The sequence below is a fragment of the Dactylosporangium sp. CA-233914 genome, from assembly GCF_050942935.1.
GTDB lineage: Bacteria > Actinomycetota > Actinomycetes > Mycobacteriales > Micromonosporaceae > Dactylosporangium.
The window spans coordinates 1,770,445-1,828,115 of sequence record NZ_CP192030.1 but is presented as its reverse complement, the minus strand read 5'-3'; the positions used below and the strand labels follow the sequence as shown (position 1 = coordinate 1,828,115).

At 72.8% G+C, this 57,671-nt stretch carries 43 protein-coding genes and 1 pseudogene (2 of these 44 only partly in view); 13 read left to right on the top strand and 31 right to left on the bottom strand.

What is annotated here, in order from left to right:
* The 9 genes from ACQPY0_RS08340 to ACQPY0_RS08300 form a co-directional block, all read right to left on the bottom strand.
* Positions 1–35, bottom strand: the 5' portion of a protein-coding gene (locus ACQPY0_RS08340; RefSeq protein ID WP_432986577.1) for a methionine synthase. Its footprint begins 964 nt before the window's first position; 35 of the gene's 999 nt are visible here — the first part of the coding sequence; the start codon lies at positions 33–35; its stop codon lies beyond the left edge, outside the window.
* 13 nt (positions 36–48) lie between these two features.
* Positions 49–1,122: a tRNA 2-thiouridine(34) synthase MnmA gene (mnmA, locus tag ACQPY0_RS08335; RefSeq protein ID WP_432986575.1), complete on the bottom strand. Its 1,074-nt coding sequence runs from the start codon at positions 1,120–1,122 to the stop codon at positions 49–51.
* A 54-nt stretch (positions 1,123–1,176) separates the two neighbouring features.
* Positions 1,177–2,115 (bottom strand): chitosanase, encoded by a 939-nt coding sequence (locus ACQPY0_RS08330; RefSeq protein WP_432986573.1) that lies wholly within the window; start codon positions 2,113–2,115, stop codon positions 1,177–1,179.
* A complete protein-coding gene (locus tag ACQPY0_RS08325) occupies positions 2,116–4,590 on the bottom strand; it encodes a glycosyltransferase (RefSeq protein ID WP_432986571.1) in 2,475 nt (824 codons plus the stop codon). It abuts the gene before it with no gap.
* Positions 4,587–5,339: a hypothetical protein gene (locus tag ACQPY0_RS08320; protein WP_432986569.1), complete on the bottom strand. Its 753-nt coding sequence runs from the start codon at positions 5,337–5,339 to the stop codon at positions 4,587–4,589. Before ACQPY0_RS08320 ends, ACQPY0_RS08325 begins: the two co-directional genes overlap by 4 nt.
* Before the next feature lie 740 nt (positions 5,340–6,079).
* Positions 6,080–7,243, bottom strand: a complete 1,164-nt coding sequence (locus ACQPY0_RS08315) for a cysteine desulfurase family protein (RefSeq protein WP_432986567.1) — start codon at positions 7,241–7,243, stop codon at positions 6,080–6,082.
* Between the two features lie 421 nt (positions 7,244–7,664).
* Positions 7,665–8,621: an electron transfer flavoprotein subunit alpha/FixB family protein gene (locus ACQPY0_RS08310; protein WP_432986565.1), complete on the bottom strand. Its 957-nt coding sequence runs from the start codon at positions 8,619–8,621 to the stop codon at positions 7,665–7,667.
* Between the two features lie 15 nt (positions 8,622–8,636).
* Positions 8,637–9,416, bottom strand: a complete 780-nt coding sequence (locus tag ACQPY0_RS08305; RefSeq protein ID WP_432986563.1) for an electron transfer flavoprotein subunit beta/FixA family protein — start codon at positions 9,414–9,416, stop codon at positions 8,637–8,639.
* 376 nt (positions 9,417–9,792) lie between these two features.
* A complete protein-coding gene (locus tag ACQPY0_RS08300; RefSeq protein WP_432986561.1) occupies positions 9,793–12,345 on the bottom strand; it encodes an ABC transporter permease in 2,553 nt (850 codons plus the stop codon).
* Positions 12,346–12,384: 39 nt separating this feature from the next.
* Between ACQPY0_RS08300 and ACQPY0_RS08295 the strand changes: the two genes are divergently transcribed.
* From ACQPY0_RS08295 to ACQPY0_RS08285, 3 genes are all read left to right on the top strand, one after another.
* Complete coding sequence (locus tag ACQPY0_RS08295; RefSeq protein WP_432995075.1) at positions 12,385–12,750, top strand: YidH family protein; 366 nt, start codon at positions 12,385–12,387, stop codon at positions 12,748–12,750.
* A gap of 71 nt (positions 12,751–12,821) precedes the next feature.
* Entirely contained in the window at positions 12,822–13,046 is a 225-nt protein-coding gene (locus tag ACQPY0_RS08290; protein WP_432986559.1) for a hypothetical protein, read from the top strand.
* Positions 13,047–13,073: 27 nt separating this feature from the next.
* Positions 13,074–13,427, top strand: coding sequence for a PLD nuclease N-terminal domain-containing protein (locus ACQPY0_RS08285; RefSeq protein ID WP_432986557.1), 354 nt, complete (start codon positions 13,074–13,076; stop codon positions 13,425–13,427).
* 139 nt (positions 13,428–13,566) lie between these two features.
* Here the strand turns inward: ACQPY0_RS08285 and ACQPY0_RS08280 are convergent, their stop codons facing one another.
* On the bottom strand, positions 13,567–14,427 hold the full coding sequence (locus ACQPY0_RS08280) for a diacylglycerol/lipid kinase family protein (RefSeq protein ID WP_432986555.1): 861 nt from the start codon (positions 14,425–14,427) through the stop codon (positions 13,567–13,569).
* The gene (locus tag ACQPY0_RS08275) at positions 14,424–15,248 is read right to left on the bottom strand and encodes a DUF1206 domain-containing protein (RefSeq protein ID WP_432986553.1); all 825 of its coding nucleotides are present in this window, start codon (positions 15,246–15,248) and stop codon (positions 14,424–14,426) included. Before ACQPY0_RS08275 ends, ACQPY0_RS08280 begins: the two co-directional genes overlap by 4 nt.
* 37 nt (positions 15,249–15,285) lie before the next feature.
* Here ACQPY0_RS08275 and ACQPY0_RS08270 point away from each other — a divergent pair, with 37 nt between their 5' ends.
* Together ACQPY0_RS08270 and ACQPY0_RS08265 are read left to right on the top strand one after the other, a co-directional pair.
* The gene (locus tag ACQPY0_RS08270) at positions 15,286–15,507 is read left to right on the top strand and encodes a hypothetical protein (protein ID WP_432986551.1); all 222 of its coding nucleotides are present in this window, start codon (positions 15,286–15,288) and stop codon (positions 15,505–15,507) included.
* 687 nt (positions 15,508–16,194) lie between these two features.
* The gene (locus ACQPY0_RS08265; RefSeq protein WP_432986549.1) at positions 16,195–16,875 is read left to right on the top strand and encodes a phosphonatase-like hydrolase; all 681 of its coding nucleotides are present in this window, start codon (positions 16,195–16,197) and stop codon (positions 16,873–16,875) included.
* Between the two features lie 52 nt (positions 16,876–16,927).
* On the opposite strand, the gene ACQPY0_RS08260 is transcribed toward ACQPY0_RS08265, so the two are convergent.
* The 4 genes from ACQPY0_RS08260 to ACQPY0_RS08245 form a co-directional block, all read right to left on the bottom strand.
* Entirely contained in the window at positions 16,928–18,550 is a 1,623-nt protein-coding gene (locus tag ACQPY0_RS08260; protein WP_432986548.1) for an acetolactate synthase, read from the bottom strand.
* Between the two features lie 165 nt (positions 18,551–18,715).
* Complete coding sequence (locus ACQPY0_RS08255; protein WP_432986546.1) at positions 18,716–20,740, bottom strand: Hsp70 family protein; 2,025 nt, start codon at positions 20,738–20,740, stop codon at positions 18,716–18,718.
* A gap of 59 nt (positions 20,741–20,799) precedes the next feature.
* Positions 20,800–22,647 carry an Hsp70 family protein gene (locus tag ACQPY0_RS08250; RefSeq protein WP_432986544.1) on the bottom strand — a complete coding sequence of 616 codons (1,848 nt, stop codon included), beginning with the start codon at positions 22,645–22,647 and terminating at the stop codon, positions 20,800–20,802.
* A 10-nt stretch (positions 22,648–22,657) separates the two neighbouring features.
* A complete protein-coding gene (locus ACQPY0_RS08245; RefSeq protein WP_432986542.1) occupies positions 22,658–23,128 on the bottom strand; it encodes a DUF6232 family protein in 471 nt (156 codons plus the stop codon).
* Positions 23,129–23,191: 63 nt separating this feature from the next.
* Here ACQPY0_RS08245 and ACQPY0_RS08240 point away from each other — a divergent pair, with 63 nt between their 5' ends.
* Positions 23,192–23,965, top strand: coding sequence for an enoyl-CoA hydratase/isomerase family protein (locus tag ACQPY0_RS08240; protein ID WP_432986540.1), 774 nt, complete (start codon positions 23,192–23,194; stop codon positions 23,963–23,965).
* A 36-nt stretch (positions 23,966–24,001) separates the two neighbouring features.
* Here the strand turns inward: ACQPY0_RS08240 and ACQPY0_RS08235 are convergent, their stop codons facing one another.
* The gene (locus tag ACQPY0_RS08235; protein WP_432995073.1) at positions 24,002–24,808 is read right to left on the bottom strand and encodes an ABC transporter ATP-binding protein; all 807 of its coding nucleotides are present in this window, start codon (positions 24,806–24,808) and stop codon (positions 24,002–24,004) included.
* Between the two features lie 52 nt (positions 24,809–24,860).
* On the opposite strand from ACQPY0_RS08235, the gene ACQPY0_RS08230 reads away from it, so the two are divergent.
* Positions 24,861–25,832, top strand: a complete 972-nt coding sequence (locus tag ACQPY0_RS08230; RefSeq protein ID WP_432986538.1) for an ATP-binding cassette domain-containing protein — start codon at positions 24,861–24,863, stop codon at positions 25,830–25,832.
* The gene (locus ACQPY0_RS08225) at positions 25,829–26,818 is read left to right on the top strand and encodes an ABC transporter permease subunit (protein WP_432986536.1); all 990 of its coding nucleotides are present in this window, start codon (positions 25,829–25,831) and stop codon (positions 26,816–26,818) included. Before ACQPY0_RS08230 ends, ACQPY0_RS08225 begins: the two co-directional genes overlap by 4 nt.
* Before the next feature lie 78 nt (positions 26,819–26,896).
* Here the strand turns inward: ACQPY0_RS08225 and ACQPY0_RS08220 are convergent, their stop codons facing one another.
* Positions 26,897–28,072 carry an ROK family transcriptional regulator gene (locus ACQPY0_RS08220; RefSeq protein ID WP_432986534.1) on the bottom strand — a complete coding sequence of 392 codons (1,176 nt, stop codon included), beginning with the start codon at positions 28,070–28,072 and terminating at the stop codon, positions 26,897–26,899.
* Positions 28,073–28,275: 203 nt separating this feature from the next.
* On the opposite strand from ACQPY0_RS08220, the gene ACQPY0_RS08215 reads away from it, so the two are divergent.
* Positions 28,276–29,727, top strand: a complete 1,452-nt coding sequence (locus ACQPY0_RS08215) for a glycoside hydrolase family 3 N-terminal domain-containing protein (protein ID WP_432986532.1) — start codon at positions 28,276–28,278, stop codon at positions 29,725–29,727.
* Positions 29,728–29,963: 236 nt separating this feature from the next.
* On the opposite strand, the gene ACQPY0_RS08210 is transcribed toward ACQPY0_RS08215, so the two are convergent.
* Entirely contained in the window at positions 29,964–30,209 is a 246-nt protein-coding gene (locus ACQPY0_RS08210) for a hypothetical protein (RefSeq protein WP_432986530.1), read from the bottom strand.
* Between the two features lie 1,422 nt (positions 30,210–31,631).
* Entirely contained in the window at positions 31,632–36,515 is a 4,884-nt protein-coding gene (locus ACQPY0_RS08205) for an NAD-glutamate dehydrogenase (RefSeq protein ID WP_432986528.1), read from the bottom strand.
* Positions 36,516–36,709: 194 nt separating this feature from the next.
* Between ACQPY0_RS08205 and ACQPY0_RS08200 the strand changes: the two genes are divergently transcribed.
* The gene (locus ACQPY0_RS08200; RefSeq protein ID WP_432986526.1) at positions 36,710–38,599 is read left to right on the top strand and encodes a penicillin-binding transpeptidase domain-containing protein; all 1,890 of its coding nucleotides are present in this window, start codon (positions 36,710–36,712) and stop codon (positions 38,597–38,599) included.
* A 53-nt stretch (positions 38,600–38,652) separates the two neighbouring features.
* Here ACQPY0_RS08200 and ACQPY0_RS08195 read toward each other — a convergent pair whose 3' ends face one another.
* The 12 genes and pseudogenes from ACQPY0_RS08195 to ACQPY0_RS08140 form a co-directional block, all read right to left on the bottom strand.
* Positions 38,653–40,665, bottom strand: coding sequence for an arginase family protein (locus ACQPY0_RS08195; protein ID WP_432986525.1), 2,013 nt, complete (start codon positions 40,663–40,665; stop codon positions 38,653–38,655).
* Between the two features lie 11 nt (positions 40,666–40,676).
* Positions 40,677–41,579 carry a tetratricopeptide repeat protein gene (locus tag ACQPY0_RS08190; RefSeq protein ID WP_432986523.1) on the bottom strand — a complete coding sequence of 301 codons (903 nt, stop codon included), beginning with the start codon at positions 41,577–41,579 and terminating at the stop codon, positions 40,677–40,679.
* A gap of 22 nt (positions 41,580–41,601) precedes the next feature.
* Entirely contained in the window at positions 41,602–42,456 is an 855-nt protein-coding gene (locus ACQPY0_RS08185) for an ABC transporter ATP-binding protein (protein ID WP_432986522.1), read from the bottom strand.
* Between the two features lie 21 nt (positions 42,457–42,477).
* Positions 42,478–45,510: an ABC transporter permease gene (locus ACQPY0_RS08180; protein WP_432986520.1), complete on the bottom strand. Its 3,033-nt coding sequence runs from the start codon at positions 45,508–45,510 to the stop codon at positions 42,478–42,480.
* An 85-nt stretch (positions 45,511–45,595) separates the two neighbouring features.
* On the bottom strand, positions 45,596–48,571 hold the full coding sequence (locus ACQPY0_RS08175; RefSeq protein WP_432986518.1) for an FtsX-like permease family protein: 2,976 nt from the start codon (positions 48,569–48,571) through the stop codon (positions 45,596–45,598).
* Between the two features lie 114 nt (positions 48,572–48,685).
* A complete protein-coding gene (locus ACQPY0_RS08170) occupies positions 48,686–50,359 on the bottom strand; it encodes an acyl-CoA mutase large subunit family protein (protein WP_432986516.1) in 1,674 nt (557 codons plus the stop codon).
* 112 nt (positions 50,360–50,471) lie between these two features.
* A complete protein-coding gene (locus ACQPY0_RS08165) occupies positions 50,472–51,149 on the bottom strand; it encodes an Asp23/Gls24 family envelope stress response protein (RefSeq protein WP_432986514.1) in 678 nt (225 codons plus the stop codon).
* Between the two features lie 216 nt (positions 51,150–51,365).
* Entirely contained in the window at positions 51,366–52,019 is a 654-nt protein-coding gene (locus ACQPY0_RS08160; RefSeq protein ID WP_432995071.1) for an ATP-binding cassette domain-containing protein, read from the bottom strand.
* The gene (locus tag ACQPY0_RS08155) at positions 52,016–52,228 is read right to left on the bottom strand and encodes a hypothetical protein (RefSeq protein ID WP_432995938.1); all 213 of its coding nucleotides are present in this window, start codon (positions 52,226–52,228) and stop codon (positions 52,016–52,018) included. The genes ACQPY0_RS08160 and ACQPY0_RS08155 overlap by 4 nt, the downstream gene beginning before the upstream one ends.
* Positions 52,229–52,304: 76 nt before the next feature.
* Positions 52,305–52,469: pseudogene (locus ACQPY0_RS08150) on the bottom strand (ATP-binding cassette domain-containing protein); the annotation flags it as partial.
* Between the two features lie 131 nt (positions 52,470–52,600).
* On the bottom strand, positions 52,601–53,563 hold the full coding sequence (gene meaB / locus ACQPY0_RS08145; protein WP_432986512.1) for a methylmalonyl Co-A mutase-associated GTPase MeaB: 963 nt from the start codon (positions 53,561–53,563) through the stop codon (positions 52,601–52,603).
* The gene (locus tag ACQPY0_RS08140; protein ID WP_432986510.1) at positions 53,560–54,747 is read right to left on the bottom strand and encodes an acetyl-CoA C-acetyltransferase; all 1,188 of its coding nucleotides are present in this window, start codon (positions 54,745–54,747) and stop codon (positions 53,560–53,562) included. The genes meaB and ACQPY0_RS08140 overlap by 4 nt, the downstream gene beginning before the upstream one ends.
* A gap of 72 nt (positions 54,748–54,819) precedes the next feature.
* On the opposite strand from ACQPY0_RS08140, the gene mce reads away from it, so the two are divergent.
* From mce to ACQPY0_RS08125, 3 genes are all read left to right on the top strand, one after another.
* Positions 54,820–55,317: a methylmalonyl-CoA epimerase gene (gene mce / locus ACQPY0_RS08135; RefSeq protein WP_432986508.1), complete on the top strand. Its 498-nt coding sequence runs from the start codon at positions 54,820–54,822 to the stop codon at positions 55,315–55,317.
* Between the two features lie 95 nt (positions 55,318–55,412).
* Positions 55,413–56,762: a crotonyl-CoA carboxylase/reductase gene (gene ccrA, locus ACQPY0_RS08130; protein WP_432986506.1), complete on the top strand. Its 1,350-nt coding sequence runs from the start codon at positions 55,413–55,415 to the stop codon at positions 56,760–56,762.
* 156 nt (positions 56,763–56,918) lie between these two features.
* A protein-coding gene (locus ACQPY0_RS08125) for a cell division protein DivIVA (protein WP_432986504.1) crosses the window boundary here: on the top strand, positions 56,919–57,671 show its 5' portion. The gene runs 483 nt beyond the window's last position; only the first 753 of its 1,236 coding nucleotides appear in the window; the start codon lies at positions 56,919–56,921; the stop codon falls past the right edge of the window.

Genomic DNA, 57,671 nt, shown 5'->3' with positions numbered 1-57,671 from the left:
CCGATCGCCCCGTTCGGCGAGGGGAAGGAGGTCATGTCCGCTCCGTGGTCAGGAAGTCTGTGAGATGGTGGCCGAGCCGAGCACGATGTCCCCGTCCGGCGACGGTTCGTAGCACACGATCGCCTGCCCGGTCGCGATCCCGCGCGCCGCCCGGTCGAGCTCCGCGACGAGGCGCCCGTCCTCCAGGCGCACCGTGGCCGGCAGCGTCTCTCCGTGCGCGCGCATCTGCACCTGGCACTCGAGCGCCCCGTCGACGGGCACCGTCCACACCGGCCGCTCCCCCACGACGCGCGACACGTCCAGCGCGGACGCGGGCCCGACGGTCACGGTGTTGGTCACCGGCGTGATCGACAACACGTAGCGGGGGCTGCGATCGGGCGCGGACACGCGAAGGTCGAGCCCGCGCCGCTGCCCGACGGTGTACGCGTAGGCGCCCTCGTGCCGCCCGATGACGTCCCCGGTGGTCGCGTCCACGATGTCGCCCGGCGTGCGCCCGAGCCGGTCGGCGAGGAAACGCTTGGTGTCCCCGTCGGCGATGAAGCAGATGTCGTGGCTGTCGGGCTTGTCGGCCACCGCGAGCCCCCGGGCGGCCGCCTCCGCGCGCACCTCGGCCTTGGTGGAGTCCCCGAGCGGGAACATGGCCCGGTCCAGCTGCGCCCGGGTGAGCACCGCCAGCACATACGACTGGTCCTTGGCCGCATCCACGCTGCGGCGCAGCAGCCCGTCCGCGCCGAGCCGGGCGTGGTGCCCGGTCACGACGGCGTCGAACCCCAGCGCGACCGCGCGATCGAGCACCGCGGCGAACTTGATCTTCTCGTTGCACCGCAGGCACGGGTTCGGCGTGCGCCCGGCCGCGTATTCGGCCACGAAGTCGTCGACGACGTCCTCGTGGAACTGCTCGGCCATGTCCCAGACGTAGAACGGGATCCCGATCACGTCGGCGGCCCGCCGGGCGTCCCGGGAGTCCTCGAGCGTGCAGCACCCGCGCGCGCCGGTGCGATACGTCTGGGGGTTGCGCGCCAGCGCGAGGTGTACCCCGGTCACGTCATGCCCGGCCGCCGCCGCCCGGGCGGCCGCGACCGCCGAGTCGACCCCGCCGGACATCGCCGCAAGCACTCTCACGCTCCCCAGCCTACCGGCGCGCCCGCGCGCGTTTCTCCGGGAGGAAAGCCTGGGTCAAACGCCGATCTCGTACGAGTCGCCGTAGACGCGCCACCGCAGCGGCGGGTCCAGGTCGAAGTTGCGCGCCGCCAGGAACACCCGCTGGGCGTCCTGGACGCGGCTCTCGTCGTCGTGGGCCCGCTCGTCCTCCATGAGCGCCACGCGGGCGTCCAGGAAGGCGCCGAGGTACGCGGCCTCGTCGCCGCCACGGGCCGGTGGCGGTGCCGCCGCGGCGGCCGCGCGGCGCAGCTTCGCCAGGCCGTTCGCGCCGTGCATGACGATCGCGTCGTAGTAGACGAACTGCCCCAGGACGCGCAGGCCGTCCTGCTTGGCCTGGCTCAGCGCCGGGTTGAAGTACCGGCGGTCGCGCTCGGCGTCCTGGGCCGCGCGGAAGGCCGGGTCGGCCGCGGCGGCCTTCCAGTCGGCGGTGAAGTTCGGGTCCAGACCGGTGTGCGCGGCGCTGCCGTTGAGGCGCTTGAGCGCCGGCAGGTACGCGGCCAGCCGGTTGCCCGGCACCGCGGCCGTGTAGCGCTCGATGACGGCGCGCATGTCGCCGGTGCCGCTGCAGAACCCCACGATGCCGCCCGTGTACCCGCGCCCGTCGTGGATGTCCTCGATGTAGCCGTACTGCGCCGTCCAGTCCAGCGTCGAGTTCTCCGCGCTGGACACGAGCCGCATGGCGATGTCCTTCTTCTGCGGGTCGGACAGGTCGCCGCGGATCTTCTGGTTCGGGCCCACGCGCACGGAGCGCCGGCCGTCGGGGCTCGGCGGCGGGCCGGCGCTCGCGCCGTCCTTCCCGGGCGTGCTCCCGACCGCCGGCGAGGCGTGCGCCGCGGTCTGGCCGGCCCCGCCGTCCCCGGTCTCGGGCCCGCGCGCCGCGAGCGAGGCCAGGGCCAGCGAGGCCACCACGAAGGCCGCGACGGCGAGGCCGCGACGCGCGGAGATGCGGGCCACTCAGGACTCCTCTGCGTCGGCGCCGCGGGACTCGGCCGAACTGGAGCGCAGCAGCGTGGAATGCGGCACCGCGTACAACACGGCGGTGTGCTCGGAAACCCGATGCTCGGGCGCGGACGCGCCCGGCACCCGTGCGACCCCTCGCCCTGCTCGACCCGAACCCGCGGACGTGGAGGCGTCGTACGCGGACGCGTCGAGCCGATCGCCGCCGCGCCCGGGCGTCCGCGCGGGAACCCAGTCGACGTCCAGCGCAGCGGCGGGATCCCCAGCCGCGCCGCGCGCGGAGACACCGTCGCCGACCCGCGCGGACGCGGGCGGCGTCGCGGGCTGAGCCGGGATCGGGGCGTTCACGCCCGCCGACCCCGCCCGGTGCAGCTTGTGCCACCGCAGCCGCGCACCGGTCAGCGCCGTCCCCAGGGACTGGATCAGGACGATGTACATCACCTGGCGGTACACGAACTGCTGCAGCGGCAGCACCCACAGCGGCCGCAGGTTCTCCTTGTCCAGGCGGAACGCCACGATCGCGGTGAGCACCTGCATCGCGAACATGATCAGCCACGCGATCGTGGTCATCTTCCAGCTGGAGAAGAACAGGCCGTACACCAGCAGGATGTCGATCAGCGGGGCGATCAGCGGCAGGGCGATGCCGAAGAACGCGATGAAGGGCAGCCCGACGCGCCCGAAGCGGCCGGAGGGGCCACTGTCCAAGATGGACCGGCGGTGCTTCCACATCGCCTGCATCGTGCCGTAGCTCCAGCGGTACCGCTGCAGCCACAACTGCCGCAGGGTGCTCGGGGCCTCGGTCCACGCGCGGGCGCGCTCCTCGTAGATGACGCGCCAGCCCGTGCGGCACAGGGCCATCGTCGCGTCGGTGTCCTCGGCGAGCGTGTCGTGGCTGATACCGCCGATGTCGTGCAGGGCCTGGCGGCGAAACGCGCCGATGGCGCCCGGGATCGTGGGCATCACCCGCAGGATGTCGTACAGCCGGCGGTCGAGGTTGAAGCCGATGACGTACTCGATGTGCTGCCACCGCGCGACGATCGACTTTCGGTTGCCGACCTTCACGTTGCCCGCGACCGCGCCGACGGTGGGGTCGGCGAAGGGCTGAACCAGATGGCGTACCGAATCCGGCTCGAACACCGTGTCGCCGTCGACCATGACGATCAGGTCGTGCCGGGCCATCGCCACGCCGACGTTGAGCGCGTTCGCCTTGCCGCCGTTGGGGATGCGCACGACGCGGACGTTGGGCAGCTCCATCGCCTCGACGAGCGCGGCGGTGCCGTCGGTGGAGCCGTCGTCGACGACCACGACCTCGATGCCGCCGGGGTAGTCACCGCCCGCGAGGGAGCGCACCGCGGCCTCGATGCCCTCCTTCTCGTTGTACGCGGGCACGATGACCGACACCGGCTCCACGACCGGCGGGCCCCACTGCCACGTCTTCGCGCGACGTTTCCGGGCGTGTCGCCCGGCGAGGAGGAACAGCGCGAGGGTGCGCCCGATCGTCAGGATGCCAACGAGCAGGAACAGCACGCGGATCAGTTCCATGATCCAGTCGGCGACGGAGACGGCGGTCACGAGCGCGAGGGCGCGGCGCTTGTCGGCCTGGCTGGCGGGGGCCTCCACGGCGATGCTGTTGCCCGCGAGCGCCTTGGCCAGGCCCCGGGAGACGGTCGTGAAGGTGTACCCGCGCTGCTGCATCATCGGGATGAACTTGTCGAGGGCCTCGACGGTCTCCTTGCGGTCGCCGCCCGCGTCGTGCATGAGCACGATCGAGCCGTTGTCGCCCTCGGGCGTCGCGCCACGCACGATGGCGTCCACGCCCGGGCGGCTCCAGTCACGGCTGTCGGTGTCCGTCATGATCGACAGGTAGCCGAGACGGCCCGCCTCCTGGATCAGCGGCCAGTTCGCGTCGTCGATGGTGCCGGCGCTGGAGGAGTACGGCAGGCGCAGCAGGGCCGACTTCTGCCCGGTCGCCTTGATGACGGCGAGCTGCGTCTGGGAGTACTCCAGCTCGCGCTGCCACTGCGAGAGGCCGTCCAGGCGCGGATGCGTGAAGCTGTGGATGCCGATCTCGTCGCCCCCGCGCGAGAGTTCGGCGACGATGTCCGCGTGGCGGGTCACCTGGGTGCCCACGACGAAGAACGTCGCGTTCACGTTGTACTTGCGCAGCACCTCCATGATCTCCGGCGTCCACTGCGGGTCCGGCCCGTCGTCGAAGGTGAGCGCGATCGTCTTGGCCGGCAACTGGTAGGAGCGCACCGCCCCGTTGCGGGTGTCGATGATCGGGCCGCCGTCGATGACCTGCTGCGGGACGTGGCTCTGTTGGCCCACGCCTTCGCTGTGGTCGGGGTGGAACTCGGCGTTGACGTACGCCTCGACGAACAGCACGCCCGCGAGCGTGCTCAGCAGGACGATGCCGAGGACGAGGCGGGTGAACGAGAGCCGCTTCCGGGCGGGCCTGCGGCGACGGCTCACGCCAGGCCCAGGCTCGCGGTGGCGGCGGGAGTCGCGCCGGCGCCGGCTCCAGCGGCGGTCCCGGTGGTCTCGCCCGTACCGCCGGGCGCGCTCACCATCGGCGTCGCGCTCGGGCGCGCGGTCGAGGTCTCACCGACCGGCACCGTGCCCTGGGTGTGCGTCGTACGGGCAGTCGGCGTCGCGCCCGGCAGCGCCGTGCCGGCCTCGCTGGTGCGCGGGGTCGCAGTGGCGGAGACCGTCGGGTCCGGCTGCCCGGTGCGGGTCGGCGTGGGCGACGGATGGTTGCTCGGGGTGGCGCTCGGCTGCGGCGGGGCGTCGGTCGACTCGGCGGGAGGCGCGGTCGTCGTGGTCGCACCCGGGCCGGGCGTGGTCGGCGCGCCGGATGGCACCGGCTGGGCGCCGCCCGGCGACGGCCGATTGTTGATCTTCTTCGCCGTGGAGACCACGGGCTGCCGCGCGCCCGGCGTGCTCTTCGCGCCCGGCTGCGACGTCGGTTGTTGCTGGTCGAGCACCGGCAGGTTGTTCACCAGCTCCGGGAACGGCACCAGCTGCTGCGGTTTTAACGGACCGCCGGCCAGGCTCGTCGCCACCAGCGCACCATAGATCAGCGTCGCTGCTCCGAGCACGCCGAAAACGATTCGGATTCGCTTTCTCCGGCGACCAGAAGCGTCGACGAAAACCGGGGACGAAAGATCGCCAACAACAATGACATCCGTGGCGTCATCCACAGAAGGGGTTTCGACAGGCACCGCGCAAACATAGGGTGACCAGCCGACTTAAGGCGCGGGAAAAACACCGAAGAACGGCCGTAACCAAATCCGCCGTCGCGCTAGCTGGCAATATTCGCCGGGGTCGGTGACAATTCACCCGTACGGATTCACCCCCACGACCGACCTCGTTCGGCTTCCTCACCCGTCGGCTCACCCGGGGTTATAGCCGTTCGAACGAGTCCGAACGACCTGTTCAGCCCACCCGCCCTCGTCGCCCGGCGGGCTCTTTCCGCAGCTCGCGACGGCTCTGGGGAGCGCGCCCGAGCCGCCTGGTCGCGGCACTGCCGACTGTAGATGGGCGGCCGGACGCGGCCACGGCCGGCACGGCGCATCTCTACACGCACGAGCGACACCCCTTGCGGCCCCTCACGCCACGCCTCCAGCGGCGCCCTCGCGGCCCTCGGACGCCGTTTCATCAACCGCGCCCTGGCGCGCCCTCACGACGTACGTGGGCGGCCCGGCGGGTGGCTCATAGCGGTGCGGAGGATCGCTCCGTTACCGTGGCGTCCGCACGGCGCCCAGGGCCGCCTCGCCGCCATGAGTCCACACAGCACCCACGGCCGCCTCGCCACCATGGCTCCGCGCGCCCACAGCCGCTTCGCCATCGTGAGTCCGCACAGCACCACCCACGGCCGCTGTCGCCGCGAGTCCGCACAGCACCCCACGGCCGCTGTCGCCGCGAGTCCGCACAGCGCCCACGGCCGCCGCCGCGACGCTGCTCAGCGGCTCTTGGTCGCCGCCCGGTGGGCCCGCTCGACGGCGGCCGGCAGCGCCGCGACCAGCGCGTCCACGTCGGCCATCGTCGAGGTGTGGCCGAGGCTGAAGCGCAGCGACGAGCGCGCCCGCGCGTCATCGGCGCCCATGGCCAGCAGCACGTGCGAGGGCTGCGCCACGCCGGCCGAGCACGCCGAGCCGGTCGAGCAGGCGATGTCCTGGGCGTCCAGGAGCAGCAGCAGCGCGTCGCCCTCGCAGCCGGGGAAGGAGAAGTGGGCGTTGCCCGGGAGGCGGTCGGCGGGGTCACCGTTGAGGATGGCCTCCGGCACGGCCGCGCAAACGCGCTCCACGAGGGCGTCGCGGAGGCGGCCGATGCGCTCGGCGGTCTCCCGCTGCGTCTTCACGGACAGTTCCAGGGCGGCCGCGAACGCGACGATGGCGGGCACGTCGAGGGTGCCGGAGCGCACGTCGCGCTCCTGACCGCCGCCGTGGGCCAGCGGCGTGCAGTCGATCTCGCGGCCCAGCAGCAGCGCGCCCGCGCCGATCGGCCCGCCGAGCTTGTGGCCGCTGATCGTGAGCGCCGCCGCGCCGCTCGCGGCGAAGTCGACCGGGATCTGGCCGATGGCCTGCACAGCGTCGGTGTGGAACGGCACGCCCGCGCGGGCGGCGAGGGCGGCCAGCTCGACGACGGGCTGGACGGTGCCCACCTCGTTGTTGGCCCACATGACGGTGGCCACGGCGACGTCGCCGGCGGTCAGGGTCTCGGCGAACGCGTCCGCGTCCACGCGCCCGGACGCGTCGACCGGCAGCCAGGTGACCTCGGCCCCCTCGTGCCGTTCCAGCCAGGCGACGGAGTCGAGGACGGCGTGGTGCTCGACGGAGCTGGCCACGACCCGGTTTCGGCGCGGGTCGGCGGCGCGGCGGGCCCAGAAAACGCCCTTGACGGCGAGGTTGTCGCTCTCGGTGCCGCCACCGGTGAAGATCACTTCCGACGGGCGGGCCACCAGCGCGGCGGCGATCCGCTCGCGCGCTTCCTCCACCCGGCGGCGGGCGTTGCGGCCGGGGGCGTGCAGCGACGAGGCATTGCCGACTTCGCGCGCCGTGGCGACGTAGGCGTCGAGCGCCTCCGGGAGCATCGGCGTGGTGGCGGCGTGGTCGAGGTAGGGCATCGAGGCCAAGCCTAACGGCCGGGCACTCCTTACTCCCCCTCCGGTTGGGCGACGATCGCCACGCTCCCGCGCGTACAGGGCCCGCACCGCCGCCGGTGAGGGCACCGCGCGTAACGACCGCCCGCCGCCGCGACCACTCATCAATCCAGAAAAATAGAGATGGCGCCCAAAATGCGCGCCATCCGATCGCGCCCACCGCACGGCGAACCGCACACGAAGCGTGACCAGCAGGCGACCGGCAGAAATGTGCCGCGTTTTCTGCCGCCGGGTGCATCCGCGCGGCCCCGGCACGCGCCGAATCCCCGGGAAGGAACGTCCCCTTCGCCGCGCCGGCTTCAGAGCCGCTCCGGACCGCCGGCGAGCGGGTGGCACGCTGTCGTGACCGCGCCCGCCGGCGGCGGGCGCGGTCACGAGCGGGGCGCTACTTGCGCTTGCGGATCTCCTCGGCGGCCTGGGGCACGACCTTGAACAGGTCGCCCACCACGCCGAAGTCGGCCAGCTCGAAGATCGGCGCCTCGGGGTCCTTGTTCACCGCGACGATCGTCTTCGAGGTCTGCATGCCGGCGCGGTGCTGGATGGCGCCGGAGATGCCCAGGGCCACGTAGAGCTGCGGCGACACCGTCTTGCCGGTCTGCCCGACCTGGAACTGGTGCGGGTAGAAGCCGGAGTCGACGGCCGCGCGCGAGGCGCCCACCGCGCCGCCGAGCAGGTCGGCCAACTCCTCGACCAGCTTGAAGTTGTCCGCGCTGGCCACGCCGCGGCCGCCGGAGACGACGATCGAGGCCTCGGCGAGCTCCGGGCGGGCGCCCTTGGCCTCGACCTTGCGCTCCACGACCCGGGCGAGCTTGTCCTTGTCCTCCACGACCGCCTCGACGGCCTCGACCGACGGGGTGGCCGGGGCGGGGGCGGGGGTGAAGGAGTTCGGGCGGACGGTGACGATCGGCAGGCCCTTGGTGACCTTGGACTTGACGATCGTCGAGCCGGCGAAGACGACCTGGGTGGCGGTGCCGTCGGGCTCCAGGGCGACCACGTCGGTGAGCACGCCGTTGTCGAGTTTGACCGCGACGCGGGCCGCGATCTCCTTGCCCTCCTGCGAGGAGGCGAGCAGCACGGCGGAGGGCGAGACACGCTGGATGAGCGCGGCGAGCGTGGTGGCCTTCGGCGCGACCAGGTACTCGTCGAGGTCCGGGCCCGCGGCGGCGTAGATCTTCGCGGCGCCGTACTCCCCGAGCTTGCCGGCGAGCGCCTCCGCGTCGCCGCCCAGGACGACGGCGGCGACGTCCCCGCCCAGCGTGCGGGCGAGGGTGAGCATCTCGAGCGTGACCTTCTTGACCCCGCCCTGCGAGGAGGCCTCGACTACGACCAGAACTTCAGCCATGGTTTCCGTCTCCCCTTACACGAACTTCTCGGAGGCGAGGTACTCGACGAGCTTCACGCCACCGTCGTCGCCCGCGTCGATCTTGTTGCCGGCCTGGCGCGGGGGCCGCTTGTTGTGCTCGACGACGGCGCTGGTCGCGCCCGCGAGGCCGACCTCGCCGGCCGCGATGCCCAGGTCGGCCAGCGACAGGGTCTGCAGCGGCTTCTTCTTGGCCGCCATGATGCCCTTGAAGGAGGGGTACCGCGGGTCGTTGATCGTGTCCCAGACGCTCACGACGGCGGGGGTGGCGGCGGTGACGACCTCGTAGCCCTCGTCGGTCTGCCGCTCGATGGTCAGCTGCGAGCCCTCGACGGTGACCTTGCGCGCCCCGGTCAGCGCGGCGACGCCCAGCCGCTCGGCGATCATGTGCGGCAGGACCTGCACGCGGCCGTCGGTCGACTCGGCGCCGCAGATGACCAGGTCGGCGTTCTGCTGAGCGATGGCGGCGGCGAGCACCTTCGAGGTGGCGACGGCGCACGAGCCGTGCAGCGCGTCGTCGACGACGTGGACGGCCGAGTCCGGGCCCATGGACAGCGCCTTGCGGATCGACTCCGTCGCACGGTCGGGGCCGACGGTCAGGACGACGACCTCGCCGCCGTGCGCCTCCTGGAGGCGCAGGGCCTCCTCGATGGCGTACTCGTCCATCTCGTTGATCACATTGTTTGCCGACGCGCGGTCGACGGTGTTGTCGTCAGTGCGCAGGTTGCGCTCCGCGCCGGAGTCCGGCACCTGCTTGACGAGTACGACGATCTTCATCGTGGTCCGAGGTCCTCCTGCTTGACAGTCACCGCTCCCTCGCGGACGACTTGCGCCAACGTTACGGCCCATATGGAGCGGTAACAGGTTCGCCTCCCAGATGTTACTGGTCAGTAGGTTCGCGGTGGCGGTGAAAAGTGTCACGAACCGGGCGCACCCTGGGGTGCGGAGGTGGGTGAAATGTCACAAAACTCCGCCATCGTCGCGCCGGCCCGGCCGCTTTCCGCAGCGGTCGCCCAGCACGCTGCGGAATTGGTCACACACCGCAGGCAGGAGGAGCCAAACGATCACTTGTGCACCTGCGGGCGGCCCCGCGAGCCCTGTGTGCGCGACACCATCCGCGAATTGTGGCGGCTCGACGAGCGCCCGTGACCGACTACTCGGCGGCCATCGCGGCGGCCAGCGCCGTGCGGGTCGCCTGGCGGGCCGGCGGCAGGGCCGCCAACGCGGCCGCGGCGGCCGCGAGCAGGGCATACAGCGCCAGTTGCGCGATCGGGACGACCGGGTGACCGTGTCCGTACTGCCTGATGAGCCCCACCGCGGCGGCCGATCCGGCCAGGACCCCCAGCCCGATCCCCACGACCGCGCCGACCACGGACATCAGCACCGACTCGAGCACCAGGGTCGCGCGCAGCTGAGCCCGGGACAGACCCAGCGCCCGCAGCAGGGCCGACTCGCGGGTGCGCTCCAGCACCGACAGGGCGAGGGTGTTGGCGATCCCGGTCAGGGCGATGACGATCGACATGCCCAGCAGCGCGGAGAAGACCAGCAGCTGCCGGTCGAGGGTCTCGGTGACCTTGGCCCGCCACTCCGCCTGGCTGGATACCTGCAGGCGGGGCTCCTGGCGCACGGCGTCGTCGACCGCGGCCCGCGACGTCTGCGCCGGGACGCCCTCGGCCGCCTTGACCAGGACCGAGTCCGGGTCCGCGGCGCCGAACGCAGCGGTGTAGTCGGCCCAGTCGAGCAGCACCTCGCCGGCGGTCGGCGCGTCGTCGTAGACCGCGACCACGCGCAACGTGCGGGCGCGCAGCGTGATCTCGGAGCCGACCCCGGCGCCCACGGCGGTGGCGAACGGGCCCTTCAGTGCCACGCTGCCGGGCCCGAGGCCCGCGACGGTGCCCCGCATGACCTCCGGGCGCAGAACGGTCTGCAGGGCGCCCGGCTCCATCGCCCACACCTCGGCGCGGCGGCCATCGACCTGGGCGCCGCGGGAGCGCGCGCCGGCCACGGCCGCGAACTCGGGCCGGGCGCGCAGCGCGTCGACGACCGCCGCCGGGACGGCCGGGGCCTGCGCGCCGCCGGCGAAGCCCCCGGTCACGACGTAGTCCACGGAGAAGTTCTCGTCCAGCTCGCGCTCCGACTGCTCGCGAGTCGTCGCCAGCAGCACGGCGAACAGGCTCATCAGCGCCAGCCCGACCGCCAGCGCGCCCGTCGTCGCCGCGACCCGCTTCGGGTTGCGCCGCGCGCCCTGGATCGCCAGCCGCGCGGGCGCGCCGAACACCCTGGCCGGCAGCCAGCCCGCCCAGGCGGTGACCCGGCCGATGACGAACGGCCCGGCCGCGACCGCGGCGGCGAACAGCCCGATGGCGCCGGCGAACACGACCGGAACCCCGAGGAATCCCGGCGCCCGGGTGCCGGCCACGACGAACAGCGCCCCGCCGGCCGCCAGCACCCAGGCCGCGGCGAGGCGCAGGCGGCGGTGCCCGGGCACGGCGGCCTCCATCGGCGCCCCGGACAGGGCGGCCATCGGCGGGACCCGGCTGGCGGTCAGCGCCGGCAGCAGCGACGCGACCATCGTGCACACGGTGCCCGCGACCAGGCCGATGACCACGGTCGACGGCGTGACGACGAGGCGGTCGATGCGCACCGCGTGGCCGAGCGCGTCGCGGCCGACCAGCAGCGCCCAGCCGACGGCAGCGCTGGCCAGCAGGCCGCCGGCGGAGGCGACGAGGCCGACGGCGAGCGCCTCCAGCACGACCGAGCCGAACAGCTGGCGGCGGGAGGCGCCCACGCAGCGCAGCAGGGCGAGTTCGCGCACCCGCTGGGCGACCAGGATGGCGAAGGTGTTGGCGATGACGAAGACCGACACCGCCAGCGCCACCAGGCCGAAGGCGAAGAGCACGACCAGGAAGCCGTCGACGTACTTCGCCGCGGCCGCCGCATACGCCTCCCGCAGCTGGTCGCCGGAGAGCACGTGCGCGTCGTAGCCGAGGCGCTGGCGCATCCGGGTCGCGACGTCGTGCTCGCCGACGCCGGGCGCCGCGCTCGCCACGACCTCCGCGTAGCCGTTCGCCCCGGCGATCGAGCGCATGTCGCCCGGGGTGAGCGTGGCCACGCTCAGGCCCGCGAAGCGCTTGTTGGCGCCGAGGTCGAAGGTGCCGACCATGCTCAGCGCCACCGGGCTGCCGCCAGGGCCGATCACCGAGACCGGGCCGCCGATGCGCAGCCCGTAGGCCTCGGCGGTGGTCGCGTCGACCGCGATCTCGCCGTCGCGCTCCGGCAGCCGCCCCGCGGCCACGTCGAACATCGCCAGCGCCGGGTCACTGGGCGTCGACACCGCCCAGCCGGCCCGGCCGAAGTTGGCGATCAGGCGGCCCTGGGGGTCGAGCATGGACAGCCGCTCGGCCATCCGCCCGTCGGCGCGGGCCACGCCGGGCAGCGCCCGGACCGCGTCCAGGTCGGCGAAGTCCAGGCGGCGGCCGGTCTCGGCGAAGCCCGAGCCCCGGTCGCCGAACGGCACCCAGTCGGGGCCCGCCGAGGCGTCGACGTTGCGGGCGGCGCGGGCCAGGTCGTCGTAGAACGCCGCCCGCGCGGTGTCGCCGTAGACGAGCGTGCCGGCGAGGAATCCCACACCGATCATCACGGCGAGGGCGGTCAGCACAAGACGTACCTTGTGAGCACGTAGTCCGGCGAGCGTCGTTCGGAACACGGCGCGACTGTAGCGAGGGGGTATGACTAATTCATGTCCATGTGGTCGGCGGTCCGGCTGTGGTTCGATCCCGACGAGGTCCGTTCGGTAGGCAGCACCCCCGACTACCGGTTCTCCCTGGCCAACGAGCGCACGTTCCTGGCCTGGCTGCGCACCGCCCTCGCGCTGATCGGCGGCGGGCTCGCGGTCGCGCAGTTCCTGCCCGAGCGACGGTTACGCATCGTGATAGCCGTGTCACTGCTCGCGCTCGGGGGCCTCGTCGCGGTCCGCGCCGTCGACCACTGGGCCCGCAGCGAGAAGGCGATGCGACTGGGTCAGGCGCTGCCCCCGTCCCGCTTCCCGGCAATCCTCGCGCTGGTGGTCACGGTCGGCGCGGCCGCGCTGCTGCTCGCCACCCTCCTGTGACCGCCGACCAGCCGCCACCGGGCGCGCAACGGGAGCGCACCCAGCTCTCATGGCGGCGGACACTGGTCTCGGTGACCGCGATCGCCCTGCTGCTGGCGCGCCTGGCGGCCGTACACCTCAAGGGTGTTGCGGCGGCCGTCGCCCTCGCCGCCGTCGCGCTGATCTGGGCCGCCGCGGCCTGGCTCACCGCCCGCCGCGTCCGCGCCATCGCCACCCCCGCCGGGCGGTCGCTGCCCGCGCTGGTCGCGCTCATCCTGCTGTACTGCGTGATGGGCACCCTGTTGCTGATGTCATGACCCCCTTCGCTGAGTCATGATGGCGCCATGGGACGCGCACTGCCCTTCCTGATCGTGCTGGTCGTTACGCTGATCGCACTGATCGACTGCCTGTCCTCGGAGCGCGGGGACATCCGCGGGCTGCCCCGGCCCGTGTGGGTCCTCGTGATCCTGCTCGTGCCCATCGTCGGGCCGGTCGTGTGGTTCTTCGCCGGCCGCCCGGTGTCGCTCGAGCAGCGCGCGGGCGTGGCCGCCGGTGGCCGCAAGCGGGTCACCGCGCCGGACGACGACCCGGACTTCCTGCGCAACATCGACACGACCCAGTCGCGGCGGGACGCGGAGCTCCTGCGCCGCTGGGAGGAAGACCTCAAACGCCGAGACGACGACGATCCGGGCGCTTGACACGAAACGCCCCAAGCCCGCGCGCGGATGCGGAGAACGCACCGGCGCGCTCAGTCCCGGGGTAAGGCCGGGCGCGCGCGGAGGCGCGCGGGCGCAGCAGCGAACAGCACACAACGCGCGGACGCGGCGAGGCCTCGCCTCAGTCCGGCGGAACGCACACGACCAGCGCGCCCGGCCGGATGCGCGCGGCCAGCCGCCGCGCGGGCGCGATGACGTCTCCGTCGAGCTCCCGGGGCTCCTCCCGGGACGCGTGAATCTCCACGGTGCGGGCCCGGAATGTCTCCAGGTCGCGCGCGTGCCCGCGCCGGGCCAGCAGCACCCCGCCCGCCAGCCGTACCCAGTCCCCCAGGTGCCGGGCGGAGAGCACCACCACGTCGAGGCAGCCGTCGTCCCCGCCCCGCAGCCGCCCCACGTTCGCCACGAGCACGCTGCTCACGCGCCGATGCAGCCAGCGCCCGCCGTCGAGGCGGATGCGCACCGACGCGCGGTGGCGGGTGAGGTCGCGCAGCCCGGTCGCCACGTACGCGCCCCACCCGAAGCGCCGCCTCGCCTCGTCCGGCGGGTCGCCGACCATCGCCGCGTCGAAGCCCAGGCCGGCCTTCACCGTGAACACGCCCGCGCCCTCGACCTCGCCCACGTCGACACGGCGCCGGCGGCCGGTGATGGCGACCGCGACGGCCTCCGCGACGTCGCGCGGAATGCCGAGGTTGGTGGCGAGCAGGTTCCCGGTGCCGGAGGGGATGAGGGCGACCGCGACGTCGGTGCCGGCGAGCTCCCCCGCGACCGCCCGCACGGTGCCGTCACCGCCGCAGACGAGTACCACCTCCACGCCGGCGGCGACGGCCTCGCGGGCCGCGCCGCAGCCGGGGTCCTCCGGCGTGGTCGGCAGCCACAGCGGCTCGGGCCAGCCCGCGTCCGCGAGGGCGCCGCACAGCTCGCGGCGGCGCTCGTCGAGGTCGACGACCTTCGCCGGGTTGATGACGACCGCGCAGCGGGTCATGAGCCGACCTTGCGGTACCGGGCCTGGAAGAAGCAGTAGGCGCCGAACGCGGCCACGCCGACGGCCACGGCCAGGAGCGGGAACTTGCCGTACGGCTGGCCGGCGATCGTGTGGATGGCGGCGTCGAGGCCGCGGGACTTCTCCGGGTCGTTCGTGACGGCCGCGTCGAGGAGGAGATAGCCGACGATGCCGAACGCCACGCCCTTGGCCGTATAGCCGATCTGCCCAGCGCGCTCGGCCACCCGGCGCCCGGGCGGGTCGAGCTGGGACGTCACGGACCGCGCCGAGGCCGTGGCGGGCCCGGGGTAGCGCAGCTTCCTGGCGAACTTGCGCTTCAGGCCGTACCACAGCATCCCGATGCCGAACGCGAGCACCGCGACGCCGGCCAGCCCGACCAGCCACGCCCCCGCGGGCGCGCTCATGACGCCGGCCGTGGCCCGCTGCTGCTGCTCGGCGCTGGAGGACGGCGCGCCGAGCACGACCTTGCCGGCGGTCCAGGCTAGGGCGGCATAGATGACGACGCGCGCGCCGCCGGAGAGGCGCTCGACGACGCGCTCCTTGCCGTCGACGTCGCGGTGGCCCCAGATCGCGAGGATCATCTGCCAAACCGCCAGCGCGAGCAGGCAGACGATCACGAACCACAGCAGCACGGAGCCGAACGGCTGATCGGCGAGTTCCCGGAAGGCGCCGGACTGGTCGCCCTCCTGCCCGCCCTGACCCAACGCGATCTGCGCCGCGACCCAGGCGAGGGCGAGGTGCAGCAGCCCGTAGCCGATGAACCCGACCCTCGTCAGGTACTTCAGGAGATCGTTGCTGGCCATGTTCTGCCCAATCCCCCGGATGGGCATCCCGGCAAACGTGGGACGTGACAGCGCGGCACTGCTCAGATCGACTGTCTTCGGTGTATCGGCACTGGTCTTCAGCCTGCTCGTGATCGCCGGGCGGGCGCGACCGGACGTGGAGAACATGGGCGGGCCGATGCCGACGTCGTCCGGGCACGTCGCGGCGACGATCCGCATCTGGGCAACCGCGGCCGTACTCGTGTGGCCGCGCACCCGCGCGTGGTGGCGGCGGTGCTGATGCCGCGGTGGGTGACGGGCTCGCGGATGTACCGCGGCATGCACCACCCACATCCTCGGCAGCGCCGTCCTCGCGGCCCGGTCGCTGCTGTGCCCCAACCACGACCTGGCCGAGGAGCCCGCGACCGCGCGGACGCCGCGCTCGGCGAAGCCGGTGACGACGTGATCACGGACTGGTTCCTCAGCGCCCGGGAGCGCGCCCTCGCTCAACGAGGCCGGGGCGAGCGCCTGGACGTGGTCAGCCCAGGGCACGCCGATCCACGTGCACGCAGCATCGACGACGCCTGGGCGACCATCGGCTCCGACGACGTCTCTTCGGAGCTGACCTGCCCGGTCGCCGACCCTACCGGACAGTACGCACGGTCACCGCGCCGGCGGATCGTCCGGGAACATCTCGGTATTGACGCCGATGGCGAGTATCCGATTACATTCATAAATGCGTTCCAGAATTCGGACGCCGAGCTGGAGCGGTGGTACGACAAGGGCGGGCACGACCCGCGGCCGCGCGGGCGCGTGCGGGGCTGCGACGCTCCAGTCCCTGACCTGGTGTGCGCGGCGGCGGCCCGGGGTGCTCCACCGGCTCGTTCACGACCCGGACGGACGACCCCGGACACTCAAACAAGCAGATACCTTCTGACGGTTTTGTGCCGTTCACTCTCCAGTCTTCTGGCCGTGCTCCCATCGCGGGATGACCGCGTGGCAACTCGCCTGCATCGACATGGCAGGCACTACGGTGCGTGATGACGGCCTGGTCGAGCAGGCCTTCACGGTGGCCTTCGCCGGTGAAGGCGTGGCCCCGGGCACCCCGCAGCACGAGCGCATGCTCGCCGTCGTCCGCAAGACGATGGGACAGAGCCGCATCGAGGTGTTCCGGCTCCTCCTCGACGGCGACGAGAATCGCGCCCAGGCCGCCAACGAGACGTTCGAGGAGGCGTACGGGCTGCTCGTCGACGAGGGCGCCGTGCTGCCGATCCCGGGCGCCATCGAGGCGATCAAAACGCTGCGCGCCAGCGGCATCAAGGTGGCGCTGACCACTGGGTTCGCCCGGGCCACCCAGGAGGCGATCATCGACGCGCTCGGCTGGTGGGGCCAGGTGGACCTGGTGCTCTCCCCCGCCGACGCCGGCCGCGGCCGCCCGTTCCCGGACTTCATGCTCGTCTCGGCGCTCAAGCTCGGCGTCGAGGACGTGCGCCGCATGGTCGTCGTCGGCGACACGCCGCTGGACCTCATCGCCGGCCAGCGCGCGGGCGCGGGCCTGCTCGTCGGGGTCCTGACCGGCGCCGGCGACCGCGCGGCCCTGCAGGCCGCCGGCGCGCACGAGGTCATCGGCTCGATCGGCTCGCTCCCGCGCCTGCTCGGGCTCGAGTGAGCGGCGCCCGGCGAGGCGCCCGCGGATCCCGCCGCGGCGGGATCCGCGAACCTCAGGCCAGGTTGGACGAGCGCGGGTAGGCGTCCTCGGGGTCGGTGAGGACGTTGACGAGGTACGGCACGCCGGAGGCGAACGCGCGCCCGAGCGCCCCGGCCAGGTCCCCGGGCTTCTCGACCGTCTCCCCGGCGCCCCCGAGCGCCTTCACCACGTCGTCGTAGCGCAGCCCCGGCTGCAGATCGGCGGCCAGGTCGTACCCGTAGATCTGCCGCATCGGGTGCTTCTCCAGCCCCCAGATGCCGTTGTTGCCGACCACGATCACGACCGGCAGCTGCTGGCGCGCCAGCGACTCGACGTCCATGAGCGAGAAGCCGGCCGCGCCGTCGCCCATGAGCACGCAGATCTGCCGGTCCGGGTACGTGATCCGGGCCCCCATCGCGTAGCCCATGCCGGTGCCGAGGCAGCCGTACGGCCCCGGGTCGAGCCACGTGCCCGGGCGGGCCGGCTCCAGATACTTGCCGGCGTAGGAGACGAAGTCCCCGCCGTCGCCGATGGTCACCGCGTCCTCGGCCAGCACCTTGCGCAGCTCGCCGTAGACGCGGCTGGGCTTGATCGGATCGGTGTCGGCCTCCAGCGCCTCGGTCTCCTTGCCCTTCGCCGCGTTCTCGGCGGCCCGCAGCGTGGCGATCCACTCCTCGTGGTCGGCGACCAGGCCCGAGTACGCCGCGAAGGCCGACAGCGTCAGCCGCAGATCGCCCGACGGCGCCGCGGCCGGCGTGACGTGCCCGGCCTTCTGCGAGGCGGCGTCGGTGACGTGCACGACCTGCGCGCCGCCGAAGTCGCCGAAGCCGAGCCGGAAGTCCAGCGGGGTCCCGACGACCGCGATCACGTCGGCGCCGCCGAACGCGGCCTTGCGCGCCCGCGCGAACGCGAGCGGGTGCCCGGGTGGCAGGGTGCCGCGGCCCATGCCGTTGGCGAACACCGGCACGCGCAGCGCCTCGGCCGCCTCGCGCAGCGCCGCGGTGGCGTCGCCGGCCCAGACGTCGGAACCGGCGACGATGACGGGCCGCTGCGCGGCGGCAAGGAGACTGACGCCGCGGTGAACCTCGTCGGGGTCGGGCTCTTCCAGCGGTACTGCCGGAGCCTCCTGCTCCTCGATGCCGTCCGCGGTGGAGAAGACGACCTCCAGCGGCAGATCGACGAAGACCGGTCCCCGGTGCGGGGTCAGCGCGGTGAGCGCGGCGGCCCGCATCCGCGCGTAGACCTCGTCGGTGGCGAAGATGGTCTCCGCGTGCTTGGTGACCGCCCGCACGACCGGCAGGTGGTCCATCTCCTGCAGGCTGCCGGAGCCCCAGCGGAACTGCGGCGCCCGGCCGCCGAGCACGACCACCGGCGCGCCGTTGAACATCGCGCTGGTCAGGCCGGACACGCCGTTGGTGACGCCCGGTCCGGCGGTGAGCACGGCCAGCCCCGGCCGGCGCTGCAGCTTCGCGACCGCCTCGGCGGCGAAGACCGCGGACTGCTCATGGCGCACGTCGACGATGCGCACGCCGGCCTTCCTCGCCGCGTCGTAGAGCGGGAAGACGTGACCGCCGGAGAGGGTGAACATCTCCGTGACCCCGAATCCGCGCAGCGCCGCCAGCGCCAGGTCCCCGCCGTGCCCGTCGATCGTCGTCATGCGCGAATCCTACTCACGTTTGCTGGTGTGGATGGCGTGCGGATAGTGTGACCGCGCCGGAGTGATTACGCTGCGACACAACGGAAGATCCAACTTTTGCGCGTGTGCTAGGGTGCTCAAGAGACAGCGGAACGGCACCCCGCAGGACCCGTGTGACCAGCGCGGCTACGGGCTGTCGGCGCCGACCCAGCCGGCGACCGGCTCCGGCCAGTGGTCCGTGGTCAGCCGATACGACACGACCCCGGCCGCGAGCGGCGTCAGGACCAGCAGCGCCAGCACCAACACCACGAGCATGAACCGCGCGACCGGTCCCCGGCGCGGACGCGAGCCGTCGTACACATACGCGTCGCCCGCCGACCGGGACTGCACCGGCGGGCTCACGGGCCGTGACGGCGTCGGCTGCGACGGCTGGACCGGGCGCTGCCGCAGGGCCTGCGACGACGGCGGCGCGGCGTCATTGCGGAACGCGTTGCCGAGCTCGTCGTATCGCGTCGCGGCCTCAGGCACCCCGCCGCTCGATGGCAAGCCGCCGCTCGATGGCAAGCCGCCGCTCGACGGCACCGCGCCGCTGGACGGCACCGCGCCGCTGGACCGGAAGACCCGCCCGCCGCTGGCCGGCCGATTCGGCGGCGCGGACACGGGCGGCGAAGAGACCGGCGGCGACGTCCAGGCGGGCGGCATGGGCACGGGCGGCGCGGAGACCGGCGGCGGCGTGTACGCGGGTGGCGTCGAGACCGGCGGCGCGTAAGCCGGTGGTGTCGAGACCGGGGGCGGCGTGTACGCGGGTGGGGTCGAGACCGGCGGCGGTGTGTACGCGGATGGGGTCGAGACCGGCGGCGGCGCGGAGACCTGGAACGCGGGCGGCGTCGAGGCCGGGACCGGGTTGTCGGGCCACATCGGGCCGTCGGCGGGCGGCGCGGAGACCGGGGTGCCGAAGTTCCCCGCCGGGGGCATCGAGAACGACGGGGACGCGGAGACCGGCGGTGAGGAGACCGGCGGTGCTGAGACCACTGCGGGCGAGACCGGCGGGGGTGGGGCCGGCCAGGGGAAGCCGGAGACCTGCGGCAGCATGCCCGTCGCGGGGCCCGGGGCCGGGTCGGCGGTCGCCTTCGTCGCGGTCGAGCCGGTCAGCATGCTGCCCTCGGCCACCACCAGCTCCGGCTGCTCGATCGCGACCGGGGCCTGGCCCAGGATGCGGTGCAGCAGCGTCGCCACCAGCGGCATCCGGCTGGAGCCGCCGACCAGGAACACGCCCGCGACCGCGCCGTCGCCGAGCTGGGCCCAGCGCATCACGCCCTGGGTGACGCGAACGGTCTGCTCGATCATCGGCTGGGCGAGGCGCTCGAGCTCCTCCCGCGTCAGGTGCACGTCGATGTTGAGCAGCGGAATCGTCAGGTCCGACGCCGGCTGGCGGGACAGCCGCTCCTTCGCCACCCGCGCGTCGTCCCACAGCAGGCGGCGGTGCCTGCGGTCCTCCACGGTCTGCGGGTTCATCAGCCGTGACCACTCCTGCGGCGCCTGGGGCTCGCAGATGGTGCCGATGTGCTTGACGACAGCGTTGTCCACGTCGATGCCGCCGATGTCGTCGCGGCCGTCGACGGCGAGCGCCTCGAAGCCGTCCGCGGTGCGCGCGACCACGCTCGCGTCGAACGTGCCGGCGCCGAAGTCGTGCACCACGACCACCGAGCCGACGGGCACGTCGCGGCCGAGGACCTGGGTGAAGTACGCCGCGGCGGCCACCGGCTCGGGCACCAGGCGCACGCGGCCCAGCCCGGCCGCGGCGGCCGCGTCGGCGATCGACAGGCGGCGGGTCGCGCCCCACGAGGCCGGGAACGTCACGGTCACGTCCGGCGTCGCGTCGCCGACGGTGCGGACCCACTCGTCGCGCACCCGGCCCAGCACCGCGGCGATGAGCTCGTTGATCGGCACCTCGCGGTCGCCGAGCAGGACCGTGCCCTCGTCGATGCGGCGCTTCGGGTTGGGCTCGAAACGGGCCGGTTCCAGCCGGGCGCTGTGCACCGCGTCGCGGCCAACGATGATGGAGCCGCCGGGCTCGGCGTAGACGGCCGAGGGCAGCAGTGGAGAACCGTCGAAGATCAGGGGCCGGGAGCGCCCGTCCGGCCACCGTACGACCGCGACGGTGTTCGAGGTGCCGAAGTCGACCCCGAGCCGGATCCCTGGTGTAGGCATGCCCCGAAGTTTAGGCGCCGCGAACTACCCCCGCCGTGCCCCAGGATCCCGCCCGCGGATCAACCCTGACTCGTCTCCGCCGGCTTGAGCGCGGGCGGCTTCGGCGGCCGGCGCACCCACCGCCGCGAGGCCGGCAGCAGCAGCATGGCCGTCGAGGCGAGGAACACCACAGCCGGAACGAGCGTCCAGTAGCCGCCGCCCTCCCCCGTCAGCGCGAGGTTGGAGACGCCGAGGACAAGGCAGAGCGCCAAGGGGTACCAGTGGTGCCCGCTCTGCGGCCTCCGCGCCCGCATCGCGCCGTTGATCAGCAGGGTGGCCAGCACCGCGCAGATGCCGGCCCACTCCAGGGAACCGCTGGTCAGTGAGTTGACCCGGGCCTCGTCCCAGCCCTCGGGCGGGTTGGCGCGGGGGAGCTGGGGCAGGACCGCCACGAGCAGGAGCAGGCCCGTCAGCAGGTACAGCAGGATCCCGTACGTCGTCATGAACCCGGCCGGCCACCGGATCGACCACGGGCCCTTGAGCAGCGGCCGCGGCACGACCATCGGCATCGGCGGCACCGCGTACGCCGGGTAGTACACCACCTGGGGCGGCGGCGGTGGGTACACGGGCGGCGGGGAGTACACGGGCCGCTGCGGCACCGGGTACGGCATCTGGGGCCGCAGCGGCGGGCGCTGCATCGGCGGACTGACGGGAACCGGCCCCACCGCGGGCGATACGGGCGGCGCCGAGACCGACGGGGCCGGCGGGACCACGGTGGCCGGTGCGACCACCGGCAGTGACCCGCTGGTGGCCGGGAGCTCCAGGGCGCCCGAGGAGGCCGGGGTTTCCGTCGCCGGGGCGGGAGCGGCCTTGCCGGCGGACTCAGCGGGCACGGCCCGGCCGACCAGGACGCTGCCCTCGGCGACCACCAGCTCCGGCTGCTCGATCGTCACCGGCGCCCGCCCGAACTCGCGGTGCAGCTCGGTGGCGACCAGCGGCATCTGGCTCGCCCCGCCGACCAGGAAGATCCCGGCGATCCGGTCCGGGGTGAGGCGGGACAGGCGCAGCGTCTCGGCCAGCACCCGCACCGAGCGCTCGACCAGCGGCCGCGCGGCCGCCTCGAACTCCTCCCGGGTGAGCTGGACGTCCACGTCGAGCACCGGCACCATCACGGTCGCCGAGGCGGCGCGGGAGAGCCGCTCCTTGGCCTCGCGGGCCTCGTCGCGCAGCTGGCGGGCGGCCCGCGGGTCGGCGCTCACCCGCGCCCAGCCCTCCTCCGGCAGGGCGCGGCCGATCATGCCGACCACGAGCTCGTCGAAGTCCAGGCCGCCGAGGTCGTCGCGGCCGCCCACGGCGAGCACCTCGAAGCCCGCGGGGGTACGCGCGACGACGGTGCCGTCGAAGGTCCCCGCGCCCAGGTCGTAGACGACGACGGCCGAGCCGGCGGGCACCATGTTGCGCAGCACGTGGACGAAGTAGGTGGCCGCCGCGACCGGCTCGGGCACGAGAGTCGCGCCCGGCAGGCCCGCCTGGCGCACCGCCTCCTGCAGGGTGTTGCGCCGGGTCGAGGCCCAGTTCGCCGGGTGCGTGACGGTCACCGCGTCCGGGCCACCACCCGCGGTGCGGGTGAACTCCGCGAGGACGCGCTGGAACACCGCGGTCATCATCTGTGGTACCGGCACTGGCCGCTCCCCCAGCAACACCGATCCGTCGTCGATGCGGCGCTTGGGGTTGGGCTCGAAACGCTCGGGCGCACGCCGCGCGGCGTGCACCGCATCGCGCCCGACGACCAGCCCCTGCTCCTCCAGCGTCACGGCGGAGGGCAGCAGCGGCGAGCCGTCGAAGAGCAGGGGACGCGCCCGGCCGTCGGGCCAGCGGGCCACCGCCACCGTGTGCGACGTGCCGAAGTCGACACCCAGGGCCACCATGCCGCGCAGTTTAAGCGGACTGCTCGACCGCCCGCTGCAGCGCTCGATAGATTTGCCCGAATTTCGGGGAATCGGTCGTCGAATAGATCATGGCGTCACCCGCGACGGTGCGCACCCAGATCTCGTGGACGCCCTTGCCGTGGTCGTGGGCCCGGTCCAGCAGGTCGAGCAGGCCCTCCAGGCAGAACGCGACAACGCCGCCGACGACCACCACGGCGAGGATGCCGCCGGCGATGTACATCGTGCGCTGCTCGCCGCTGAAGTCGATCCGCCGCGCCGCCACCCCGGCCGCGACCAGCAGGCCGAGCACGAGTAGCACCGCGCCCCCGCGCGTGGCGAGCATGTACAGCCCGTGGCGCAGCCGCCCCGTGCGCTCGTGCCAGATGTAGGTGAGCGTGTCGAGCGGATACCACGACTCAGCGACGCGCACACCGCCCGAGCTGATGTGCACCACATTGTCGCGGTAGTACGTGGTGGCCATGGCAACTAAGACGGTACAGCGGAATACGCTGCGATCAACGACAACGACGTTGAGGAGACATACGTGACTTCCTTTGTCCGGCTCGAGGTCGAGGACAGCATCGGCACCATCCGGCTGGACCGCCCGCCGATGAACGCCCTGAACGAGCAGGTCCAGGAGGAGCTGCGGGCGGCCGCGCACGAGGCGACCGCGCGCGAGGACGTGCACGCGGTGGTCATCTACGGCGGTGAGAAGGTGTTCGCGGCCGGCGCGGACATCAAGGAGATGGCCGGCATGGGATACGCCGCGATGTCGGCCCGCGCGGTCGCGCTCAGCGGCGCGTTCGACGCCGTCGCCCGCATCCCCAAGCCCGTCGTCGCCGCGGTCACCGGATACGCGCTCGGGGGCGGCTGCGAGCTCGCCCTCACCGCCGACTGGCGGGTCGCGGCCGAGGACGCGACGCTCGGCCAGCCGGAGATCACCCTGGGCGTCATCCCGGGCGCCGGCGGCACCCAGCGCCTCGCTCGCCTCATCGGCCCCGCGCGGGCCAAGGACCTGGTGATGTCGGGCCGCTTCGTGCCCGCGGCCGAGGCGCTGGCGATGGGTCTGGTGGATCGGGTCGTACCGCGGGAGCAGGTCTACACCGCCGCGCTCGACCTCGTCCGCCCCTACGTCAACGGCCCGGCGCTGGCGCTGCGCGCCGCGAAGCTCGCCGTCGACGGCGGGCTGGACATGGACCTCGCCTCGGGCCTGGCGTGGGAGAGCCAGCTGTTCGCGGGCCTGTTCGCCACGGAGGACAAAGCCGAGGGCATGACCGCGTTCGTGGAGAAGCGCAAGCCCTCCTTCAAGGGCCGCTGACGCTCGTCCGGCCGCTTCCCGCCCGGGTCCTGCCGTTCAGGCCTGGGCGTGGAAGCGGCCGTCGATCGTCGTGAGCTTCAGCGGCATGCCGAACGTCGTCGACAGATTCTGCGCCGTGACGGTCTCGTGCAGCAGGCCCTGCGCCACCACGCCGCCGTCGCGCATCAGCATCGCGTGGGTGAAGCCGGGCGGGATCTCCTCCACGTGGTGGGTGACGAGCACCAGCGCGGGCGCGTCCGGGTCCTCGGCGAGCGCGGTGAGGCGGCGCACCAGGTCCTCCCGGGCCCCCAGGTCCAGCCCGGCCGTCGGCTCGTCCAGCAGCAGCAGCTCGGGGTCGGTCATGAGGGACCGCGCGATCTGTACCCGCTTGCGCTCGCCCTCCGACAGCGTGCCGTAGAGCCGGTCGGCCAGCCCCGCCACGCCGAGCTGGTCCAGCAGCGCCATCGCCCGCGCCTCGTCCATCGCGTCGTAGCGCTCGCGGAAGCGCCCGACCACGGCCCACGAGGCGGTCAGCACGACGTCGCGGGCGGTCTCCTCGCCTGGCAGCAGCAGCCCGTTGGAGGAGAACCCGAGGCGGGTCTTGAGCTCAGCGATGTTCGTCCGGCCGAGGCGCTCGCCGAGCACCGTGACGGTGCCGCTGGTCGGGTAGAGCCGCGCGCCGGCCAGGTTGAGCAGAGTGGTCTTGCCGGCCCCGTTCGGGCCGAGGATCACCCAGCGCTCGTCGAGCTCGACCCGCCAGCTCACCGAGCGGATGAGATGGCTGCCGTCGCGGGTGACCGTCGCGTCGTCCACGGCGATGACAAGGTCATCTGACACGCGCCAATCCAACCACGCCGGGCATATCGATGGTTGCCGGGGCCCCGCGCGCGTGACCGAACCCGTATTGTGCCCAGCGATGAGTCCCGTTCTGGAAATCGAAGGTTTGCTCAAGACGTACCAGAGCGTGTTCGGCCGGCCGCGCGCCGCCATCGACCGCCTGGACATGAGGGTCGAATCCGGGCAGATTCACGGCTTTCTCGGCCCGAACGGCTCCGGCAAGTCCACGACGCTCAAGACGCTGCTCGGGCTGCTGCACGCCGACGGCGGCCACATGGCCATCTTCGGCCAGCCGGTGCCGCGCCGGCAGGCGGCGGTCGCCCCGCGGGTCGGCGCGATCGTCGAGGCGCCGGCGTTCTTCGGCAACTTCAGCGGATTCAAGACGCTGTCGCTGCTGGCGACGGCCGGCGGGGTGCCCAGGCAGCGGGTGGGTGTCGTCCTCGAGCAGGTCGGGCTGGCCGACCGCGCCGAGGACCTGGTGCGGTCCTACTCCCTGGGCATGCGCCAGCGCCTCGCGGTGGCGTCGGCCCTGCTGAAGGACCCGGAGCTGCTGATCCTCGACGAGCCGAACAACGGCCTGGACCCCCAGGGCGTGCGCGAGATGCGCGACCTGCTGCGCGCGCAGGCCGACCGCGGCATGACGGTCGTCGTCTCCAGCCACATCCTGGCCGAGATCCAGCAGATCTGCGACTCCGTCACGATCATCTCCCGGGGCCGCACGGTCGCGGCCGGCCCGGTCGCGGAGGTCCTCGCCCTGGCGGACCAGGGCGCGTATCGCGTGCGTGTCGAGGACCACCACCGCGCCGCCGAGATCCTCACCGAGGCGGGCGCGAGCGTCAGCGTCGCCGGCGACCACATCATCGTCCACGACCTGGCCGACCCCTCGTGGGTCTCCCAGGCGCTGGGCGTCAACGGCATGTGGGTCCGCGAACTCGCCCCGGTCGCCCAGCTCGAGGACGCGTTCCTGACCCTGACCGGCGGCGGCCCGCGCCGCGGCGCGTTCCGCCCCGTCGACGACTCCGACTGGACCACCGAGGAGCACCCGGCATGACCCGCCTGTTCGCCGCCGAGTGGTCCCGGCTCTTCGGCCGCCGCGTGACGCTGGTGACCCTGGTGCTCATCGCCGTGCTGCTGGCTCTGCTCACGTTCGGCTTCACCCTCACCCGCAGCGAGCCGACCCCCGACGAGATCGCCATCGCCCGGGAGAACGCTGTCTCGGCCGCCGCGATCTGGGACCGCAACGTCGAGCACTGCGGCAACGTCCTGAGCGGCCTGGAGACCGCCGAGCCCAACGAGCAGTTCCCGACCAGCTGCGACTACGGCCCGCGTCCCACGCCCGAGTCCCTGCTCGACTACGGCTTCTCGTTCCACCGCCAGTGGCCGACGCTGTTCTACACCGCCGCGATCGTGCTGGCCCTGGCCGGCTTCGTGCTGGGCGCCTCCTTCATCGGCGTCGAGTGGAGCTCCGGCGGCATGGCGAACCTCCTGCTGTGGGTGCCCCGCCGCGGCGCGGTCCTGGGCGCCAAGCTCCTCGCGGCGCTGGCGGGCATGGGGCTCGTCTCGGTGGTGTACCTCGCCGTGTGGACCGGCGCCTTCATGGCCGTCGCCGCCGGCAACGGCACCGTGAGCCAGATGACCGCCCCGGAGTTCGGCTCGCTCGTGCTGACCGGCGTCCGCGTGGTCCTGCTGGCCCTGGGCGGCACCGCGCTGGGCTTCTCGATCGCCTCGCTGGGCCGGCACACCTCGACCGCCCTCGGCGTCGGGATGGCATACCTGCTCATCTACGAGCTCGGTGCCCTGGTCCTCTTCAGCGTGGTGCAGACGGACGACTACTCCCAGAAGTTCCGTCTGGCGCCGTACCTGTCGGCCTGGCTCACGAAACGCTTCGTGTTCGACATGGACAAGCCGAAGCCGGGCACCGTGGCGACGGCGGGGTTCTCGGGCAGCTGGCAGCAGGGCGGTCTGGTCCTCGCCGCGGTGGTCCTGGTGGTGGTGGCGCTCGCCTTCTTCTCCATGCGCCGCCGCGACGCCCGCTGAGGATGGATTGAGGCGGTGCGGCCCCGGGGTCGCACCGCTGATCGGCGCGCGAAAAAATCTTGACGCGCCGTGAAAGTTTCAGGCCGTCGAGCCGAAGACCTCCTCGCGGACCGCGTCCAGGCCCGTGAGGATCGCGCCGTGCAGGACCGGTTCTGAGGCGACCTCCGTGGCGACCACGCGCGGGGAGACCACGGCGATGGCGGCCACCTCGTGCTGCACGCGCTGGGCCAGGTCCGCGCCGCCCGCCTGGCCGATCTCGCCGGCCAGGACGACCAGCTCCGGGTCCAGCACGAGGCCCACGGAGGCCACGCCCAGGGAGATGCGGCGGGCGAGCTCGTCGAGGAAGGGGCTGCCCGCGGTGCCGGCGGCGATGGCCGCGCGCACCGCGTCGGCTGCCGCACCCGTGGACTTGAAGCCGTGGGTCTTGGCGATGGCGCGGACCGCCGCGGCGTCGACCAGGGTGCGGAAGCCGCTCTTGGAGCGGCGGGAGGCGTCCCGGGTGACCTGGGTGCCGGCCACCGGGAGGTAGCCGATCTCGCCGGCCGCGCCGACGCTGCCGCGGTGCAGGCGGCCGCCCAGGACGACCGCGGTGCCGACGCCCCGGTCGAGCCAGACGAGTACGAAATCCTGGGCTCCTACGGCGGCGCCGCTGTGCTGTTCGGCGATGGCGGCCAGGTTGACGTCGTTTTCGAACATGACCGGGCGGTTGAGGTCGTCGCGCAGGGCGGTGAGCAGGCCACGGTGCCAGCGCGGGAGGTCCCAGGCGAACGTGATCTCGCCGCTCTTCGGGTCGACCAGGCCGGGGGTGCCCAGGACGATGCGGCGGATGCGCTCGATCGGGGCGCCGGCGGCGGTCGCGGCCTCGATGACGGCGGCGTGTACGACCTTGACGGGGTCGTCGCCGTCGCCGATCGCGACGTCGGTGCGGCCCACGATGTTGCCCGTGATGTCCGCCACGCCGGCCACGACGTGCGCGGGGCCGGCCTCGACGCCGACGACGAACGCCGTCGCGGGGACCACGGCGTACATCTGCGCGTTGGGTCCGCGGCCGCCGGCCTGCTCGCCGACCCGGGCCACCAGCCCGCGCTCCTCCAGGCGTTCCACCAGCTGGGAGGCGGTGACCTTGGAAAGCCCGGTCAGCTCGCCGAGCTGCGCGCGGGTCAGCGGCCCCCGGCTGAGCAGCAGCTCCAGGGCGGCACGGTCGTTGAGGGCGCGCAGCAGGCGCGGCGTGCCGGGAAGTCGGGCGGAACTCATCGCGACGAAGACCCCTAGTATTTAGGAAACTTTCCTATTAGCGTGCCACAGGCAACCTATTCGGAAAGCGTACGGTCGGACCACCCGCTCGGCCTACGCCAACCGGTCAAGAAGCTCCTACGATCGTGGATAGCGCATCGGACGAGTGTGCAGCGGCGCCCGCCCGCCGTTCGCACCCGCGTTCGCGCTGAGGGGGGAAGAACGTGTCGACCGATCCCGGACTCCGCCGCCTGGCCCTGGGCACGCTGCTGGGCGCCTTCCGCGGGGCGCAGGCCCCGGCGTGGGCCGTGGACCTCCTTGCCGAGGGGATGGCCGGGCACCTGCTCTTCGGGTACAACATCGTCGAGCGCGACCAGCTCGCGGCGCTGACCGCGAGCCTGCACGCCGCCCGCGAGGACGTGCTCATCGCCATCGACGAGGAGGGCGGCGACGTCACCCGCCTGGCCCACCGCGCGGGCAGCCCCTACCCGGGCAACGCCGCCCTGGGTGCGCTCGGGGATCCCGCGGTCACGCGCCGGGTGTACCGCACGATCGGCGCCGAGCTGGAGACCCTCGGCATCAACCTCGACCTCGCACCCACCGTCGACGTGAACACCGCGGACGACAACCCGATCATCGGCACCCGCAGCTTCGGCGCCGACCCGATCGCCGTGGCCACCCACGCCGCCGCCGCGGTCCTGGGCCTGCAGGGCGCCGGGGTCGCCGCGTGCGCCAAGCACTTCCCCGGCCACGGCGCCACCCTCGCCGACTCCCACCGCGAGCTGCCGACCGTCGACATCGACCGCGCCGTGCTGGGTGGTCGCGAGCTGCCGCCGTTCGTCGCCGCGATCGAGGCCGGCACCAAGTCGATCATGACCGCCCACATCCGCGTCCCGGCCCTGACGGGCGACGCGCCGGCCACCTTCAGCCGGGCCGTGCTCGTCGACCTCCTGCGCCGCGAGCTGGGCTTCACCGGAGTCGTGGTGACCGACGCGCTGGAGATGCTCGGCGCGGCCCGCTACGCCGGCGGCATCCCGCAGGGCGCGGTGCTGGCCCTGGCCGCGGGCGCCGACCTGCTGTGCATCGGCGCCGACATCGACGAGGACATCACGAACGCCTGCGCGGAGGGGATCGTGGCGGCCGTACAGGACGGTCGCCTGCCCCTCGAGCGGCTGGAGGAGGCCGTGGCCCGCGTGGCCGAACTGGCGGCGTGGACGCGCACCGGCGACCGGACCGACCGCGAGGAGCCGGGCCTGGGCTACCCGGCGGCCCTGGGCGCAGTACGCATCGAGGGCACCCACGACCGCGCACGCCCGCCGCTCATCGTGCAGCTGGAGGCCGAGTCGTCGATCGCCGCGGGGCGCGTGCCCTGGGGCCTGGGGCCGCACGTCAACGGCACCGAGCAGATCCGCGTCGTCGCCGACCAGGCCGACACCGCCGACCTGCGCACCCGCGCGGGCAAGCGGCCGATCGTGGTGGTGGGCCGCAACGTGCACCGCCTTCCCGGCGCCCGCCCGCTCGTCGAGGCCCTGGCCGAAACCCACGCCGTGACGGTCGTCGAGATGGGTTGGCCGTCGTCGTGGCGCCCGGCCGGGGCGCGGGCCTTCATCGTGACGTGGGGCGCAAGCCACGCCAACGGCCGCGCGGCCGCGGAGACCCTGGGCCTGGCCGCCTGACGATTCACGCACCGACGTAGAGCCGTACGTTTCACAGCTCGCAAGGTTCCCGCCATCGCACGATGTGCGCGCCCGCGGGGCGCGGCAGCCGAGACTGGCCGCTGCGCCCCGCGACATTCCCGCCACCGCCCCGTTGCCGCAAAGAGGCACGCGGAAGCAGCGGCCGCCGGAGCGACCAACTGTCGGTCAAGATCGAACTGTCGCCTTGGCGCCGGCCGGGCCACGGTTTCCCCTGCTCAGGGATTTTTGTCGTACCCCTGTTCTAAGTTCTTCTCATGACCGAGGTGCTGACGGCAACCGCCGAATCGGAATGGCGCAGCCGATTGGACGCGATGCTGGCCGAGCACCGCCGTCGTGTGGCTCGTCGCCGTGCGGTCCGTGCCGAGTTCGCTGAGGCCCGCCGCCGAGGTTTGGAGGCGCGTCATGCCGAGCGCCTGGCCCGTCTGGACGCCGAGGCCCGCACCGCCGAGATCACCGCCCACTGGGCCGAACAGGACGCCCGAGCCGCCCGCCGTCGCTCTCTGGACAGCCTGCCCAATCCCCGCCGTCCGCCGACCCAGCCCACCCCGGACAGGCCACCCACCCAGCCCGCCTCCCACCATCCTGTGAGTAAGCCCAGCCCCCACGGCCCGGCCACCCAGCCCAGTCCCCGCCGCCCGCCGACCCAGACCACCCCGGACAGGCCACCCACCCAGCCCGACCCCCGCCATCCGGTGACCCAGCCCACCTCCCACCGTCCCGTCAGTAAGCCCAGCCCCCACGGCCCCGCCACCCAGCCCAATCCCCGCCGTCCGCCGACTCGGCCAGACCCGGGCTGCCTGCCAGCCGAACCCGACTCCCGCCGTCCGATCACCCAGCCCAACCCCCACGCCGAACCGTCCGCGCCCACCCCGCCCGGACCACCTCGCCCGCACAACCTTGCCACCCCACCAGCGCAACCCTTACCGCCCCCGACGTCTCGCCCGCAATCGCCGAGGCCACCGTCGCCGCCGACGTCCCGCGCACCATCGCCAGAGCCTTCGCCGAGTTCCCAGCCGGCACCAACGTCACCGCGCCCCCAACCGGTTCAGTCACCGCCACCCGGGCCGGTCCAGTCGTCGAGCTGTCGATCCGCAGGGACGCCACCACCGTCACCGCGGCGGCCAAGCCGCTGCGGTGGCGACGCCGCTTCACCACCACCGCAGCACCGGCCGAGCCGTCCCGGCGGCACCGCACCACCGCCCACCGCCCCGGCACCCCCCACCCACCGGACCGCCGCCGCACCTGCGCATCCCTCAATGCCGCTGAGCCCCCGTTGCGACCAGACCACCACAGGCTGCCCCCGGGCCACGTCCACCCCGTCATCCACGCATCCGATCTCGCCGGCCAGCACAGTCGAGCACCAGACGACCAGAAGGCAGCCGCCGGACGCGCGGCTCGACAACATCACCACGGCCGACCGTGACTCCGTCGCTCCCCACGTTCACCACCCCAGTCGAGCGGGAGGGCGCCGCCGACGTGACCGTGATGTCGTCACCAGGCGGAGTCGACGCTTCCGCTGTTGCCCTGGTCGCCGAGCCGGCCACCGGGCGTCACCCGCCGATGTGGACCCACGCGGCCGAGGCGACGCTGGCGGCGGCTGTGTGGGCCTCCGGCGACGGGGGCTCGGCCGCCCAGATCATGCCGAGCGGCTTGAGCTGCCGCGACGTGGGCGCACCGGCAGGCCGGCAAGCGCATGCACGACGGATCCCGTGCCCACTCCGACGACAGGCAGTCCGGATCGCCCAAATGAGCGCCTATTGCCGGAGTCTCCGAGTGGCGACGCAGAGCGCCCGACGTGTCGGAAAGCCCAAAGCTCGTGGCAACGGGAAACGAACCGGCCGGACAGGAGGACCTGTCCGGCCGGGCGTCGAGCCGTAGCGCGGTCAGGCGGCCGAGGCGCGGACCAGTGTGCGGATCTGGCGGAGCAGCACGGACAGGGCCGCCAGGTCGCCCGGGGAGTCGCCGAACTCGCCGATCGCGTTGCGCGTGCGGGCGATCGACGTCGCGTTGCTCTGCTCCCACTCGTGGACCCGCACCTCCGGCTCCGCCTCCGGCGACGTGCCGTTGAGGACCTCCGCGGTCAGGGCGGCCAGCGCGGCGTACAGGTCGTAGCGCAGCGCCATGCGGGCGAGGGTCTGCCAGCGGTCCTCGCGCGGCAGGGCGGAGATCCGCGACAGCAGATCGTCGACCCGGAAGCGCTCGGACAGCAGGTAGTACACCGTCGCGACCTCGTTCACGTCGCGGTCCGTGGCCGCGGCCACCTCGACGATGTCGAGCAGGCCGAAGCCGTACATGATGCGGGTCGTCGTCTCGGCGAGCGCATCGGGCAGGCCCAGCTCGCGCAGCCCCTCGGTGTTGGCCCGCAAGGCGTCGCGCTCGCGGCCGCGGAAGAGGGTGTCCAGCTGCGGCAGCAGGCGAGTGATGCCGGGGCGCAGGCGGGCGATCTCGCCGGGCACGTCGATCGGCAGCCGGCGGTTGGACAGCAGCCAGCGCACGGCCCGGTCGAGCAGGCGACGCATCTCCAGATACACCGCCGTCTGCGACTTCGTCGGGATCTGGTTGTCCAGCGACTCGACCGCGCGGCGCAGCTCGCTCAGGCCGTACACCTCGTTGACGACCACCGACGCGCGCAGGACGTCCGCGGCGCCGGCCCCGGTCTCCTCGGAGGCGCGGTGGAAGAACGACGTGCCGCCGCGGTTGACCGCCTCGTTGACGACCGCCGTGGTGACGATCTCGCGGCGCAGCGGGTGCTCGGCCATCGCGTCGGTGAAGCGCTCGCGCAGGGCGGTCGGGAAGTAGCCGATCAGGACGTCGTTGGTCCACTCCTCGTCGGGCAGGTCCGAGTCGAGGATCTCGTGCTCGAGGACGATCTTGACGTAGGAGAGCAGGACGGCGAACTCGGGCGAGGTGAGCCCCACGCCGCTGGCGGCGCGCTCGTCGAGCACGTCGTCGGCCGGCAGGCCCTCCAGGATGCGGTCGAGCTGGCCCCGGCGCTCCAGGTCGGCGATCAGGCGCTTGTGCACCGGCAGCAGCGAGCGGGACTGCGCCCGCGCGTTGCCCAGCGCCGTGGCCTGGTCGTAGTTGTCGCGCAGGACCAGCTCGCCGACCTCGTCGGTCATCTCGGCCAGCAGCGGGTTGCGATCGGCCGCCTCCAGCCGGCCGGCGGCGACCGCGCGGTCGAGCAGGATCTTGATGTTCACCTCGTGGTCGGAGCAGTCCACGCCGGCGGAGTTGTCGATGAAGTCGGTGGCGATGCGGCCGCCGTTGAGGGCGTACTCGATGCGGCCGCGCTGGGTCAGGCCCAGGTTGCCGCCCTCGCCGACGACCTTCGCGCGCAGCTCGCGGCCGTTGACCCGGATGTAGTCGTTGGCCTTGTCGCCGACCTCGGCGTGGGACTCGCCGGTCGCCTTCACGTAGGTGCCGATGCCGCCGTTCCAGAACAGGTCCACCGGCGCGGCGAGGATCGCGTGCATGAGGTCGTTCGGGGCGAGCGGCCCCGTGGCCGTGATCCCGAGCGCCTCGCGCGCCTCGTCGGAGATGTTGATCGACTTGGCCGTGCGCGGGTAGACGCCACCGCCCGCGGAGATGAGCGACTTGTCATAGTCGTCCCACGAGGAACGCGGAAGTCCAAAGAGCCGGGAGCGCTCTTCGAACGAGCTGCGCGCGTCGGGGGCGGGGTCGATGAAGATGTGACGGTGGTCGAAGGCCGCGACCAGGCGGATGTACGGCGAGAGCAGCATCCCGTTGCCGAAGACGTCCCCGGACATGTCGCCGACACCCACCACGGTGAACTCGTTCGCCTGGGTGTCCACGCCCAGCTCGCGGAAGTGCCGCTTGACCGACTCCCAGGCGCCCCTGGCGGTGATGCCCATCTTCTTGTGGTCGTACCCCGCCGAGCCGCCCGACGCGAAGGCGTCGCCGAGCCAGAAGCCGTACTTCACCGAGATCTCGTTGGCGATGTCGCTGAACGTCGCTGTGCCCTTGTCGGCCGCGACGACGAGATACGGGTCGTCGGGGTCGTGGCGCACCACGTCCGGCGGAGCGACGATCTTGCCGCCGTCGAGGTTGTCGGTGACGTCGAGCAGGGCCGAGATGAACAGCTGGTAGCAGGCCACGGCCTCGTCGCGGTCGCCCGGGTTCTGCTTGAGCACGAACCCGCCCTTGGCGCCGGTCGGCACGATGACGGCGTTCTTCACCATCTGCGCCTTGACCAGGCCGAGGATCTCGGTGCGGAAGTCCTCGCGCCGGTCGGACCAGCGCAGGCCGCCGCGGGCGACGGCGCCGAAGCGCAGGTGCACGCCCTCGAACCTCGGGGAGTACACGAAAATCTCGAAGCGCGGCCGGGGCGCCGGCAGGTCGGGGATCGACTGCGGGTCGAGCTTGAAGGCCGTGTAGGACTTCGGCCGGCCGCCTTCGCCGCGCTGGTAGAACGAGGTGCGCAGGGTCGCCTGGATCAGGTGCAGGAACGAACGCAGGATGCGGTCCTGGTCGAGGCTGGTGACCTGGTCGAGGTCGGCGTTGATCGCCGTGACCAGCTCCTTCGACCACTCCGAGCGGGCGGCCTCGGACAGCTGCAGCCGGTGGTCGAAGCGGGCGACGAAGAGCGCCACGAGCTTGGAGGCGATCGCCGGGTACGCCAGCAGCGTCGTCTCCATGTAGTCCTGCGAGAACACGGTGCCGGCCTGGCGCAGGTACTTCGCGTAGGCGCGCAGCACCACGACCTCGCGCCAGGTCAGGCCGGCCTTGAGCACGAGGGTGTTGAAGCTGTCGACCTCGGCCTCGCCGCGCCACGTCGCCGAGAAGGCGTTCTCCAGGTGGGGGCGGACCTCGGCGATGGCGCGGGAGTCGGGCGGCAGCTGCAGGCCGAAGTCGTACAGGTAGATCGTGCCGTCGGCGCGGACGACCTCGTAGGGCCGCTCGTCGGTGACGCGCACCCCGAGGGAGTGCAGCACCGGCAGCACGGCCGAGAGCACCATGGGCTCGCCGTAGCGGAAGACCTTGAAGCGGAGGTCGGACTCGTCCTGGCGGCGGCGGTACACGTGCATGACCAGCTGCCCCGGCTCGTCGAGCAGCTCCAGCTTCGCGACGTCCTTGACCGCCTCGTAGGGCGTGTGCTCGTCCTTGTAGGTGTCCGAGATCGCGCCGCCGTAGCGCTGGTAGAGCACCTTGGCCTGCTGCTCGTCGTTGAGCTTGCGCTCCAGCACGAGCCGGAAGTCGTCGTCCCACAGCCGGGTCGCCTCGGACAGGCGCTCGGTGAGGTCGTCGACGTCGACCCAGCCGGGCGGGTTGCCGGGCTCGGTGCGCACGATGAAGTGCACGCGCGCGAACTTCGACTCGCTGACCCGGGTGGTGTAATCCACGCCGACGCCGTTGAGCTCGGCGAGCAGGATCTGCTGGATGCGCAGCCGGTTGGCGGTGGTGAAGCGGTCGCGCGGGAGGTAGACCAGGCACGAGATGAAGCGGCCGTACGCGTCGCGGCGCAGGAACACCCGCAGCTGGCGGCGTCCGGCCAGGCGCAGCACGCCCATGACGGCCTTGTAGAGCTCGTCGGTGCCGATCTGGAACAGCTCGTCGCGCGGATACGTCTCCAGCGTCTCCATGAGGTCCTTGCCGGAGTGCGAGCGCGGGGAGAGCCCGGAGCGCTCGACGACCTCGGCGACCTTGCGCTTGACGACGGGCAGGTCGCGGACGCTGGTGCGATACGCCGCGGAGGAGAACAGCCCCAGGAACCGCTTCTCGCCGACCACGTTACCGTCGGCGTCGAACTGCTTGAAGCCGATGTAGTCGAGGTACGCGGAGCGGTGCACGGTCGCGCGGGAGTTGGCCTTGGTGATGATGAGCAGCCGCTTCTCCAGCGCCTTGGCGTAGGCCTCGGCGGTCATGGAGGACAGCACCCGCGGCTTGACCTGGTCGGCGCGCAGGATGCCCAGCCCGGTGCCCAGGACCGCCTGCAGCAGCTCCTCGCCGTTCTCACCCTTGATCAGCTTGTACTGCCGGAAGCCCAGGAACGTGAAGTGGTCGTCCGCCAGCCAGCGCAGGAGCTCGACCGAGTCGGTGATGTCCTTGTCGGGGACCGGCAGCTGAGCGGAGCCGAGCTCGTCGGCCAGCGTCAGGGCCTGGGTGCGCATCTTCGACCAGTCCTCGACGGCCTCGCGCACGTCGTTGAGCACGCGGGTGAGGTCGGCGCGCAGCTCCTCCAGCTCGGCCTCGTCGCGGATTCGGTCGACCTCGATGCGAATCCAGCTCTCGACGATGTCGCCGGCGTTCGCGTCCTCGGGCTCGATGCCGACGCGGACCCCCTCCAGCGCGCCGAGCGGGGCACGGCGCAACACCACGAGCGGGTGGACCAGCAGGTTGACGTCGATGTCGCGCGAGGACAGCGCACTGGTGACGGAGTCGACCAGGAACGGCATGTCGTCGGTGACGATCTCGACCGCGGTGCCGCCGGTGACGCTCAGCCCCAGGCGCAGCTTCAGCTCGCCGGGCGTGCGCTGGCGGGCCAGCTCCAGGTGTGACTGGGTGGCCTCCACCATCTTGGCGGCATTGCAGGCGGCCAGTTCCTCGTCGGGAACCAGGCGCCAGTAGGCCGCTACCAGTTCGGGATCCGCATCCTGCGCGGTGGCCAGCACGACCGCCTCCGCGACCAGGTGCTCCGCGTTGGGCACTGACTGCTCCAGCTCGTCGTCTTCGACCGCCGGTTCGGTTCCGCGAGCGCCGCCTAAGCCTCGCGCGGCAGCCTTCACCGGGGTTGCCCCAGGCCGATTCATCGGTTGTTCTCCCCTCGCCCACCACGTTGTGGGTTGTCCCCGCTCAGCCTAAGACGTCGTCGTGGGGTTTTCGTCGGGCGCCCGGTCCACCATCGTCGTGTACCCGATCAACCGGCGCTCGGCGTACTGAATTGTCCTACTTATGCGATCTTGGGACGTGCAGATCGTAGCTATCATGGCGCAGAATCGCCCCCATGGCCGTTTCACTGCGTCGCGTCACCGCCCTCGCCGCCGCCCTGGCGCTGCTCGGCACGCTGCCCGCGTGCTCCAGCAAACCGCCGGACGACTCGTTCAAGACCTTCCTCGGAGCGTGGGAGAAGGGCAACATCGCGGGCCTGAAGTTCCTGGGTCCGGACGGTAAAGCCCTGGCCGGCGACGCGGCGCAGAAGCTGTGGACGACCGTCGCGGGTGACCTCGCCGCCACCCCGCCCAAGCTCGCACTCAAGGGCGCCCCGGTGGTCAAGGACGACAGCAGCAGCGCCGTCGTGCACGTCGCGTGGCCGGTCGCGGACTCCACGTGGGAGTACGACACCACGGTCGACGCCAAGCGCGTGGACAAGCAGTGGACGGTGATCTTCGATGCGAAGACCATCAACCCGCAGCTCGAGGCCACCGACAAGCTCGCGATCCGCAAGACCGCCGGATCGCGGGGCAGCATTCTCGACGGCGCCGGCCAGCCGATCGTGAGCAGCAAGCCGGTCGTGATCATCGGCGTCCAGCCGCGCTCGGTCACCGACATCAACATCGTGGTCAGAAATCTGACAGACGCGTTCAAGCAGGCCAACGTCAACGTCGACGTCTCCGGCCTGCCCGATCAGGTGAAGAAGGCCGCACCCGACGCCTTCGTACAGGTAATCACCCTCCGTAAGGAGGTCTTCGACCCGATCGCCAACAAGATCAATTCTACCCCGGGCGTGCTGACCCGGAACTCGACCCAGTCCCTCGCCCCGTCCGCCCAGTTCGCCCGCGCCCTGCTCGGCACCACCGGCGAGGTGACGAAGGAGATCATGGACAAGAACCCCGGCAAGTACAAGGTCGGGGACGTGGTCGGGCTCTCGGGGCTGCAGCAGAAGTACGACTCGGTCCTGCAGGGCTCGCCCGGCGTCAAGGTGGTCGTGGCGATGCCGCAGGGCACGCCGGACAAGCAGCTCTTCGCGACCGACCCCACCGCGGGCACCCAGATCAAGCTGGCCCTCGACGTCAACATGCAGAACGCCGCCGAGCAGGCCCTCGCGGGCGAGCAGCGCCGCTCGGCGCTGGTGGCCATCCGCGTCAGCGACAACTCGATCGTCGCGGTGGCCAACGGCCCCGGCGCGGCCGCCAACAACTTCGCGCTCGTCGGCCAGACCCCGCCCGGCTCGATGCTCAAGACCATCACCGCGCTCGCGGTGCTCAACCAGGGCATGACCGGCGAGGACGTCGTGGCCTGCCCGAAGAACCTCACGGTCGACGGCCGCACGTTCAGGAACTCCCACGACGAGGAGCTGGGCAACGTACCGCTGCGCACCGACTTCTCGAAGTCCTGCAACACCGCGTTCGCCTCACTCGCCCCGAAGATCGCCCCGGACGGGCTGGGCAAGACCGCCCAGTCGCTCGGTATGGGCGTCCCGTGGGACCTCGGCACCGACGTGTTCACCGGCAAGATCTCGGTGAACGGCTCCAAGGCCGAGCAGGCGGCGGCCGCGTTCGGCCAGGGCACCAACCTCGTCTCCCCGGTCATCATGGCGGCCGCGGCGGCAGGGATCGCCCGCGGCCAGTGGAAGCAGCCCCAGCTGGTGCTCGACCCGGCCCCGAAGAGCCCCGCGGCCGACGGCCCGCAGCTGCCCCAGGCCTCGCTGGACGCCCTGCGCCAGATGATGCGCGAGGTGGTCACCGAGGGCACGGCCAGCCAGCTCAAGAACCTCCCGGGCGACCTGCGCGGCAAGACGGGCACGGCGGAGTACGACAACGACCCGGCCCACACCCACTCGTGGTTCATGGGTTACCGCGGCGACATCGCCTTCTGCGTCTTCGTGGAGAACGGCGGCGCCTCGACGGCCGCGGCGGTCCCGATCGCCGGCAAGTTCTTCCAGACCACCGGCTGAGGCCATCAGTCAACGGCCGGGTGCCCCGTCACGGGCGCCCGGCCGTTCGCCTGTCAGCCCGTGGTCTCTTCCTCCTCGACGGGTGTCCGAGCCGCCGGCACCACGTCGGTCAACGGCGACTCGGGCGCGTCCCCGACGGCCCGCCGCGCGGTCTGCGCCGGCACGAACGGCGCCGCTCCCCCGGAGGGCCGCAACCCGCCGGGGCCGATCGAGTCCCGGGGCAGCGAGTCGAGCGACATCGAGGCCGCCCGGCTGTACCGCCCGAGCAACCACTTCGGCCGCTCCCGCTTCCTGTCCGGCTCCTCATCGACAGCTCCGGGCTCTTTCCCCGCAAAGTCCTCGGCGACAAGAGCGACAGAATCCCCCGCCGAATCGCCGACGGACTCATCCACCGAGCCCGCAACCACCGTTACGGATACCCCACCGACCGGCAAGTCTTCCTCCTCTTCCTGAGCCGCCGTAGCCTCCTCGAGCACGGCGCCCCGATCCGCCGCCGCTTCCTCGACGGCCATCTCGTCAGCGACGGTCACCCCCGTCCCGCCTCCCGCGCCGAACGTTTCCGACATTTCCGAAATGCCGGGCGAGGCGAGGAGGAACACCGCAGAAGAAGGTGGCGAGTCGGACATGGTAGGCGAAAGGACCGCAGCCGGCATCGACGGGGCCGGCGGCGCGGAGGAAGTCGGGGGAGAAGGCGACAACTCCCGCACGCCAGGCGGAAGTGCCGCGCCCGGCGTCGAGAAGGCCGGAGCGGACAACATGGCGGGAGAAGGCGACGAATCCGGCACCGCAGACGAGAAAGCCGCATCCGGCACCGACGAGGCCGGAGCGGACAACACGGCGGGAGACGGCGGTGAGGGCGAGAGAATGGCGTCCGGCATCGAGGCGGGAGTGGACGACGTCGCGGGAGAAGGTGGCGCGTCGGGCGTGTGCGGCGGCGGGATCGTGTGCGGGGGCGAGGAGGCGGGGGCGACGGCCGACAAGCGCGGGGCCGGGGCGGGTCCGGCGAGCGGCGGCGGCGCGGGGCTGGCGAGCAGCGGCGGGGCCGGGGCGCGCGGGGTCGCCAGTGGCGGCGCCGAGATCGGTGGGGCCGACACCGGGGCCGCGAAGGGAGGCGCCGAGATGACCGGGTCCGGCGAGGCCGTCGCCAGGGCCGTCGAGGTGATCAGGGGCTCCAGGCCGGCGACGAGGACGTCGACGACCTCGGCCGCGTATTGCCCGTCGGGGTCGTAGTCCGGGTCGAACACCGTGACCTGGGCGCCCAGGCAGCGCGGGTCCGACACCAGGCCGCTGAGCAGGATCTCCAGCTCGCGATAGGCGATCCCGCCCACGTCGGGCGCGTCCACCGCCGGCATCACGGCCGGGTCCAGCACGTCCACGTCGATGTGGACCCAGAAGCCGGCGCAGTCGCGCAGCTGGTCGCGGGCCCACTGGGCCGAGCGCGCGGCCCCGTCGGAGCGCAGCTCCGGCACGGCCCGCGAGACGATCCCCGCAGCCTGCAGGTCAAGGCGATACTCGTCGTGGGTGCGAATGCCGAGCAGGGCCACGTCGACGTCGCGGAAGTAGGGGCGGCGCTGCTCGATCGAGGCCAGGTTCGCCTGCCCGCGGCCGGTCGCCAGGGCCAGGGCCTCGCCGGCCGCGGCGCCGACGTAGGAGGCGTTGCCGTCGTGGCGGAAGTCGGAGTGGCCGTCGACGTAGATCAGCCCGATGCGCCCCCCGGCCTCGTTCTGGTAGCGGCGCATGGCCAGGCCCGCGCCGAGCAGGATCGAGCAGTCGCCGCCGAGGACGAGCGGGAAGTCGCCGCTGCCGAGGATCGAGCCGATGCGGTCGGCCAGGCGGCGGACGAAGACGGCGATCTCGGCGGCCTGGGCGACGCCGTCGCCGGGCTGCCACCCCGCCGGGTCGTATCGCGGCGGGGTGATGCAGCCCGCGTCGCGCGCGCCGAGGCGGGCGAGCAGGTTGTGGTCGCGCAGGGCGCCGGGCGCCTTCGCACAGCCGGGCACCGAGGTCGCGGTCGGTGGCCGTAACCCCAGGTTGCTCGGTGCGTCGACGACGGCGATGCGGCGCACGGTCGGCGCCGTCAGAAGAGCGCGCTCGCCAGTGCCCGGCGGGCCTTGGCGACCGCGGGGTCGTCGGGGCCGGCGACGGTGAAGAGCGAGACGAGGTGCCTGCGCACGGTCTCGCGCTCGTCGCCCGCGGTGCGGCGGACGAGATCGACCAGGCGCGCATACGCCCGGTCGGCCTCCCCGGTCAGCACCTCGACGTCGGCGGCGAGCAGCTGCGCCGGCACGTCGCCGGGGCTCGCCTGGGCCGCGGCGAGCGCGCCGGCCATGTCGATGCCCTCGGTGCGCCGCAGGAGCCCGACCTGCGCCAGGCCGGACTCGGCGACGGCGTCGTTCGGAGTCTCGTCGAGGATCTTGCGGTAGGCGGTCTCGGCCGCGTCGAGGTCACCGTCGGCCATGGCGTCGTCGGCCGCGAGCAGCCGCGGGTCCTCGGGGCGCTCGACCTCCACGCCGGCCGCCTTGAGAACCGCGTCGACCCACTGGCGCAGGTGCGGCTCGGGCAGGGCCTGGTTGAACGCGTCGACGGGCTGCCCGCCGACGATCGCGACCACGAACGGGATGTTCTGGATGCGGAACATCTGCGCGAGGCGCGGGTTGGCCTCGATGTCGACCCGCCCCAGCACCCAGGCGCCCCCGCCCTCGGCGGCCAGGCTCTCCAGCAGCGGGGAGAACTGCTGGTGCGGCGCGCTCATCGCGACGTAGAAGTCGAGCACGACCGGCACCGTCAGCGAACGCTGGATGACGTCCTGCTGGAAGTTTGCCTCCGTGACGTCGATCACGTCGCCGCCGGCGCCGGCGGAGGTCGAGGGGTCGGCGGGCTGGGCGGCCCGTTGCGCGGCGGCCGCGTTGCTGCGGGCCAGGGCGCCGAGGTCCACCGCCCCGCGGGTGAAGATCGACTGTGACTGGCGTGGGTCCGTCATGGCCCTAGTTTTGCACGTGCCCCTAGTGCTCTGCCGCAAGTGACCGCTCGGATCCACCCGCCACCAGTGTGACGGCCCCGTCGATGTGCTCCACGGTGAAGAGCGTGCCGGGCGGGAAGTCCCCCAGGACCTCCGGCGGCAGCTGTACCGTGCCGTCGCCCGCCACCACCGCGAAGTCCTGCCCGTCGCGCCCCTCGGCGCCGACCCGGCCGTCGCGGATGGTCACGGCGCGGCCGAGCCGGGTGCCGACGTCGCTGTCGTGGGTGACCACGACGATGGTCGTGTTGCGCTCCCGGTTGACGGTCTCGAGGGCCTCCAGGACCTCGTCGCGGCCGTGCGTGTCGAGCTGGCTGGTGGGCTCGTCGACGAGCAGCAGGCCGGGGCCGGCCGCGATGCCGACGGCGAGCGCGGCGCGCTGCCGGGCGCCGGGGGCGAGCTCCTCGATGCGGGCGCGGCCGAGGCCGGGCAGGCCGACGAGGTCGAGGATGCGGTCCGGGTCGTCGAGCTTGATGCCCTCGGTGCGCGCCGCCCGGCGCTGGGCCAGCCAGATGTTGCGGTGCAGCGAGGCGTACGGCAGCAGATTGCGCGCCGCCCCCTGCAGCACGACCCCGATCTCGGTGCCGCGCAGGCGGGCGATCTCACCGTCGGAGAGCTTGCCCATGTCGTACGTGCCGATGTTGACCCGGCCGGCCGACGGGCGCATGAGCCCGGCGAGCAGCGCGATGAGCGTCGACTTGCCCGAGCCCGAGGGCCCGACGAGCGCGAGCGTCTCCCCGGGGCCGATCGACAGGTCGACGCCGGCGAGCGCGACGACGTCACCGGCCTCGGCCCGGTAGATGTGCACGACCCGCCGGCAGGCGACCGCCAGTCCGTTCATCGCGTCCCCATCTCGGTAAGGTCAGCGTTTCCGCTGAGTCGTTGCCGCCCGCAGCCGTGCGCCCGCGACGAGCGCCGCCGCGACCAGCAGTACTGAGGCCGCCGCCCAGGCGACGACGACCGGCAGGGGCGACGGCCAGTATGACGCCGTGAAACCCTGGGAGTCGTCGCTGAACACCGGAAAATACTCGCGCACCAGCAGCCAGCTGGCCAGCGCGGCGAACGGCGCGATCACCACCGCGGTGCCGACCAGGACCAGGTAACCGCTGGCGGCGGCGTCCCGGCGGGCCACGCCCTGGGCGCGCAGGGCCCGCAGTTCACCGGCGCGGCGCACCCGGTCCAGGCCCGCGACCAGCCACAGCGTGCCGACGGCGAGCAGGACCGCGAAGGCCCCGGCGAGCTCGTGGAAGCGCAGCGCGACGGCGGGGCCCTGCTTGTCGAGCGCGTCGCGCACCGGGCCGAGCGAGCGCTCGCCGCTGATCGTCAGACCCTGCCGGCGCAGCTGGTCCACGGCGTCGGCGGGGGCGTGCGGCCCGAGGAAGATCTGGGGGTACTCCGCGTCCCCGCCGTCGGCGGCGAGCCGCTCCGCGTACTCCAGGTCGACGAGCCCGCCCCCGTGGCCCAGCCGCGGCACCGTCTCGACCTCGCCGGCGAGGGTCACCGACTGCCGGGACTTGTCGAAGCCGGTCATGTGGTCGCCGAGGCCGGCGCTGCGGGCCACGACCACCGGCAGCGGCGCGGGCACGTCGGTCGGCATGATGCGCACGGCCGTGTCGGCGCCCTTGTAGTTGGAGATCTCCGCCCGCAGCCCGTCGCTCTGCGGGCTCAGCGTCGGCACGAGCAGCTTCGGCCCCGGCGACTCCGGCACCCGCCAGCCGTCGGCGTCGGCGAACGCGGCCTCGTCGACGATCTTCTGCCCGTGCTGGCTGAGGCTGTGCAGGACCAGGTTGACGTCGAAGCCGCGCCCCTCGGGCTGCTCCAGCTCCAGCGCCGCGAGCCGGCACTTGTTCACGCACATCGGCAGGTTGCGCACGTACGTCTTCCGCCCGGTCGTCACCGGCCCGAGGTCGACCCGGCCGAGCCCGGAGCCGTCCTCGGGCATCACGACGGCGACCCAGCGCACGCGGAACGCGTCGACGAGGCTGTCGATGCTGACGTCGAGGGAGATCTCCTTGTTGTCCACCTCGATCATGCCGCGGCCGGTCTCGGGGCGCAGCAGCTCGGCCGCCTTCGCCGCGGTGAGCGTCCGGTCGTCCCACAGCGCGGTGGCGGCCAGGGCCCGGCTGTCCACGGCGAGCATCGGCGGCACCTCGGTGTCCTCGGAGACCGGCAGCATCATGGTGGCCATCGCGAACTTCCCGCCCGGGTCGACCGCGCGGACCTTGGACAGCAGCGAGGAGCGCGCGATCGGGTCGACGGTGAGCACCCGGGGCGCGCCGAGCTGGACGCGGGCGCGGTGGTCGCGGGTCTGGCCCGCCGCCCCGGCCGCGGTCGCGGCGAAGACCAGCAGGCCGATCGCGACGACGAAGAGGGCGAGCACCCGCTGGGTGCCGGGGCGGCGGGACAGCGCGTAGGCGGCCAGCATCGGCCCGATCCGGCCCCGGCGCGAGGCCCGGCGGCCGACCCGCTCGGCGATGGGCAGCACGGCCCGGGCGGCCAGCAGCGCGACGGCGATCACCACGGCGGACGGGGCGACCAGCGCGAAGCCGGTGAGCCCGCCGCCGCCCCGGCGCAGCTGCACGACCGCCACGATGGCGAGCACCACGACGACGACCTCGAAGACCGGAGCGCTCCAGCGCGAGACCCGGCTGGGAACGTTGCGCAGCAGGTCGACGGTGCGTTTGGCCAGCTCCGAGCGTTGGGCGAGCAGAGCGGCCAGCAGCGCCCCGGCCAGCGAGGCAGCCGCCCACCAGTCGAGCCCGGCCGACAGCGGCACCTCCGCCGACGTGCCCAGCAACGCCCACGCGGCGAGGCGCACCACGTAGTGGCCGAGGAAGAAGCCGGCCACCGCGCCGGCCAGGATCGGCAGGATGCTCTCGCCGGCCGCGAGCCACCAGCGGCGCGGGGCCGTGATGCCGCGCAGCGAGAACAGGCCGAGCTCCAGGCGCCGCTCCTGGGTCGCCGCGGCCACGGCGATGAACAGCACGAACCAGCACAGCAGCACGAGCGGGACGGCGGCCACCGGCACGACCTGGGCGACCAGGTCCCGGTCGGCGTTGATCCGCTTGATCAGGTTGGGCAGGCCGGTCTGCACGACCGGGTGCCCGGGCAGCGCCGAGAGCTTGTCCTTGCTGGTCTCCACCTGGGCGTTGATGCCGCTCAGCGACTCCCGGGTGATCGCCGAGTCGTCGACGACCACGTCGAGTGCCTGCCTCTGCGGCCCGTGCTCCAGCGCCTCCAGCGTCAGGCGGCCGGCGAGGGCCGGCTCGGTGGTGAGCCGGTTGTTGACGCGCGGGTTGAAGTAGTCCAGGTCGGACCAGTACTGCTCGGCCTTGTCGAGCGGCTCGTACGAGCCGACGAGGGTGAGCGTGGCCTTCGGCCCGGCCTCGACGTAGTCGCCGTCCACCGAGTCGAACACGGCGAAGCAGGCCTGGAACGTCTCGCCGACGTGCACCCCGAGGTACTGCACCTGCGCCGTGCTGAGAATGACCTCGGTCTCGCTGACGAAGCACCGCCCGGCGGTGATGCGCACGTGGGCGCAGACGTCGTCGCGGTACACGAACCGCGGGGCGATCTTGGGGACCTTCGGGTCCGGCGGGCTGATCATGATGTCGTACTCGGTGCTGAACACGCTCGCGAACCCGCCGCCGGTGAACAGCTGCAACACCTGCTGCTCGAAGTCGTGGTCCTGGGCCGACGGAGACGTGCGCCGGGCCTGCACCACCCGCTCGGTGACCGGCGCGGCGAGCACCTCGCTGCGCACCACGGCGCGGTCGGCGGTGGTGGAGTACACCGGCGCGCTGACGGCCGCGGCCATCGCGAACACGGCCAGCAGGAAGGCGGTGAGGGCCTGCCCCGGCCGGGCCCGCACCATCGACAGGGCCAGCCCGATCATGCCTTCACCTCCGCAAGCTCCGGTGCCGGCATGATCGCCGAACTGCATCCATGGTGAGCGGCCCCGTCGCTTCGCTGCGGACCGCTCACGGCGCGCTCCATCCGTCGGCGAAGTAGGGCAGGACGTCGCCGATGTAGGCGCGGATCAGCGCGGCCAGGATCAGCCCGAGCACCAGCGAGGAGACGGCCAGCACCAGGTACCCCTCGACGCTCACCCGCCCGATCATGCGCGCGGACGCGCCCTGGGTCCGCAGCGCGCCGAGCTCGCGGGCCCGCGGCCGGCGCTCGACAGCGGCGACGACGCTCGCCGCCCCGATCGCCAGCGCCAGCCCGACGATCGCGGACAGCAGCATGAACTGCAGGGTGAGCGGCGGGCCGAACGACGCGTACTTGTCGGCGGTCCCCGCGATCGACTCCTCGCCCAGGATGATGACCCCTTGCGCCTGCAAAGCCCGGACGATGCCCGGCGGGGCGCCGTCGTTGAGCCAGACCTGCAGCGACTCGCCCGCGCCGAAGTCGGCACCGAGCCGGTCGGCGTACTCCAGGTCGAGCAGCACGCCGCGGTCGCCGAGGCGGGGCAGGTAGCGGGCGGTGCCGGCGATCCGCTCGGAGATGGAGACCGAGCCGTAGCTGACCCGCTGGTCGCCGACGAGCCGCGGCTGCATCCGCGTGGCCCGGACGCTGGCCAGCGGGGCCGGGGTGTCCAGCGGGTAGACGCCGGCGTCGCTGGCCCCGCCGGTGCGGATCGGGGCGACGGTGAGGCGCAGGCCGCCGGCGTCGGGCACGACGATGAGGTTGGGCGGGTTGCCGTTGACGCCGAGGCGCCACCTGGTGCGGTCGGAGAGCATCTGCTGGCTCAGCGCCGGGCGTCCGCCGGCGGTGATGCCGTACACCACCAGGTCGACGCCGGGGCGGGCGGCGAAGAAGATCTTCTGCTCCAGGGTGCTCTGCACAATCTGCAGCGAGCTCAGCCGGCAGCCGGGGGCGGCCGCGCAGGCCGGGATCTGGGCCTTGAGCACCTGCCGGCCCTCGGCGAGCGGCCCGAGCCGCGCGGCGATGCGGGCGCCCTTGGCGTCGGCGAGCACGACGTCGAGGAACACCACCCGGCCCGGGTCGACGACCGAGTAGTGGTTGGTGAGCTCGACGGCCAGGTCGCCGCCGGTGACCGTGACCGGCTCGGGCGCGGCCGGGTGCAGCAGGTCCGCGGTCCGGGCGGCGCTCAGCCCGTACTCCGGCCGCCACTTCGCCACCTTCGCCAGGCGCGGGCTGTCGACGAGCAGGATCCGGTCCGAGCCCGACCGTGTCGACTCGACCGCCGCCATCGCGTGCTGCCCGAGCGGGTCGGCCGCGCGCACCGCGTTGAGCAGCGCGAGCCGGTTCTCGGCCCGCACGCTCAGCACCCGGTCGGCGCCGACCTCGAGCTGGGCCCGCGTCTGGCCCTCGCCGCGTCCGTCGCTCCAGGTGAGCGCCGAGGTGCACAGCAGCGCCACCGTCGCGATCATGAGCGCGGCCAGCCGGTGCACGCCCGGGCGGCGGGCCAGGTAGATCGCGGTGAGCGCGCGGGCGGGGCGGCCGTGGCGCAGCGCGTCCTCGACCATCCGGGCCGCGGTGAACGTGATGACCCGCGCGGCGACCAGCGCGAAGGCGAGCGCGGCGAGGCCGGGCGCGAGCAGCGCGAGGCCCGCGGCATCGCCCGAGGCGCGGTGCTTGACCTGGTAGACGGCGACGACCGCGAGCGCGACGAGCAGCAGGTCGAACAGGTCGCGCCAGACCCGGCTGCGGGCCGAGGCCTGGCGCAGCAGCTCGGAGACGCTGGAGCCGAGCGCGCGCCGCTCGGCCAGCAGCGCGGCGAGCAGCGCGCCGAGCACGGCCAGGGCGACCGCGCCCACCGACAGCCCCGCGGCCTGCGCGTTGACGTCCGCGTCGTGGATAACCCCGGTGACGGCCGTCGCCGCGACGTAGCCGATCGGCAGGCCCAGCAGCGCGCCGGCCAGCATCGGCAGCGCGCTCTGCCCGCCGACCAGGGCCCAGGTCCGCGCGCGGGTGGCGCCGCGCAGCTTCACCAGGCCGATGTCGGGACGCCGCTCCTCGCCGGTGTACTTCACCGCGAGGTACAGCGCGAACCAGCACAGCACGAGCAGCTGGAAGGCGCCGACGGGTACGCCCAGCGACACCAGCCGCCGGTCCCGCTGCACCTTGTCGATGGTCGCCTGCAGTTGCGTGTTGAGCGTCAGCCGGTTGTTGCGGGCGTCGACGGTCGCCGCGGCGATCCGGTCCCGCACCTCCTCCGGCGCGTTGTCGACCAGCAGCCGCGGCTGCGCGACCATGTCGACGATCGTGCGCAGCGAGATCCCCGCCGGCAGCCCCTTGTCGAACAGCGCCGGCGCGGCGAGCAGCGCGTCGTCGACCGGCTCGGTGATCTCCGGCGCGGCGCTGGTCGGCAGCGCCTTGGCGACCAGGTCCTCGTTGCTGCTCCAGTACGGCGCGGCGGGGTCGTCGGGGCGGTAGACGCCGACGACCTTGAGCTGCAGCGGGTGCGGCAGCCCGGACGCGGCGTACGTCATCGTGTCGCCGGCCTTGACCCGCAGCCAGCGGGCGGTGCGGTAGCTGACCGCCACCTCGTCCGGGCCGCTGGGGCAGCCGCCCTCGAAGGTGGCGTGGTCGCAGGCGTCGGTGCGCAGGGCCAGCTGGGAGTCGGTGCTGCGCGCGCCGGCGGCGCCGCCCGCCGACTGGCCGCTGCCGGTGCTCGCCTGGCCGGGCAGGAACGCCTCGGTGTAGGTGACGAAGCCGCCCGACATCCCGACGATCCGCTGGCTCTGCTCGGCCCGGGCCGCGAGGTGCGCCTCGACCGAGCCGCCCTCGACGGGACCCTCGCCGATCGTCTCCAGGGCGCGCTCCTGGATCGCGGCGCTCTGCACGTGCCGGGTGGCGATCCGCTCCGTCGAGGCCAGCACGTACCAGGGCGCGGCCGCGGCGGCGGCTGCGGCAAGGGTGCTGAGCAGCACCAGCGTCAGCGCCTGGGCGCGCCGGGCCCGCAACGCCGCGAGCACGAGTGCCAGCAAGGCCCCTCCCCCGTGGTCAGGTCATCGTAGGAAGACCAGCGGGGGAAGGTGACCGGTTGCGCCGTTGCGTTACGGTTCGATAACGTTCGATAACGCCCGTACGGTTAGCCGCCCTCAGAACCGGGCCGGTTCGCGGTAGATGCCCCACTCGCCCTTGAGCGCGCCGCAGATCTCGCCGAGGGTCGCCTCCGCGCGGGCGGCGTCGAGCATCGACGGGATCATGTTGTCCCCGCCGCGGGCCGCCGCGATCATCCGCTCCAGCCGCTCCTTGACCGCAGTGTTGTCCCGCCCGGCCCGCCGCGCCGTGAGCAGCTTGTTCTGCTCCCGCTCGACCTCGTGCGACACGCGCAGGATGTCCAGGTCGCGGGTGAGCGAGCCGGTGTGCACGTTGACCCCGACGACGCGCTTGTCGCCCTTCTCCACCGCCTGCTGGTAGACGAACGCGCTGTCGGCGAGTTCGGAGGAGAACCAGCCGTCCTCGATCCCGCGCAGGATGCCGCTGGTGATCGTGCCGTCGCCGCCCATGTCCCGGATGCGCTGGAAGATCGCCTCGGCCTGCTCCTCGATCTTGTCGGTGAGCGCCTCGACGTACCACGAACCGCCGAGCGGGTCGGCGACGTTGGCGATGCCGGTCTCCTCCATGAGCACCTGCTGGGTACGCAGGGCGATCTCGGCCGCCTCGTCGCTCGGCAGGGCCAGGGTCTCGTCCAGCGCGTTGGTGTGCAGGGAGTTCGTGCCGCCCAGCACGGCGCAGAGCGCCTCGACGGCGGTGCGCACGACGTTGTTGTACGGCTGCTGCGCCGTCAGCGACACTCCCGCGGTCTGCGTGTGGAAGCGCAGCCAGAGCGCCTTGTCGCTGGTCGCCCCGTAGACCTCGCGCAGCCAGCGGGCCCAGATGCGCCGGGCGGCACGGAACTTGGCGATCTCCTCGAAGAAGTCGATGTGCGCGTCGAAGAAGAAGCTCAGCCCGGGCGCGAACGCGTTGACGTCCAGCCCGCGCGACTGCCCGAGCTCGACGTAGCCGAAGCCGTCGGCGAGGGTGAACGCGAGCTCCTGCGCGGCGGTCGCCCCGGCCTCGCGGATGTGGTAGCCGGACACCGACAGCGGCTTGTAGCGCGGGATGCTCCGGTTCGTGTACTCCATGAGGTCGCCGATGAGCCGCAGGTGGGGCTCGGGCGGGAAGAGCCACTCCTTCTGGGCGATGTACTCCTTGAAGATGTCCGTCTGTAGCGTGCCGTCGAGCTTCGACAGCTCGGCGCCCTGCCGCTCGGCCGCGACGAGGTACATGCAGAAGACCGGCACCGCGGGACCGGAGATGGTCATGCTCGTCGTCACGTCGGCCAGCGGGATGCCGTCGAAGAGCACGTCCATGTCGGCGGCGGAGTCGATCGCGACCCCGCAGTGCCCGACCTCGCCGAGCGACTGCGGGTCGTCGGAGTCGCGGCCCATCAGCGTCGGCATGTCGAAGGCGACCGACAGGCCGCCCCCGCCCGCGCCGAGCAGCATCTTGTAGCGCGCGTTGGTCTGCCGCGCGTTGCCGAACCCGGAGAACTGGCGGATGGTCCACGTGCGGCCGCGGTAGCCGGTCGGGTGCAGGCCGCGGGTGTACGGATACTCACCCGGCCAGCCGATACGCTCGAAGCCGGGCACGTCGGCGCCCTCGGGCGGGCCGTAGACGGGCTCGACCGCCGTGCCGGAGAGCGTGGTGAAGTCGGCGTCGCGCAGGCGGGCCTCGTCGTAGCGGCGCTGCCAGCGGGCGCGCCCATCGGCGATGTCTCGGGCGTCCATGGGTGTCGGCGCTCCTCGGATGCGGCGGATGGTCCGTACCCTCGATGCTAACCGTCACCTGAACGATCGCTAAGCCCGCGCCGCGAACCCGCGGCGCGGGCGCGACCGGACCTTACTCGGCGGCCTTGGGCGCCCGGTCCTTGTCCTCGACGTGCACGTCGTCCACGACGATGTCCACCGCGGTCACCTCGAGGCCGAGCAGGTTCTCCACCGAGCCGATGACCTGGGTGCGGACCTTCTCCGCCACCGAGTACACGACGTAGCCGTACTCGATCACGAGGGTGACCCGGACGGTGGCGTTGCGGCCCTCCAGGCGCACCGAGACGCCCCGGTTGCCGGTCTCGCGCTCGTCGTCGCCGAGCCCGATGCGGTCGCGGACCGCGGCGAACACCCGGGCGACGTCGCCGCCCAGGTCGTACACTCCCTCGACCTGGCGCGCGGCGATGCCGGCGATCTTCTCGACCACCTCGTCGGCGATCGTCGTCGTGCCCCGATCGGCGGGCAGCTCCGCGTTGTTGCGCAGTCGTTCGACGACCTGCGACGCGACCCGCCCGGACGCCGCGGCGGTGTTGGTCGCGAACTCCCCGACCTTGTCCGCCGCCCCGGCCGCGAACGTGGTCACCTTCTCGGCCGCCTCGTCGAACCGCGACTGCTCCTGCGCGGGCGCGCCCGCCTGCGCCGGAACCGGCACCGCGGCCGAGGCCGGCTCGACCGTGGCCAGCGCGTCGCCGGTCAGGTCCGGGTCGTCGATGTCGGTACGCGCGGGAAAGCCCGCGGTGGTCTCGCTCATGTCGCTACTCCCCATCGTCCCCAGGTCTCAAAACGAGGCGAGCGTACTCGCGCGGGGCCGCCCCCGGGAGTCGGCTTTAAGCACCGGGGGCGTTGCGGTGCCCGGCGGTCTCCCGCGGCGGCGAGCCGGCCGGCCACGGGCAGCGCGACCAGAGAAAAACACGGCCGGGGCGTCGGCATGAGGGCGACGTCCCGGCCGTACCGGACACGAAGCGCGTCAGCCGCGGACCAGCTGTGCCGCGCCGTCGGACAGGTGCAGCTCGCGGTCGCAGGCCGCGGCCGCCTCCGGGTCGTGCGTGGCGAAGACCACCGCCGCGCCGCGGCGGGCCTCCTCCTGCAGCAGCTCCATGACCTTCTGCCGGTTCGTGGCGTCCAGCTCGCTGGTCACCTCGTCGGCCAGGACCACGGCGCCGTGCAGGGCCAGCCCGCGCGCGATCGCCGTGCGCTGCTGCTGGCCGCCCGACAGCTCCTCCACCAGCTGGTCGGCCTGCCCGGCAAGCCCGAGGCGTTCCAGCGAGGACACCGTCGCGCGCCGGGCGTCGGCCGGGGCGGCGCCGCCGGCGATCATGGCGACCTGGATGTTCTCCTGGGCGGTCAGGATCGCGGCGAGGCCGTTGTCCTGCGGGATGAGCACGACCCGCTCGGCGACGGCGTGGTCGCGGTCCCGCAGCGGGGTCTCGTCGACCGAGACGCTGCCCACGGCCGGGCGCAGCAGGCCGGCCATCGCCCACAGCAGCGTCGTCTTGCCCGCCCCGGAGGGGCCGGTCACAGCCAGGATCTGGCCCGGGGACACCACTACGGACACATCGCGCAGGACGGGGCGGTCCCGCTCGTACGCGACCGTCACCCCGTCGACCGTCAGCGTCTTCACTGCACACCCTCCACATCGGCTCGAGCAGGCACGAGCAGCGCCGTGCCGCCGGGCTGGGGCGCGACGCCCACGAGGGTCCCCGGCGGCAGCAGGCGCAGCACGTCCTGCGGCAGGTGCACCGTACCGTCGCGCCCGGCCACCGCGTAGTCCTCGCCGCGCCGCCCCTGCGCGCCGACCCGGCCGTCGCGGATGGTGACCGCCCGGCCCATGCGCCGCCCCCACGTCCGGGTCGTGGGTCACGACCACGACGGTCGTGCCCGCCCGGCGGACCGCGCCGAGGGCCGTGAGCACCTCGTCGCGCGCCCGGGTGTCGAGCTGGCTGGTCGGCTCGTCCGCGAGCAGCAGGCCCGGCCGTCCGGCCAGCCCCACGGCGAGCGCCAACCGCTGGCGCTCACCAGGAGAGAGTCGCTGCGGGCGCTGCCGGTTGCGTCCGCGGCCCGTGAGGCCCACCGCCGCGAGCACCTCGCGCGGGAGGGGCAGGTCGCGGCGGACAGGCCGTCCGTGCGACGGTGCTGGATGCCGCGCAGCATGACGGTCCAGGCCGTCACGTGAGCCCCCAGCGGTGATTTGACGCGCGGACACTAACCGAGCTGCGCGAGCAGGGCATCCGCCGCCGCATAGGGGTCGATGCGCCCGGCCATGACGTCGCGGGCCAGGTCGGACAGGGCGGTGCCGCTGCGCAGGTCCTGCATCCGCGCGCGCAGGGCGCCCAGCGCGATCGCCTCGACCTCGGCCTCGGCCCGGCGGGCGCGGCGGGCCTGCAGCTCGCCCGAGCCGAGCAGGTGCGCGCGGTGCGCCTCGAGCGCCTCGACCAGTTCGTCGATGCCCTCACCGCGGGCGGCGACGCAGCGCACCACGCGCGGGCGCCACTGCCCCGGGGCCCGCTCGCCGAGGCCGATCATGCCCTGGATGTCGCGGTACGTCGTGTCCGCGCCGTCGCGGTCGGCCTTGTTCACCACGAAGACGTCGGCGATCTCCAGCACGCCCGCCTTGGCCGCCTGGACGGCGTCGCCCATGCCGGGTGCGAGCAGCACCACGGTGGTGTCGGCGAGCCCGGCGATCTCCACCTCGGCCTGGCCGACGCCGACGGTCTCGATCACGACCGGGTCGCAGCCGGCGCCCTCCAGCACGCGGGCGGCCTGGGGGGTGGCCGCCGACAGCCCGCCGAGGTGGCCGCGGCTGGACATGGAGCGGATGTACACGCCCGGGTCGGTCGCGTGGTCCTGCATGCGCACCCGGTCGCCGAGGATGGCGCCGCCGGTGAACGGGCTGGACGGGTCGACGGCGAGCACGCCGACGCGCCGGTCCGCCTTGCGGAAGGCGCGGACCAGCTCGTTGGTGGTCGTGGACTTGCCCACGCCCGGGGAGCCGGTGAGGCCGATGACGGCAGCCTCACCGGTGTGCGGCGCGAGGGCGGCGGCGATGCGCGCAAGCGCCTCGTCGCCGTCCTCCACCAGGCTGATCAGCCGCGCCACGGCCCGCGGGTCGCCCTCGCGGGCGGCGTCCACGAGCGCGGGCACGTCGCGGGAGCGGCGGAGCGTCACCGCTTGGGCACGCGCAGCAGCAGTGCGTCGCCCTGGCCGCCGCCGCCGCACAGGGCCGCCGCGCCGAGGCCGCCGCCGCGGCGGCGCAGCTCCAGGGCGAGGGTGAGGGCCAGCCGGGCGCCGCTCATGCCGATCGGGTGACCCAGGGCGATCGCGCCGCCGTTGACGTTGACGATCGCCGGGTCGATGCCGAGGTCGGCGGTGGACTGCACGCCGACCGCGGCGAAGGCCTCGTTGATCTCGACCAGGTCGAGGTCGTCGGTGGTGAGCCCGGCCTTGCCCAGGGCGTGCCTGATGGCGTTGGAGGGCTGGCTGGTCAGCGAGTTGTCCGGGCCGGCCACGTTGCCGTGGGCGCCGATCTCGGCCAGCCACTCAAGGCCCAGCTCCTCGGCCTTGGCCTTGCTCATGACCACCACGGCGCAGGCACCGTCGGAGATCGGCGAGGCGGTGGCGGCGGTGATCGTGCCGTCCTTGGTGAACGCGGGGCGCAGCTTGCCCAGGCTCTCCACGGTCGTCTCGGGCCGGATCTGCTCGTCGTCGGTCACCACCAGCGGCTCACCCTTACGCTGCGGGATCTCGACAGGAACGATCTCCTCCGCGAAATGGCCGTTCTTCTGCGCGGCGGCGGCCTTCTGGTGACTGGCCGCGCCGAACGCGTCCTGCACCTCGCGGGTGATGCCGAGGCGGACGACGTGCCGGTCGGTCGACTCGCCCATCGACACCTGGTCGTAGGCGTCGGTGAGGCCGTCCTGGGCCATGTGGTCCTTGATCACGACGTCGCCGTACTTGTACCCCTGCCGCTGCCCGATGAGCAGGTGCGGCGCGTTGGTCATGGACTCCATGCCCCCGGCCACGACGATGTCGAACTCGCCGGCCCGGATGAGCTGGTCGGCCAGCGCGATCGCGTCGAGGCCGGAGAGGCAGACCTTGTTGATCGTCAGCGCGGGGACGCTCATCGGGACGCCCGCACCCACGGCGGCCTGGCGGGCCGGCATCTGCCCGGCGCCGGCCTGCAGAACCTGCCCCATGATCACGTACTGCACCTGCTCCGGCGCCACGCCGGAGCGCTCGAGCGCGGCGCGGATGGCGATCTCACCCAGCTTGGTGGCCGGAAAGTCCTTGAGCGCGCCGAGCAGGCGCCCCATCGGCGTGCGGGCGCCGTTGACGATCACCGACTGAGTCATCCAGAGGCCTCCGAGAGAAGGTTCACATCGCATCTTCGCGACCTGAACGTTGAGTAAGTTCAGACTATCGCCATGGAGACTTCGACTCAGAAGTTGGATATATCACCCATCGGCATCCAGCGGATCGATCACGTCGGCATCGCCGTCGCCGACCTCGACGAGGCGATCGAGTTCTACGCGCGGGTGTTCGGCATGCGCTGTGTGCACGAGGAGGTCAACGAGGAGCAGGGCGTACGCGAGGCCATGCTGTCGGTCGGCCCGACCCCGCAGGGCGGGTGCCTGCAGCTGCTCGCGCCGCTCTCACCCGCCTCGACGATCGCCAAGTTCCTCGACCGCAGCGGCCCGGGCATGCAGCAGCTGGCCTACACGGTGACCGACGTCGACGCCGCGTGCGCCGCGCTGCGCGAGCGCGGGGTCCGGCTGCTGTACGAGGAGCCGCGCCGCGGCACCGCGGATTCCCGCATCAACTTCGTGCACCCCAAGGACGCCGGCGGCGTGCTGGTTGAGCTGGTCGAACCGGCCAGTGCAAATTCCCACAGCGAGGTTCCCGAGCAAACTACTGGGCAGTAACGTCCGGCCCGGGGGATCGAGATGTGTTGCCGATCCCCATGGTCGCCCGCCCCGCCGCGCGGCGATCCTCTTCCCGGACGTTAGGAGCGCCAGCCGTGGAGCACATCCTCGACGCGATCATGCAGGCCGAAGGGGCGGCCGACCCCGCGGCACATCTGCGCGCGGTCGCCGCCCTGCCGATCCCGGACAGCTACACCGGCGTGGTCGTGCGCTCCGACGAGGAGCGCATGTTCGACGGGCTCGACACACGCGAGAAGGACCCTCGCAAGTCCCTGCACGTGCAGGAGGTCCCCACCCCCGAGGTCGGGCCCGGCGAGGCACTCATCGCGGTCATGGGCAGCGCGGTCAACTACAACACCGTGTGGACCTCGATCTTCGAGCCGGTCTCGACGTTCGGGTTCCTGAAGCGGTACGGCCGGCGCGACTCCCTGAGCCGGCGCCATGACCGCCCGTATCACGTCGTCGGCAGCGATGCGGCGGGTGTCGTACTGCGGGTGGGTCCCGGGGTGAGCAAGTGGCAGCCCGGCGACGAGATCGTGGCCCACTGCCTCAGCGTCGAACTGGAGGACGCGGCCGGCCACGACGACACGATGCTCGACCCGCAGCAGCGGATCTGGGGCTTCGAGACCAACTACGGCGGGCTGGCGCAGCTCGCCCTGGTCAAGGCCAACCAGCTCATGCCCAAGCCGGCACACCTGTCGTGGGAGGAGGCGGCCTGCCCGGGGCTGGTCAACTCGACCGCCTACCGGCAGCTGGTCTCCCATCACGGTGCGCAGATGAAGCAGGGTGACACCGTACTGATCTGGGGCGCCTCGGGCGGCCTGGGCTCCTACGCGGTGCAGTTCGCGCTCAACGGCGGGGCGACCCCGATCTGCGTCGTGTCCAGCCCGCAGAAGGCGCAGCTGTGCCGAGCGATGGGTGCCGAGCTGGTGATCGACCGGTCCGAGTACTCCTTCTGGAAGGACGAGCAGACCCAGGACACCGCCGAGTGGAAGCGCTTCGGCGCCCATATCCGGCAGCTCACCGGCGGCGACGACCCGGACATCGTCTTCGAGCACCCCGGACGGGAGACGTTCGGCGTCAGCGTGTTCGTCGCCAAGCGGGGCGGGACGATCGTCACGTGCGCCTCGACGTCGGGGTTCATGCATCAGTACGACAACCGGTATCTCTGGATGAACCTCAAGCGCATCATCGGCAGCCACTTCGCGAACTACCGCGAGGCGTGGGAGGCCAACCGGTTGATCACGCGGGGGCGCATCCATCCGACGCTCTCGCGCTCGTACCCGCTGGCGCAGACCGGGCAGGCGGCGTACGACGTGCACCGCAATCTTCACCAGGGCAAGGTCGGCGTCCTGTGCCTCGCCCCGCACGAGGGGCTGGGCGTGCGCGACCCCGAGCTGCGGGCCCGGCACGAGTCAGCGATCAACCGTTTTCGTGATCGTTGAGCGCTCTACTTGCCGTTTTGCTGATCGCCCGACACGCCCATAAGGCCTGTCAAAACGTGGCGTGTCCTGGCCTGGGCAAGTTGACCATGCAGGCTGTGCGGAAGATGGCCGTTCCACCCTTGCGAACTCCCCCGGGTGGTCTGCAAGTATGTGCCAATGGCCCAGCAGCAGTCCTCGGTTGACTTCTTCCAGCACGGCTCTGATCACGAAGAGCTGAGTGTCGTCCTGCGCGGTTACGACCGTCAGCAGGTCGACAGCAAGCTGCAGCGCCTCAACGCGCAGCTGCAGCAGGCCAGTCAGGCCCGCGAAGAGGCCGAGGGCCGACTCGCCGAGGCCCAGCGGCGGGTCCGCCAGGCCGAGCAGCGCCTCGGCACGATGGAGCAGAAGCTCAGCGACACCAACAAGCAGCTGGAGGAGAACAACCGGCCCACGCTGTCCGGCCTGGGCACGCGGGTCGAGCAGATCCTGCGCCTGGCCGAGGAGCAGGCCAACGATCACCGGGGCGAGGCCAAGCGCGAATCCGAGGGCATCATCTCCGCGGCCCGGCTGGAGGCCCGCGAGATCACGGACAAGGCCCGCGCCGAGTCCGCCGCGATGAAGGCGACCGCGGAGCGCGAGGCGGGCAACCTGCGCACCGCCGCCGAGCGGGAGGCCGCCGAGGTCCGGGTGCAGGCCCGGCGCGAGGCCGACACGCTGCGGGCCGACGCCGAGCGCGAGACCAAGCAGCTGCGCACCGCCACCGCCCACGAGGTCGCCGAGCTCAAGGCGACCGTCGAGCGGGAGGTGGCGACGCTGCGGGCCACCGCCGAGCGCGAGATCACCCAGCTGCGCGCCAAGGCCGCCCGCGAGGCGGAGGAGAAGCGCGCCGAGGCGACCAAGCTGCTGACCGACGCCCGCGACAAGCGTGAC

Excerpts from the sequence above, each read along its gene's own strand:
- ACQPY0_RS08315 (WP_432986567.1), bottom strand. The coding sequence starts at position 7,243 with ATGCCCTACCTCGACCACGCCGCCACCACGCCGATGCTCCCGGAGGCG.
- ACQPY0_RS08310 (WP_432986565.1), bottom strand. The coding sequence starts at position 8,621 with ATGGCTGAAGTTCTGGTCGTAGTCGAGGCCTCCTCGCAGGGCGGGGTC.
- ACQPY0_RS08305 (WP_432986563.1), bottom strand. The coding sequence starts at position 9,416 with ATGAAGATCGTCGTACTCGTCAAGCAGGTGCCGGACTCCGGCGCGGAG.
- ACQPY0_RS08295 (WP_432995075.1), top strand. The coding sequence starts at position 12,385 with ATGTGGTCGGCGGTCCGGCTGTGGTTCGATCCCGACGAGGTCCGTTCG.
- ACQPY0_RS08285 (WP_432986557.1), top strand. The coding sequence starts at position 13,074 with ATGGGACGCGCACTGCCCTTCCTGATCGTGCTGGTCGTTACGCTGATC.
- ACQPY0_RS08280 (WP_432986555.1), bottom strand. The coding sequence starts at position 14,427 with ATGACCCGCTGCGCGGTCGTCATCAACCCGGCGAAGGTCGTCGACCTC.
- ACQPY0_RS08275 (WP_432986553.1), bottom strand. The coding sequence starts at position 15,248 with ATGGCCAGCAACGATCTCCTGAAGTACCTGACGAGGGTCGGGTTCATC.
- ACQPY0_RS08265 (WP_432986549.1), top strand. The coding sequence starts at position 16,195 with ATGACCGCGTGGCAACTCGCCTGCATCGACATGGCAGGCACTACGGTG.
- ACQPY0_RS08260 (WP_432986548.1), bottom strand. The coding sequence starts at position 18,550 with ATGACGACGATCGACGGGCACGGCGGGGACCTGGCGCTGGCGGCGCTG.
- ACQPY0_RS08255 (WP_432986546.1), bottom strand. The coding sequence starts at position 20,740 with ATGCCTACACCAGGGATCCGGCTCGGGGTCGACTTCGGCACCTCGAAC.
- ACQPY0_RS08250 (WP_432986544.1), bottom strand. The coding sequence starts at position 22,647 with ATGGTGGCCCTGGGTGTCGACTTCGGCACGTCGCACACGGTGGCGGTG.
- ACQPY0_RS08245 (WP_432986542.1), bottom strand. The coding sequence starts at position 23,128 with ATGGCCACCACGTACTACCGCGACAATGTGGTGCACATCAGCTCGGGC.
- ACQPY0_RS08230 (WP_432986538.1), top strand. The coding sequence starts at position 24,861 with ATGAGTCCCGTTCTGGAAATCGAAGGTTTGCTCAAGACGTACCAGAGC.
- ACQPY0_RS08225 (WP_432986536.1), top strand. The coding sequence starts at position 25,829 with ATGACCCGCCTGTTCGCCGCCGAGTGGTCCCGGCTCTTCGGCCGCCGC.
- ACQPY0_RS08220 (WP_432986534.1), bottom strand. The coding sequence starts at position 28,072 with ATGAGTTCCGCCCGACTTCCCGGCACGCCGCGCCTGCTGCGCGCCCTC.
- ACQPY0_RS08205 (WP_432986528.1), bottom strand. The coding sequence starts at position 36,515 with ATGAATCGGCCTGGGGCAACCCCGGTGAAGGCTGCCGCGCGAGGCTTA.
- ACQPY0_RS08200 (WP_432986526.1), top strand. The coding sequence starts at position 36,710 with ATGGCCGTTTCACTGCGTCGCGTCACCGCCCTCGCCGCCGCCCTGGCG.
- ACQPY0_RS08190 (WP_432986523.1), bottom strand. The coding sequence starts at position 41,579 with ATGACGGACCCACGCCAGTCACAGTCGATCTTCACCCGCGGGGCGGTG.
- ACQPY0_RS08185 (WP_432986522.1), bottom strand. The coding sequence starts at position 42,456 with ATGAACGGACTGGCGGTCGCCTGCCGGCGGGTCGTGCACATCTACCGG.
- ACQPY0_RS08180 (WP_432986520.1), bottom strand. The coding sequence starts at position 45,510 with ATGATCGGGCTGGCCCTGTCGATGGTGCGGGCCCGGCCGGGGCAGGCC.
- ACQPY0_RS08170 (WP_432986516.1), bottom strand. The coding sequence starts at position 50,359 with ATGGACGCCCGAGACATCGCCGATGGGCGCGCCCGCTGGCAGCGCCGC.
- ACQPY0_RS08165 (WP_432986514.1), bottom strand. The coding sequence starts at position 51,149 with ATGAGCGAGACCACCGCGGGCTTTCCCGCGCGTACCGACATCGACGAC.
- ACQPY0_RS08155 (WP_432995938.1), bottom strand. The coding sequence starts at position 52,228 with ATGGGCCGGGCGGTCACCATCCGCGACGGCCGGGTCGGCGCGCAGGGG.
- ACQPY0_RS08140 (WP_432986510.1), bottom strand. The coding sequence starts at position 54,747 with ATGACTCAGTCGGTGATCGTCAACGGCGCCCGCACGCCGATGGGGCGC.
- mce (WP_432986508.1), top strand. The coding sequence starts at position 54,820 with ATGGAGACTTCGACTCAGAAGTTGGATATATCACCCATCGGCATCCAG.